Raw genomic sequence first — 57671 nt, forward strand, 5'->3', positions numbered from 1 at the left:
GGCGAGGGCCGAGGGGGCCACGGGGATGCGGCCTCCAGTTCTCTTGAGGCACCCCGAACCGGGAGATACCTGCCCGGCCCTTCGTCCCGCATGCGAAAGCTGCATCACGGAAACGGCCCCGTTTGCGCGAATGACGTCAGCCAGTTTCGACAACCCGGCGAGGTAGCGGTCATGATCGATTGCCAGCGGACAGTCCGTGTTGCTTCCGATCGGATAATCCACAATGCCGTCTTCTATAGTGATAAGACCGGCCCCGCCCTTCGCTCTTCTCTCGTAGAACCGGACCATCCGGTCGCTCACATACCCATCCACGGCGTAGTGGGTGGTCATAGGCGCCATGACGATACGATTCTTTACTTGTATTGCCCCGATCCGGATGGGTTCGAAAAGCCTCATGGTCGTGATCTCCCGGCTGTTGATTACTGATGCCCGGCACAATGCGCCTCGGCATGGTCCAGGTCCTTGAAACCGGATTTTATCGCCAGTCTTTCCAGCATCTTGAGGCTCAGGTTGACATCCTGCCGGCGGTAGTTCCGGACCTGTTGATGATAGAGCTCGATGGTTCTTTCCCCGTATGTTTCCAGTTCGCACCGAAGGTAGACGGAAAAGTTCCTGCCGTCGTCCGTTGCGTCGCTGCCCCTGCATACGCGGGAATACAGATAGGGGTATTTTTCTTTGATCTCGAGCTGCCAATCCGTCTCAATGGCGACCACTGCGTCTATGAGAGGATGGAAGTTTGTCCGGGGCAGCCGGTTGTCCATCCGGGCATATTTCTCCGTCAAAAGATTTCTGCCTTCCTGCTTCGCCTTTCGCAGATCGCCGAGATAGGAAACCAGCATCTCTTCGGTCCACTGCTCAAAGATGCTGCCCCGCACCTGGCGAAAGGTCTGAGGCGACTGTTGGCATGACACGGGATAGGCGCTCTTGACCTGTTGAAACATCTCCCATTCGCTGTCTAAAACAGCCGCAACCAAGCCGCTTTTCTTATGATCGGGAGTAGTCGTTTCCATAAGCGATACCGCAACCGTTTCCTTGCGCCAAAGTCTAAAAATCCTCATTGCCGGCGAATGCGACTGGTTTCTTCCCCGGTCGGTCCGCAAAGCTCGATGGCCGATTGGAACAGGTGCTAACCCTCCATGCTCATGTGCCCTCCGCAATAGCGGCAGGTAGGGTTCTTCGAGACATGAAGCTCCGAGAAATCCATTTCCAGGAGGTCGGCGTAAAGCAGTCGCCCGACCAGCAAGCTTCCTTTTCCCAGGATGTGTTTTATGATCTCCGATGCCTGTAGAACGCCGATAAATCCAGGGGACACCCCGATCACACCGGCCCTTGCGGAGTTGTCGGAAGATTGCGGCAAAGAGGGATAGAGACAGCGATAGCATGGACCCCTGCCGGGCGTAATGGTCATGACTTGTCCTTCGAACCCGGATACGGCCCCGTATACCCACGATTTTCGGGCCAGAATGCAGGACTCGTTGATCAGGTCGCGGGACTCGAAATTGTCGGTGCAATCGATTACGGCATCGAATTCCTTTATTACTTCGACCATTTCCGTTACCGATTCCACCCGCCGCGGATAGGCCACGACGTGTGTTTCTGGACTAAAGCCCATAATCGTATGCTGGGCGGAAAACACCTTCAACATTCCGATGCGATGCGGGTTATGCAAGATCTGTCGGTTCAAATTAGAAAGTTCGATACGATCGTCGTCAGCGACCCCGATCGTCCCCACTCCCGCACAGGCAAGGTAATAGATTGCAGCCGAAGCAAGCCCCCCGGCACCGAACACCAGGACTCTCGCCCGGGCAAGCTTCCGCTGACCCTCCGGCCCGATCTCGGGAATGGTGATTTGCCTTGCATGTCTTTCGGCTTGACGCGATGAAGGCCCCATGGCTATTGTTCAACTCCCCTGAAGACGGCCTCGGGATCCTCGAACATTTTTCGAAATCTCTCCTTTGCCCCTTCCCGTACGCGCTCTCCTTGCTCCTCGCTCATGCCCTGGCCGGTTATCCATTTTTCCAGCAGCCGCCCTCCCGGCAACCACCTCTCCATGGTCTCCCGCTCAAAGACCCACATCTTTTCGTCGACGCCCAGAGCGCAAAGAATATCCCATACTTCCTCTCTTTGCCGCATGTCGCAGTAGACGCACATCACGCACTCGCCCAACTTGAATTCCCCGATGATCTCCCGGTCATACTTGGCGGCTGGGACCATTTTCTTTTCGACATAAGGATCGATTTTTTTCGCCAGTCCGGCGAGTTCTTCAACGGGGCCGAAAATTATCCACTTTCCCCAGTGATCGAGGTACTCCCTGTTTGTGAGCTGCCTGCCCTGATAGTTGATGTAATTGTAATCCCCGTAAAAATGGCTTCGCGGCACTACAAAGATGAAATGAGATTCAGGTCTGTCGATGATCATCGCATCTCTCCTTCAGGTTCATCCCGCAGCTTCGGCGGGAATGATCTGAACGGTGTCCCCGTCGTGCAGCATTGTGTTCAGGCCTTTTAAATAACGGACATTTTCACCATTGTGATAGACGTTGATATGGTCCGGTATCTCTTCCAGCCCTAGCCCGGCGACCTCCCGCAACTCGGGATAACTTCGCGCCAAAAGATCGAGCACGGCGCCGAGCTGCCTCTCTTCCTCCACATCCAGCCGGATTCTTTTCTGATCTTTTGCCAGGCAGGCAAAAACTGAAGGCAGTTTGACCAAAACCATCATGAACCGTTTCTCCCTATAACGTTTCGGCAGAACCGCAAATATTCGCTCTCGGCCTTTTCAAGGAAACCCTTCTGCATCTGAAGTGTGAGCAGGATCGATTCGAGGGAGGCCTTGCCGGCTTGGAGGCTCGTCACAAGGGCTTCGCGTATGGATGCCCCCGCGGCGACCATCTCTCCGATCATGAGGCTGGTTCGCGTAGATACGTCGAGGGCTATCTCTGAGTTGCCGCGAATGAGATTTATGGCACGCATGATCTGGTCCGCCTGCTCTTCGGTAACACCTGTTTTTCGCAGCAGGACTTCCCTTTCAACCGCATTGGGAAGGTAGTCCATGAGGATCACGTAGAAACGGTCTCGCAACGCCGGATCGAGCAGTTCGGTGCCGATGTACTCCTCGCCTTCGTTAAGAGTTGCGAAAAAGACCACCCCGTCCGCGACGTTTAGCATTCCAAGCTCATCCATCCACACCTGCCGGTCGTCCGAGAGAATGGAAAAGAGCATGTTCAAGGCCTTGGGATGCTCCGGCCGGTTGATCTCCTCGAGGTGGATGACGCAGCCCGGGGTTTGGATTGCCTGAGGGAAGAGAAACTGCTTGTACTTCGTTTCGCCGCTTTCCAGCGCATATTCCCCGAACAGCTGGCCGGGTTCAGACAGGATTCCCACTTGGAACGTGGCGAGAGGTTGCTGATAGACCGCTGCATACTGATGCACGATGGAAGATTTTCCGCATCCCTGCCTCCCGGCGACAAGCACGTTCACGGGGTGCCTTTGTGAGATGCGATGAATTCTTTCCAGGATGCGCAACGTTTCATTGTCTATGTAGAAATATGGGTCTTCCTGAGGAATGGGGATTCCGTTCTTTTCTTTGAAGGACATGGCGTTTCTCCTTTATGGTCCTTTATGGTCCGATCGGTCTGTTGCGGCAACGCTCCCAAAGGCAGGAGGAACCTGTTGCAGGATGGTAACCCCGGTTTGATGCAATGCCGTTGCAGGGACCTTTGCAGCGTTCGGATATAAGTTCCGACATTTCTGGACCTGCTAATGAAAAAATATAATATGCTTATAGGATATGTCCGGTCATCGTCAACCGCGCACCACCTCCGTATTCTCGAATCAAGCACACGAAACTCTATTTACTGGGGCGCATACGGTTTTGAGCGTCGCATCTTTTCGCAGCCGGGCTGATTTCCATTAACCTGCCTTGGCAACAGCAACGGGCGCCTTCGGGCATACGGTTCCATAAGGTCTTTACACGGAGTATGAGTTTTCATTGCCAGTTAACGCACCTGATCAAGGATCGAAGCACATCGGGTAATTCATCTATCTTATCGATAAATTGAACCAGATTGTCATATTCTTTCTTAAGCGATTGTCTGCCGGCCGGGCTGCAACCAATTCCCAGAGTAAGTAAATTGATCCTTCTTCTCCGGCAAAACGCTATGGCATCGCCGACCCCGCACCCCCAATTGGAAGCACCATCGGTAATATGAATAAGAAACGGCTTCTTGTTTCTGACTTTCATATTCAGCGCCGTGGCGATTATCGCCTCCCCCGAAGCCGTCTTGCCGTGAGGCAGCACGGAGAAAAACCCTCCCCGGACGAAGATTTCCGTCAATCGGCACTTATTGTTGACCTCGTTGTAGGCAAACATCTTAGAATTTGGATTGAAGCTTTTGATCGCGGAAAACAGTGTTTGCACAATCGTTTCCGTTTGTTCCCACTTTTCCGGATCAGCCATGGACCCCGAAGCGTCAACCACTATTACGATATCGTTTAAAAGTTCGAACTCATTCTTTTTGGCGTGAAAGGCTGTTCCCGATGTAGGAGCCCTGTACAACCTTCTTCGGTCGATCTTGCCGGACGTCAATCCCCTGTTGTAGACAGTTCTCCTCTGCGACGCAGCCTTGATGATAAGCTTTAGTTTTTGAAGAAGGGCTTTGTCCACCCTATTGGGGGCATCCATGACGAGGTCGTTTTTTTCGATTTGCACGACGTCATCGATGTTCTTGACATTCCCTCTGACTTCTTCGCTATAATTTACCTTTCTGCGGAACGTGGATTCTATCTGACGGGCAAAGCTGTATATCGTCTCTTGAAGGGACTTCTTTTCTTCGTCTTCAAGTTCGACTTCTCTTAATTCGGGGTCCTGAATGAGAAAAGGGTCGGACCGGTCTCCGGGCCAGAACTTCACATAATTGAAAACCTCCGACCAAACGGACAGGTAGAGGTTGAGACGGTATTCGCATCGTTCGGTCACGCGTGGAATTTCAGGGCATTCGTGAATGAGTCGCCCGACCATGGAATTCAAAAGGGCCATGGGCTCGCCGTAGAGCTTGGCAAGATTGCCCACTCCCCTGACATTTCCGGCCGTGATGTCTCTGAACGGTTCCGTGTATTTTTCACCGCCCCGGTCGGCGGCAATTCTCCACCATAAATGGAGAAGATGAGTAAACGTAGGAGGAGTAAGAAAACCCTGGGCTTTGTTGGTGTATTCCCAAAGCCGTGCTTTTTCCGTGTAGATCCCTAGAACAGTGCAGTTGGAAAGACAATCCAGGTACACCTGTTCGCACATGTCGAGAAACAATTTGAGCTTGTACCGATACGGGGGCAAAGGAGTAGCCTTCTCAGCCCCGATTCTTTTCAGTCGTTCGCTCCATTCTCTCGTTTCAAATGCCTTACGAACGGTAATACCCACCATAATGTCTGTTCTGTCAGCCGGAACAGGATACACTCCGACCACTGGCGTCGGGTCGAGTGCAATCCCGTTCTTATGGTCCATGCCGGCCCAAACGATCGTACCCAGGTTCGAACCCACAAACGACCCGATTTTTCTAAGGCTCCCCAGAAGCTTTGCAAGCTCGATAACTTCAATCGGGGACTTGTCCCTTCTCCAGAAGGCCGAATACCCCTCCTCCCCTGCCACCGGGAAGCGGTCAACAACCCCGGATTCGGACCTTGCTACTGCGTCCATATGAATCACCTCCTGAACGAAAACCGGATCACGAGTTCTTCACCTTTTGGACGGACATCGGAAAACGTCAATGGAAAGCGGAAAAATGGAGATACCGTCAACCCGTTTGTTTCCGCTTTCCGTCTGTCGCCTCCGATATCCGTGAACGTAGTGCGTGTTCCCCTGCCGCCTGTCTTTTGCGGCAGGGGAGGCTCAAGTCATCATCTGATGAGCCTCACACGTGATCGCGGAAGCTCAGTTTCCCTTCTTCATGCTTGGTGCAGGTCATATTTTGCGCATCCCGCACCCAGCGCTTCCAGACCGACCCCATTTTTGTCCTGTTGACCGTGCACTGGCCCTGATCGGGGTTTGTCGGGTCGGCAATCTGCCACTTACACGTCTTACACGGCTTTGAAGTGCCGTCTTCATGATGCAACAGACTCGCTACAGTACTCATTTCGTATCTCCTTGGTACGGGAATGACGGGACTCCTGCTCCATTGGTTGTCCACAATTCGCTCACGCTCTGGAGCAGCACCCGAAGTCCGTTAGTTCGACAGGTCCACGTTCAGGTATTCCAGGTCTTCAGCGCCGAACTGCTGCTCGGTGCGAGCGATAATGGTATTCTGTCCGTAAGTCGGAATGTCCACAAACCGAGCGCTGAATCCCGCGACCCTGACGATGAGGTCCTGATGCTTTTCGGGCTCCTTCTGGGCTGCCTTCATTTCGGCTGTGCTCACAACATTGAACTGCACGTGATCGATATTCAGATCATGCCACGTATTCATATAGGCATGCCAGATGTCGAAGCCGTGCTTGCTGCGCATCATGGGCACGGATAACCGCTGGTTGAGCAGGTTCGCTTTCTGGTTCTCCTGGACCTTGGAAACCGATTTCAGGACCGCCGTCGGACCTTTCTTGTCCGTGCCGAAATAGGGGGAGATACCGCCGTCGTCAGCGGCCTCTCCACCGTAGCGGCCATCCGGGGTTGGGCCGGTACGCGAGCCGACTTCCATGTACAGGCCGACACCCTGCCCGACGGGCATTATCGGTCCGCCGGAGTAGTTCGTCACCTTCCTCATCTCGCCGCCGATGATTTCCTCGTAGTATCTCTTGATGATCCCATCCGCGTAATCATCATCATTTCCCCACTTCGGAGCGTTCTTGAAGTCCTTCTGCATCTGCTCGAAGCCTTCCCAGTTGGTCTTCAGGGCTTCCATCAGCTGCTTCATCGTATATTTCTTATCATCGTAGATGAGCTTCTTGATGGCAACCAGGGAGTTTCCGCCCACGACGGTCGTTATGGGGTTATGCCACCCATTGGGCTGCTCTGAGAGAGAACAGGCCTCAGCCCCGAGTTCCATGCACCCGTCGTCGATGCTGGAGACAAAAGGAAGCTGGAGAAAACGGCCTTCCATGTAACGGCTCACATCTTTGGCCCGGATCACAAGATTGACGCAGTAGGCGTATTGCTTCTTATAGGCGTCCCATAGTTGTTCAAAAGTCTCGAAGTTTTCAGCATACCCCGTTTCGGGACCGAGTTGCATGTCCGAATAAGACCAGTCGTAGCCGTTGGTCAGTGTGATTTCGAAGATCTTGCCGGGAAAGATGGAGCCGCCGCCTTCCGAGCGAGTCTTCTGAGTCTTTCTTCTGCCGACGAGTCCCGGCGACATGCACAAGACATTGGCCCAGTCATGGGCTTCTTCATCCGTGGCCCCGTTTTTGTTCAGGCTGAACTGGCTATAATATTTCATCTGTTCGGTGCCGATTTCGTCGTGTTTGATGGATGGGTATCCAAGTCCGTCCCGAATGCACTCGAACACGTGATACAGGGTCTTTACACGGTTTTTCTTGGAATATCTGAAAACCATGGAGGGTTCGGTGGTCCGGATATTTCTCGCACCCTCGAGAATGGCATCCGTCATATCGTTGCAGCCGTCGGAACCGTCCCCGTTGGTGCCGCCGATTGTGAATATGAAAAGATCATTGGAGCCGGGGAAGATCTCCCTATACCCTCTGGACTTGCCCGCACCGTGCTCAGAGATCTTCAGTCTTTCCATCTCGACCATTTCCACCGCATCCGCGTGCGTCATGGGCTGGAACGACTTGTTGATGATGCTGGTCTGGTAGTAAGGCCACAGGACCTTATCTTCCTTGTGCGCGTAGCCGCTGGCATACCTTTCGATGCCGTGGCAGAGGAGATAAGTGTACCACTTTGCCTGGAAAGCATCCTTCAACCCTTTGCAGGGTTCCGCGGGGACTCGGCGGCTGATCTCTCCCATCTCCAGCAACTCTTCCTTCCTTGCCGGGTCCGTTTCAAAGTTTTCCGCTACGATTTCGCACAGTCTCGCATGCCGTTTGGCCCAACTGATAACCGCCTTGTCCGCGATTATCATGGCTTCCCAATTATCGATCTTGCCGATCCAATCGAGCCCTTTCGTGCCGTCCCACGGCTGTTTTGCCATTTCAGCCTTTGCGTCGCGAATGTGCCCTTCGGCCAATTCGATCCGTTTCAGAAGGCCGTCTTCCAGCACGGTTTCGTAGGGAGGCACAACGCTGTTATAGCCGTGGGCAAACGATGGGGCCTCCATGCTGCTGACCTGGTACATCCGCTGCAAGTCGACGGGATCGAAATATTTTTCGCACTTCGATTGCAGGCTGTAGGGCTTCCAATAATTGTTGATCTCTTCCGCTTCGGCCGCCGGCTGTGGGGAATAGTCGCTTTGAAGGTAGTCCTTGACGTTCATGTAGGAAAGTTCGGGATAAAGCGGGAACATATTTGGATCTTCAGCATGATAGCCAATTATGAATTCGTCCTGCTGCACAACTACCGTTCCCTTGGTCAGAACGGCCGCCAGTTGCAGCGCGCGACGAATGACCTCGGGCTTCCCACGCGACTCCTTGTGCGATTCGGTGATGAGCCGCATTCTCTCGATGCCGGCCCTGACCCCTTTTTCGACAAACTCACCGGCCGAGGCGTGCTTCCATCGGCAGCGCCCCTTCAATCTCCTGGTTCTGTCGGTGGACGGCGCAGACAGATGTTCGTGCAGTTCCTCGTCCGGTATGTCGGCCTCTTTGGGATTAGCCAGTGGGAAATCGATAACCTTGCCTTTGTACTGGATAGGCTGAGCGAGTGTTGTCATGTTGCACTCCCTTGTTTTCTATTAGGAACGTTTCCGAAAGTTCCCGCAGGTTTCGGTCTTTTCGAATACCGGCTTGGAAAGCCAATATTTGCCTTTTTGGTCCTTGTGCTCCGTAACACAGTCGGCCTTGCCCGGTTCAAAATCGTCCTCACCCTCGGGCACCCGGAAAAAGAACGCGCATTCCGCACATGTAGCCATCGCTTTTCCTCTCGATTATTTGAGTTTACGCACTTAAAGTCTCAACCCGTCCTTGACATTCAGTCTGCTTTCACCTCCTTTCTCCTGGTTTGAGCCCCCTCTCCGTACCCATTCCAACCATGCCTCCAATGCTCACCTGGATGATGCCGGACTCGGCAAGGGCCTTGGCAAATGGCACCAGTTCTCTGGGAGAAATCTCTTTGATCCCCTTGTACCGGTATGTCTCTTCACGCCCGAGAAATTCGTATTTCTTCTCGCCGTAAACGTGGTACGGCAGAATATCCACACCAGTGAGTCTGTCCGCAAAAGAACGCAGGAATTCCACGCATGCTCGAAAATTCTCAGACGAATCATTGAACCCCGGGATGATCGGCAGGTGAATTCTCACGTTCGCCTCCGCCATTATCAGCGCCCTGATATTTTCGAGAATCGGCTCCAGAGGGAAACCCACGACGCTCCTATGTTTCTCGGGGTCCATGGATTTGATATCCACGAGAAAAAGGTCGATGCTGTTCAGTAGAGGCTGGATCACTTTCCATGGCGCAAAACAACTGGTCTCCATCCCAACATGGATCCCCTCCCGCTTCAGACGAGAGGCGAGTCTGAGAGAAAACTCCGGAAAGAGCAGAGGGTCACCGCCGCTGAGAGTGACGCCGCCGCCGCTTCGTTCAAAAAAGGGAAGGTCAGCAACCGCTTCCCGCACGATTTCTTCCATTGAATACTCTCTGCCCACAACACCCCTTGCCTCGGACAGGCATGCCTCCACGCATTTCACGCATCCGATGCATTTGCTCCGGTCTATCCTGCAAATCTGTGTCTTGCCACTCCTCACTATTGACGAGGCCCCGGTCGGGCATACCTCAACGCAGCGACCGCACCCGGTGCATTTGTCGGCGTAGAAATAAATCTCCCGCCTGCGGCTTTGTGTTTCAGGATTATGGCACCAGGGACAGTGAAGCGGGCAACCCTTCATGAAAATTGTGGTCCTTATCCCTGGCCCGTCCTGGAGACAAAACCGCTGAATCTCTGTGATGAGGGGAATTGCATCATTGGCCTCACGACCCGAAACGGCCTCATCAAGATTTGCCGCAGAATGTTCCATTCCGCACCTCCCAGCCGACACAAGAAGGCCACCTGTTCATGGAGAACAGGCTTCGTTGGATCGAATCGAGCAGAGCAATGCCCCTGCCGGCTGTGGAGCCGATAGCGTACATCGATACCTGCTCGAAGCAGGGTATCCAATCCGATCGACCAACTCGATTTCCGTGAATCAATATACCGCTATAAAGCTTCCGACAGTGTGGGTCATCTCTCACAGCTATAAGTGAGTGTGGAATTTGTCATGAACATTCACAATCGTCCAAGCGCGTAGCAAGCACCATCATGTGAAAAGAGCGGGGAAGAGAACAGAAAGATTGTGAATAATGTTTTTATCCTATCCATTATCACAGTGGTATTCAAATAATCATAATGAGAAATCCTTGTCAACCTTTTTTTTCAGGAACTGAAAAAAAAGAAAAAAGTGCCTCAGTCATAAGAAATTATCTAATAAAATCGAAAGAAAATCGTAAGAAGCAACATTTCTGTATTTTTTTTAGGAGATCTGTGGTATCTAATAAAAAAACGTTAAATTCTTAAAAATGTAAATTTTCCTTCGGTATCCAGGGGCGCTGAGGTAAATGTGTCTGCACCACAGCTTTTTCCCGTTGGGGTTACAATTCTTTTCCGTCTGGCCCCGCAGCTCTTGGCCGGCCATCCTGGAAAGAAATTGCGACGCCACGTGAGTGCGGCTCTGGAGCATTGAGGTTTGCAGTTGCGTCTCGATCAAGCATTGTTGGGTTCACCTCCCGGATTGCCCTGTGGAGCCCCGGTTTCTTGAAGAAAATGTTTTGTAATAGTTTGGAGGAGTTGGGATGAATGAAAACGTGGCTGAAAAGAAGGATGCGATACTCCGGGCTGCGCAGGAGATACTGGCCGAGAAGGGCCTGAGGCAGTCTACGGTTTCTGAAATAGCCAAACGTGCGGGGGTCTTTGACTCCGAAATTTACCGATATTATAAAAATAAAGAGGACCTTTTGTTTTATTCACTTTCGGAACGGATGGAGGGGGTAACGAAGGATTTGATGTTCCATTTCAGTGGAATTATCGGAGCCACTAATAAACTGAGCAAGATGATTTGGTTTCATCTGAGCATCAATGATAATGACTCGGATTCAACTCGAGTCCTTAAGTACCTGCTTTTTGAATGCCGCTCCAATAGACATTTTTATTCACATGCCGGTTATGAGGTTCTTCGCAGCTACACGGGAATCATGTTGTCGATTCTTAAGGAGGGTGTTGAAAGTTCGGCATTTAGAAGTGATTTCAGTCTACACCTCGTGCGGGAAATGGTTTTCGGACTACTTGATGAAGAAGCGCTCAGTTGTCTGCTTATCGGGGAAATCGACAAGACAATCCCGGACTTTGAGGCCATAATGTCTCTAGTTTTTGCAATGATTCAGAATGGCACACATGATCCGAATGAAGATACTACTGACAAATATGGACGCATTATAGAAGCCGCCAAGCGAGTCTTTGCCGATAAAAGCTATGATAAAGCGACAATTGCTGAAATTGCCAATGATGCAAAAGTCGCTGAACGAACGATCTATGAAATGTTTAAAACTAAAGAGGATCTTTTATTGGCAATTTCTGAAGAAAAATTCAAATCCAAAAATAAGTATATGGAAAGCCTTTTTGAGCCTGAAGAATCGTTAGCTAAGCTACAGCGTCTGATATATTATTTTTCTAATTTATTACTATCGGATCCAAAATTTGCTATTATATTTTTACGAGATACTAAATTAAACAAAAAGTTCAATATTAAGTCTTTTTCATATCTTTCCGATTGCATATCCACGCTGTATAAAATTCTCGACGATGGTAAAAAGGATGGTACCTTCAGGCAAGATGTTGATAATAGAGTTTTTAGGAATCTGTTCTTCGGGGCTTTCTCTCATTTGACGGTGAGATGGTTTGTGGTCGGCAAGATCACTCCGATCAAGATGATGGAGGAACTCAACGAAGTCTCATCCCTTCTATGCCGTTCGGTAACCAGGCGATTGGATGTGTTGAGATTATAGAAACTCTGGCTTTTCCCTCTGCTATTCCTCAACTTGACTCTGCGCCCTAAGACTGACCTTAACTTCCGGGAAAGTCCGCTCTGCCTGGCCGCTTCGTCTACTTCATAAATCTGTGTTCCTCTTTATGATGGAGTGCGCTGCGAATAGCTTGTTCGCTTTTTTCAGGCAGCTGACTTCTCTCGGCAAGTCAGAGCAAGGGTCCGCCCGGCACGCGCTGCGTTCTTGTAAATTTTGCTCCTGCCATGCAGGACGTGGCACTTTTTCCTCGCTGGTGTATTTTTGGGCAAGTTCTCAGAATTATTTTAAGGATCATTACTAGGCGGAGACTGAGGCGGCCTATCTATTAGCCCCTCCCGCCCTTTCCAGGCTATGTCGATAAAGAATCTCGGACTTCCCTGTATTGTCATTCCCTTCCTTTCTTTTGCATGGGCCATTGGCGACGCATGGATTGCAGTGATAATCAGTAACGCAGCTGCAAAATAAAACTGGTATTCACATTGTATTTTTTAGAAACCCGTACTGTTTTTAGGAAAAAGAAATAGTAACTAACTGAAATTAATATTAAAAAAATTTAATAAATAATAATCCTTGACAGCCAACTCAAGAATGTGCATGAATGCTACTTACGTGATGCAGAATTAAAGATACTCATTCTCACTCATTCGCATACTCAAATCTCCAAAAACCGCTCAAGCATTGCGCAATTTATTGATTTTAATTTTGAATTTAATATAGCGGCTTCTTTTTACTTTCTGAGTGCTACACATTTTTTAGAATATTTCGTGCAAGACTAACAAAAAACCGAGGGAGAAGACCATGGCTAAAGAAGAGAAAAAGCAAAGAGATCCAGACATTACTTTCTTTCATCCCGATCTCCTGGAAGTGCCCGAGGATTGCTCCTCCCCTTTCCTTAAAGGTTACCGGTGTAAGAGTTGCGGTCAGCTCGATTTCCCCAATTTGAATCCCTGCCCCAACTGCTGGGGAGAGGAATTCGAGATCGTACCGCTTTCGCGGAGGGGAAAGCTGTACAGCTACGCCGATATCTTCATCGGTCAACCGGGACTGCAGACGCCCTACATCATCGGATACGTCGATCTGCCTGAGAACCTGCGCATCTTTGCAATGCTGGATGGCGAAGTCGGGTCGTTTCAGTGTGGTGAAGAAGTGGAACTGACCGTCGGAGAGATAAGGAAGAACAGGGACGGGCTGCCGATATTGAGCTACAAATTTAAGAAGGTGAACGGATAACCTTTTGATTAAAGGAGTAATAACCATGAAGTTGCCACGGGAAGTATATATCGCGGGTGTTGGGGAGACGGTTTTCGGCAAACGTAAGGAGGACTTTGAAATACTCGGACGGCAGGCCGCCTTCGAAGCCATCAAGACCTCGAAGATCGACAGACCGGACGTAATTCAAAGCGCCTATTGCGGCAACGCCACCAACGGCATGGTGACGGGACAGACAATCCTGAAGGACATTGGACTGGTGGGGAAGGCGAGCATGGTGAACGTCGAGAGCGCATGCTCGGCCGGGGCCATGGCTGTGCACATGGCCATAAAGGACGTTGCCTACGGCATCACGGAGTGCTCCCTGGGCCTTGGAGCGGAGAACCATACACTCCACAGGGAGACGGGAACGGCTTTCACTCCGGCAATGAATGATATTGAAACCGTGCACGGCGCGGTCATGACCGGGAAGTATTCGATGCGCGCAACGCGTTATATGTATGAGACCGGCGCGACCATCGAAGATTTGGCTATGATCACGGTAAAAAACCGTGGTCATGCGACAAATAACCCCTATGCCTGGTTCAAGGGCAAGGTGTCGGTCGAAGAAGTGGTCAATTCCCGCATGATTGCCTATCCCATGACCTTGCACCAATGCTGCGGAATTGCCGATGGGGCGGGCGCGGTGGTTGTGTGTTCGAAAGACATGATCAAAAAACTCGGCGTCGACAAACCTGTCAGGGTTGCCGGGTCCGTCGTCACCTCAGGGCCGTACCACAACCGGCCAAGGGACATCACCGGCGATGATATCACTGAAGCGACCAGCGACCTGCTCTACGAGCAGTCGGGCATCGGTCCCGAAGATGTGGACATTGTGGAATTGCATGACGCCTTCACAATCGCGGAGCTGCTTTACTACGAATGCATGCGTTTCTGCAAAAGAGGGGAGGGCCTTCAGTTCCTGAGGGACGGCCAGTCGACGCACGGCGGGAAGTGCGTATTCAGCGCCAGGGGCGGGATGCTGTCATACGGGCATCCGATCGGCGCTTCCGGAGCCGCACAGATCGCCGCAAACGTGAAGCAACTCAGAGGCGAGTGCCCGGGCTATCAGGTGGAGGGCGCGAAAGTCGCCATGTCGCACGTAACGGGCGGCGGGCTGTCCGGAACCGAACATGCTGCCTGTACCATGCACATGCTGGTAAGAGGATGGTAGGTCTGTGGATAGAGAGTTCCCATGCAAGGACACTCAGAATAGGAAAGGAACCGTGCCATGGAAGTGGTGAAAGACAGAGTTGCTGTGATAATCGGCGCTTGTGACGACATCGGGCGAGCGATAGGTCTCCGCCTCGCCTCCAGGGGCGCCACCGTCATTGCTTGCAGTTCGGATGAAAAAGAACTGAAGGCTCTGGTTGGTTTCATTGAAGAGAAGGGCAACAAAGCGGAAGCCAAATTGGTCAATCCCACGTCCTCTACCGATATCAAACGGCTTGTCGACGACGTAATGAAACAGCATGGCCGTATAGATATCCTGGTGAACAACACTGACGCCCAGTGCGGAAAGTCCGTGTGTGACGCCTCTGATGAGGATTGGGAGATGGGACTTCGGGGGAATCTGAGCCCCACTTTCTACTTCTGCCGCGAGGTAATCCCCGGGATGCAGACGCAAAAGCACGGACGCGTGGTGAATATCAGCAGCATCGATTATATGGGATGGCCTGGCCAGTCCACCTATTCCGCCGCCAAGTCCGCTCTCTTCGGATTCACCCGTTCGCTGGCCCTGGAGACCGCACGGGACGGAGTGACGGTAAATTGCGTTGCCAAGGGCGATATTGCCACAGGTCAAATGAGCGAGGAACAGGCGGAAAAGATTGGCTCCGCCCTGCCCGTCAAGAGAATCGGACTCCCCGAAGATGTGGCCAGAGCGGTGGGATTTTTCGCCTCTGACTCTTCCAAGTATACGACCGGCCAGATGCTTTTCGTATGCGGAGGCAAGAGCGCCCACTCTTCCATGTCGATCTAGACGCATTATTTGCGAAAAAGCGGAGGCAAAAGATGGGAATTGAAAACAGAGTGGCCCTCATTACGGGCTCGGCGAGTGGGATCGGGAAGAAGACGGCCTACCGGATGGCTCAAAACGGGGCCAAGATTGTCATCAATGATATCATGCTCGACAAGGTGGAGGAAACCGTCAAGGAATTTGAGCAGGAGGGATTGGCGGTAATCGGCAAAGTCGCTGATATTACGAAAAGAGGCGAAGTGGAGAAGATGGTCGAAGAGACCATCGGGACTTTCGGCAGCCTCGATATACTCGTGAACAACGCCGGAATGGAGCGTGCAGGCGCATTGCGCAATCTCACCGAAGCCGACTGGGACATCACGCTGAATGTAAACCTCAAGGGAGCGTTCCTATGCAGTCAGGCGGCCCACAACCACATGGTTGGCCAGAACCGGGGTAGAATTATCAACATCGCTTCCAGGGCATGGCTTGGAGGGGCAGGGCAGGCGCCGTATTCTTCGGCCAAGGCCGGCGTGGTGGGGCTCACTCGGGTGCTGGCGCTGGAGCTTGGACGAAAAGGCGTGACCGCCAACTGCGTAGCCCCCGGTCTTATCCATACTCCGTTATGGGACGAGTTGCCGGATAAGAACAAGGCGTTTCTCCTGTCCAAGCAGCCTACCGGCAAACTGGGTGATGTGGATGACATAGCAAACGCAGTGATGTTCCTTGCCGATGACGAAAACGGGTTCATAACGGGTCAGGTCCTCTATGTATGCGGGGGTAGAAGTTTGTACTCCGGCTAAAAGGTGTTTGCAGGTTCCCGGCGATGAAACTATGGCTAGTCTTCAGGAGATAATCTATGAACGCTATAAATGATTCTCTGAGCAGTATAAGAGTGCTCGATTTCACCGGCGAGCTCGGACCCTATGCCGCTAAGCTCTATGCCGGCCTGGGGGCGGATGTCATTCATCTGGAACCCCTCACCGGCGACCCGATGCGGCAGGTAGGCCCGTTCTTCCAGAATACGCCGGGCATGAACCGCAGTCTCCAATTCCTCTATTATAATGCGGGCAAAAAGGGGATGGCGCTGGATCTCGAAAAGCCGCAGGGAAGGCAGATATTCCTTCAACTTTGTGAAAAGGCCGACCTTTTGCTGGAAAGCTTCGTCCCTGGCTATCTCGACAATCTGGGCATGTCTTACGACCGGTTGAGTGCGATCAACCCGCGCCTGGTGCAAACCTCCATAACTCCTTTCGGCAATTTTGGCCCCTACAGGGATTTGAAGGGGTCGGACCTGATCTGTTCTGCGATGGGGGGATTTCTCTATCTGGCCGGGATCGATCACGACAAGCCGGTCCGGTCCTGCGACAACCAAGCCTACAGGATGGCTGAAGCCTATGCCGCCGTCGGCAGCTCGATCGCCCTGCTTTTCGCAAACAGGACGGGGATCGGCCAGTTCGTGGACGTGGCTTGCCTTGAAGCCGTCGGAATGGCCCTGGAAAACGCCGCCCAATATTGGGACCTGGAAGGCGTTATCAGGAGAGGCAGGGGCAAAGTCGCCGGCGAGGCGACCATTCATCCCTGCAAAGACGGCTATTTGGCCATTGTTGCCATCATGGGCAAAAACAAGGTGATGTGGGATCCTTTCGTCAACTGGATGAAAGAAGAGGGGGTGGAAGAGTGGGAGGTTTTCGACAACGACAAGTGGATCGACGTTGCCTACCGCAGCTCTAAAGAGGTCTATGAAACCTTCTGCAGAATCTTTGAAAAATTCACGATGAAACACGACAAGCTGACCCTCTATGAAAAGGGGCAGGCCAACAAAGTGGCGCTTACTCCGGTGAGCAATGGCAGGGACCTTCTCGAAAACCCGCAATTGCGTCACCGCGAATACTGGAAGACGGTCTATCATCCCGACCTGTCCGCGGAGATCACTTATCCAGGCGCGCCTTACGCGCTTGGCGATTTAACGTGGCGGCTCGGGAACCCTGCCCCTGCCCTGGGGCAACATACTGCCGAGATCTTGAAAGAGCTCGGCTACTCGAACAGCGACATCGAATCCTTTGCAAAGGAGGGTATTGTCCATGTCGGCTAACTTCAAAAAAGCTCTCGAAGGAATTGTTGTCTGCGATTTTTCCTGGGTCGGTGCGGGGCCGATCACGACCAATGTATTGGCGCAGTGCGGAGCAGAGATAATAAAAATAGAGAGCGTCACTCGTCCGGACATTCTGCGCAAGGGGGGGCCATTTAAGGACGGAAACAGCCAGGGGCTTGAACGAAGCGGCTACTTTGCCAACCGAAACCCCAACAAGAAATGCATCGCCCTGAACATGAGCATCCCCGAAGCGCGGGATGTCGCGGTGCGGTTGATCAAGAAAAGCGACATTATCATCAACAACTTCCGAGTCGGGCAGATGGAAAAGTGGAAGCTCGGTTGGGAAGATGTCAAAGAGATGAACCCGCGTATCATCTACATCACGATGAGCCTTCAGGGCCTCACCGGGCCGCACAAGTCCTACATGGGCTACGGCGTGAATCTCAATGCGCTCTGCGGCCTCACTGAACGTTCCGCTTTCAAGGGCGGAAGGCCGTTTGGCACAGGCACCAATTACACGGACCATGTGATGGTGCCCTGCCACACCCTCTTCGGGGTCATGGCGGCACTTCTGCAGCGCGAAGTTACCGGGAGGGGCCAGACCGTGGCGGTTTCTCAGCTTGAATCCGCAATAGCAATGAAACCTTCCGATGTGATGGCCTACGCCGCCAATGGCGATCTGCTGGGGCCCCTGGGTTTCGGTGATGACCATGCCGCCCCGCATGGCGTCTACAAAACGCTCGGCTACCACAAATGGATAGCGATTTCGATTTTTTCCGAAGACGATTGGCACACCCTGAAAGGCATAATGGGCAACCCTGCGTGGGCCAACCAGACCAAGTTTGCCACGCTCGGCGCGCGCAAGGAAAATGAAGATGAATTGAATGCCGCCATTGAAGCCTGGACAAGCAACCAGCATGCCTACCAGCTGGTCGAACGGCTCAGGGCCGGAGGAATTCAGGCCGGAGAAGTCAAAGATGCTCGCGCGGCTGTCGAAGATCCCCACCTGATCGAGCGGAAATTCTGGACTTATCTCGATCATCCCGTCGTGGGCTCGACCCTCTACAACAGGGCCCCCATCGTTTTTTCAAAGACTCCGATCGAGATGAAAACGGCCGCGCCGCTTTTGGGCGAGCACACCCGAGAAGTCCTGAGCACCCTGCTCGGTTACTCCGAGGAAGAGATCGATCAGCTGGCGAAAAAGGATGTATTGACTTAGAACCACTACCAAAACAGGAGCACTAAGATGGATTTTTCCATTTCCGAAGAATATAACATGTTGAAGTCATCCATGCGCGAATTCGTAAAAAGAGAGCTGCTTCCGCTGGAAAAATCTTTCCTGGAGCGGGACATCTCGCTGTGGACCGAACCGGGACCCCAAATTGCCAAGGCCGATATGGAAAGGTTATTGCGGGAGAGCAAAAAGCTCGGCTTTTGGGGGCTGGAGGTCGAGGAAAAGTTCGGGGGCCAGGGGCTGGGCATGCTTGCCAAGACCCTGGTGCAGGAAGAGATGAGCAAATCGTTTGTCGGCTTTTCATTTCATGGTTTCCTGCTTCCCCCTGATGCACCCAACTTGTACTACCTGCATTCCTGCTGCGTTGGGAACCAGCGCGAAAAGTACTTTGTGCCCTACTGTGAAAATCAGTTGGATTCGGCGATGGCATGTACGGAACCCGGCGCGGGCTCTGATGTGAGCGGTCTCAAGACTACGGCGGTCCGCAAGGGCGACAAGTGGGTCATAAACGGCACGAAGACCTTCATCAGCAAGTGTGACAAGGAAAATCTCTTCTTTATCCTCATAGCCGTCACTGACAAGGATGCTCCGGCAAAAGACCGCTTTACCGCGTTCCTGATCGATCGGGATATGCCGGGCGTAAGGATCGGACGTGAGATTCCCGTGATCGGTGCCATGCCGACCTGGGACTTGATTCTCGAAGATGTGACCGTCGGGGACGATGCAATCCTGGGCGAGATCGGAAAAGCCTTCATTCCGCTTCAAAACCGGTTCGGGGTCCGGCGGATCGAAGTGGCCTGCCGCTGTACGGGTATGGCCGAAAGACTGATCCAAATGATGATCGACCAGGCCAACACGCGTACGACCTTTGGAGAGCCCCTGGCCAATCGACAGACGGTCCAGAACTGGATCGCCGATTCCACCATTGAATTGGAAACGGTGAGATGGCTCCTCTACTACGCGGCCTGGAAGTCTGACCAGGGAATTGAGGACCTTCGCAACGAGGGTTCGATGTTGAAGGTGGCTGCAACGGAGATGCTGACCAGGGTTGCCGACCGCGCGATCCAGGTCCATGGCGGTGTCGGGCTCTCCAAAGAACTGGGAATCGAATACGTGGCTCGCATGGTCCGCATTTGGCGTATCCTCGAGGGCCCCTCCGAGATCCACAGGTGGACGCTTGGGCGTACCATTTTAAAGCAGAAAAAGCCCTACAACGGATTCGTATTGGCGAAGGACAACGGGGATTAATTTCCCCCAAAATACCAGGACATAATTAGAGGGAACACTACCATGCCTGTAAATTATATGGTTGAAGACCATGTAGCCTATGTCACTCTCAATCGCCCCGACGCCATGAATTCGCTCGACCCCGAGTCTGTTGCGCAGCTTGCCGACATTTGGGCCGAGGTGCGCCGCAATGACGATATCCGCGTTTCTGTTTTGAGCGGGACCGGTGAGAAATCCTTCTGCACCGGGACGGACATGAAAAAGACGCCGCCTCCGGCCGAGTGCATGGCCTCCATCTGGCTGCGGGAGGGACAACCGATACTTCCTCACATGAGGATGTGGAAACCGATTATTGCTGCCATCAACGGCTATGCCATAGGAGGGGGCCTCGAGATGGCCCTTGCCTGCGATATCCGGATTGCCAGTACCACGGCTAAGTTCGGCCTTACCGAAGTGAAGGTTGCAAGCCTTGCCGGGTTGAACGGCACGCAGTGCTTGCCGAGGGCCATTCCCCAGGCCGTCGCCATGAAGATGCTCCTTACCGGAGCCATGATCGACGCCCAGGAAGCTTTGCGGGTGGGGCTCATAAGTGACGTTGTAGAGCCGGCCGAATTAGCCGAGTTGGCAAAAAAATACGCCGGCATGATCGCCGCCAATGCTCCGCTGAGCGTCAAGGCAGCCAAGCAGGCTGCCCTCATGGGGCTTGATATGCCGCTTGACCACGGCATAGCGTTTTCGCACCTGCTTTGGGGGACGCTCAGGGACACGGAAGACCGCAAGGAGGGTTTCCAAGCATTCAGCGAAAAGAGGGCCCCTCAATGGAAAGGCCGATGACAGCCGGGACTGCGCTGTTACACTGACTCTTGAATTAGAAGAGAGCGAGTGATCAGAACCGTGTTCTTCCTGCTGCTTCATTATATGTTGACAATAGCTTGCATCATTCTGCTTCAAATGAGTCATTGAATACTTAGCCGGCAAGAAGACTACAATTCGAATTATCCTGCTGATATCAATAAAGCACTGTCACATGATGGATTGAACTCCTGTTACTTTGCCGGCTGAGATTCGTTTCATCAACGTGGGTTTAAGACTCAGCAGTTCATCGGAAAATACCCGATTATTGCAAAAGAGCCGGATTGGAGCAGGAGTATGACCGCCAGAAAATGCATACGCTGTCTCAAGATATTTGGATGCATCCTGATGAAGCAACATCGTGAATGCACCGAGTGCGGGATGTGTGAAACCCTGTGCGCGGAAGATGTAACCGGAGGGTTGTGCACACCGTGCAAGGACGAATGGCTCCAATCCAGGCGGGGCGGAACGGGTCAGGCGGGGCGAAAACCTGCTGTTGCAGGGGGATATATGCAGGACGAGACTGCTTTCGCTCCGCTCCACCCCTCCTGCTGATGCAGAGGTCCGAAGCAGGTTAATGGGGGATGGACGAAGACAATCCTTTACAAGGTTTAAATCCGTCCTCCCGGTTCAGAAATAATGCCCGAAGCTTTAAAGAACGTCTTTTGCAGCATCATATAAGATAAGGAGGTGCTCAAATGAAAATTGCAGTGCTCGCCAAGGTGGTGCCTGACTACGAAGTCCCCGCGGGAGATTTCGAACTGGCTGGAAACCGTGCTCACGCTCGTTACACAAGAATGATCGGACTCTATGACGAAAATGCCATTGAGACCGGAATTCAGTTGAAGGAAAAATATGGGGCCACGCTAGGTATTGTTTCTTACGGACAAAGCGAGGATGTGCCCATACTGAGGAAAGCCATTGCAATGGGTGGGGACAGCCTTCACCTCGTGTTGGGGGAATCGGATGATCCCTATGTCATCGCCTCCAATTTGAAAATAGCCTTAGAGCAGCTGCAGGACGTCGACCTGGTGTTAGCGGGGCAACAATCCGCCGATTTGGACCGGGGGGTCGTTCACGGCGTTCTTGCCGAGATGCTCGGTTGCACGTTTTTGGCCCAGATCAGCAGGATCGAATCCGACCAGGGGCGCTGGACGGTGTGCCAGAATCATGAAAGCGGAAGCCGCATGCTCCAGTTCAGCGGCAAAGCGGTCCTTTCGATCACCAGCAGCCCTGAAAACGTGCCGCGCATTCCTGCGGTGCGGGCAATCATGGCCGCCAAGAAAAAGCCCGTGGAAAAGCTGCAGGGGACGGACGCCCCGCCGATGCAGGTGGAAGAGGTTAAGGTGGAAATCCCGAAACTCGAATCGGTGTGCGAATTCCTGCCCTTCGAAGACATGCAGGAAACCTCCAGGATGCTTTTGGCGAGACTCAGAGAGGAGCGCTACTTATGAAGACATTGATCATAGAAAAAATCGAGCCCAAAAGGATCGGTGAGCTGGTGACAGTGGGAAGGATACTTGGCGAAACACCCGACTTGTTGGCTCTTGGAGAAGGTGAAGTCCCGGGTACATATCCTCGCGCCTACCAGTGTCCGGAAACAATTGCCGCCAATTTGGTAGACGGCGTTGCTGATTTGATCCAAAGAGACGGCTATCAGGTGGTGCTCCTCAGCGCCACGACTCTGGGGTCGGAGATCGCCGGGCGTTTGGGGGCAAGGCTAAAAGCGCCCGTGCTTTCCGAGGTCATCGAAGTCAAACCGGACATGACGGTCAAACGGCCCCTCTATGGGGGCAAAGCCGTGGCCGAATACAAAATACAGGGAAATCCCGTTATCCTCACCATTCGCAGAAAATACTTCGAACCCGCGCCACTTGAGGGCACGACCGCGGCTGCCGTCTTCAACGTCGAATCCCCCTCCGTTGTGCTCCTTTCCGAGGAACAGGTGCAGACTCAGGGGGTGCGCCTCGAAGATGCGGAAATCATTGTCTCCGGCGGCAGAGGCATGGGCAGCGCGGATAACTTTGAGGTGCTTCGGGAGATGGCCGGACTGCTCCGCGGTGCGGTCGGCGCATCGCGGGGAGCGGTGGATGAAGGATGGGCGTCGCAAACCATGCAGGTTGGCCAGACCGGTAATATTGTGGCACCGGCCGTTTATTTTGCAGTCGGTATATCGGGTGCCAGCCAGCACCTGGCGGGTATCGCAAACGCCAAGTGCGTGGTTGCTGTAAATAAGGACGAGGAAGCCAATATCTTTAAGCGGGCCCGTTTTGGTGTCGTATGTGACTATCATAAATTCATTCCCGCTCTGATCCAGGCCTTAAGAGAGGAACAGTAGGCGATGAGAGTCCCCTATTGGAACATAGATTATGGTTTTTTGATAGACATCCTGGCCATTCCCGCCCTTGCGGTCTTTCTCTCGGGCCTTTACGGCCATTACAGGAAGATCCGCAAGGGAAGTGAGCGGTTGAAGACCCGTTCGGACAAGCTCCCCTGGAAGTTCGGGCCGGTTTTCGTGCGATCGGTTCTGACCAAGGGGATACTGGGTACGGTGATCTACCGCAAGTTTTACACGGGGCTGGCCCACGGGTCTGTTTTCTGGGGCATGCTGGTCCTTGGCCTCGGTACCACGCTTGCCTTTGCAAACCTCATCGCCAAGGTACCCGTTTTCAGCGGGTCCTTCAATCGCTGGTTTATGGCCTTCGGGTTGGACCTCGCGGGGGTCTGCGTTCTTGCCGGGCTCCTGTTTTTCCTCCTGCGCAGGCTCTTTCCCCCGGACAGACTCGTCACCCCCAGGGAGCGCAGCGGCTTTTTTCCCATGGCCTGCCTTCTTGCCGTAATCCTTGTTACGGGGTTTTTGATCGAAGGGATGCGCATCAGGGCTTCCGCCCCGGAGTTGGGTTCTTTCGTGGGCAATTTCGTTGCCGGCCTCATCCCGGGAAGCGATCACATCACTTCCTACCATCGGTACTTATGGTGGTTCCACGGCCTTCTCGCCCTGGCTTTTGTCGTCTATATTCCCTATTCGCCCATGGTCCACATGGTCCTGGCTCCGATCAACACCGCCCTTGCGGATCCGCGGCCCGGCCCGAAGATGGGGGTCATCGATTTTTCCCGGTTCGATGACGAGAGCGGGGAGGAGATGCCCTCCATGGGTGTGGCCAAGCTCGCGGACTTCAGCCGCAAACGGCTGCTCGACTTCGATACGTGCTTGTGGTGCGGCCGGTGCCACGAGGTCTGCCCGGCGGCACAAACGCAACAGCCACTTTCTCCCAAGATGGTAATGGCAACCCTGGCCGGATTTCTATCGGCAAATGACTTCACCGATGACTCCCTGGCCGATGCCATTGGTGTCGACGCCCTCTTTAATTGCACCACTTGCGCGGCGTGCATGGAGGCCTGCCCGGTGTCCATCAACCAGCCCAAAGCGATCATGAAGCTCAGGCAAAACCTGGCGATGGAGCGCTCTGAGCTGCCGGAATTGATGAGCAAGGCGTACAACAGCCTTGAACAGCGCCGGCACCCGTTTTTTGGCACCGGATCCGGCCCGAAGGACTGGCAAAAAGGAATCGATGTGCCGATCTTTGCCCCCGGTCAAACCGAATATCTGCTCTGGGTCGGCTGTGCGGCGACCTACGATGAACGGGCACAAAAGGTCGCACGCGCCATGGTAAAAATTCTCTCCGCTGCCGGCGTTTCTTTCGGAATCCTCTCAAAACCCCGCTGTACGGGAGACCCGGCCAAACAGATCGGAAACGAATTTCTTTTTACAGAGATTGCCCAGGAAAACATCGCCGAGTTTGACGAGCTGGGCATCCAAAAAATCATCACGCTCTGTCCACACTGTTTTAACAGCTTCACCCGTCATTATCCCGAGTTGGGCGGGCACTACGAGGTTATACCGCATTCGGTGCTCATCGGCGAGCTTATCGCGGCGCGCCGACTGGTTCCGGAAAAGAGCGATGAGTCCATTTGCCTGCATGATCCCTGCTATCTGGCCAGGCGCAACCACATCGAAGATCCGCCGCGCCTGGCGCTGGAGGCGGTGGGAAGACTGGTTGAGATGCCGCGGAGCAAAAGGGAAAGTTTTTGCTGCGGTGGAGGCGGCGGCAACTACTGGAGCGAGTCTTCGGGAGTCCGGATCAATCAGGTTCGCGCCAAGGAAGCCCTTGACACGAATACGGATGTAATAGCTACGGCCTGCCCCTTCTGCCTGTTGATGCTCACTGACGGTGCCAAGAAATATACCGAGGACCAAAAAGTGTTCGATATTGCGGAATTGATCGCAGCTCGGTTGAACCTAAACTGACAGGATAATCTCGCCAGTAGTGCCGGGTAAAAGTGAGCACCGGTTGGGCACTCCGTTATGGCGCGGTCTCTTGACCGCGCCATAACGGGAGATGCCAGGTTGAATGATAGCTTCTAACTTCCGCCGCTATGTACTGGGGCGTCAATGTCGGCAAAGCCAAAGTCATTTTGATTTCAATGGGGGGGAACGATGAAGAGAGCAATTTTTGGTTTAATTTTATGTGCTTGGCTATTTATTCCTGGCATGGCATCGGCAGAGACCAATGCCCGGGAGTACATTGCGGCGCCTCCAGGGACTCTTCTGTCCATGCTGTACTATCAACACATTTCGGGCGAATCTCTGTACGCCGACGGCAATAAGGTCGCCCATGCAGATTTGGACGCAAATGTCGGTCTATTCAGGGAAGTCTATTATTTCAATTTGGGACCATTTCTGGGTGCTGCGCACCTGATCATTCCATTCGGGGACCAAAGCCTTGATATCCCGTCAGCAAACGATATCCATCTTTCTGCATCGGGAGTTGGCGACCCGATCCTTCTGGGCAGCTTTTTTTTCATCAACCGCCCCTCGACCAAAACATACCTGGCTTTCAGCCCCTATTTCTTTTTTCCTGTAGGCAATTACTCCAACGATGGGGCATTGACCATGGGCGAGAACCGGTGGCGGTTCAGGGAAGAGGTCAATTTTACGCAGGGCTTTGAAGTGATTCCAAACCACAATGCCTATTTCGAAGTGCTGCTGGGAGGGGATTTCTTGACGGATAACGACGACTACGGGCCTAACAGCGCTACGATGTCGCAGGACCCTATTTTCAATCTCGAAAGCCATCTGAGCTACGATCTGACAAAAGACTGGTGGATTGCTGCAGATTTTTACGGCCACTGGGGCGGTGAAAAGACCGTTGATCATGTATCGTTTGACTCGATCAATACCCAAACCGTTGGTGGCACTCTTGCTTACAACCTCACCCCCGGTTGGCAGGTCCTCTTCCAGTACAAGGGGGATGTGGCGGTCGAAAATGGCATTCCGGCTCAGACATTTCTCGTTCGGTTGCTGTACGCTACCGATATAGGCAAACTTTGCCATTAGCCGTTCCGGGATAGTCATCTGCGCGTTCATCACCGCGTACATCCAGCACTCTCAGACCAGTCAATGTCCCTCTGCTGCTTCGCTCTTATCTGCTGCTTCGCTCTTAAAGGTGGGTAGGAGAGAGAGGGCTACTCACCGTCAAAGCTTTTTGAGACTTGCGATTCTTTTCCATCAGCATAATCGGGGGTGCAGGTTCACTTGTTTGTCTCATGTAAATGGCAAAGTTGGTGGATGCAATTATATATCTTAGCACGCTTGAGGAGATTAGCATATGCAACCCTTAAAACTACATCTGATTTTTTTTGTGGCAATGGTCATTATGGTATCGGGAACGCCCCTGGCTTTTGCACAACAGGAACCGCAGAAGATCAAGGCCAGGATAGAAATGAAATCAGGGGATGAAGTGACTTTTTTTTACGGGGGCACAGCTATAGAGAAGTGCTTTCCTGTTGGTGCCGTGATGAAAGTCTATGAAAAAGTGCAGGCTTTCGGTTTGAACGAGAAGCGGAGGATCGGCAAGGTACGAATACTTTCACATGAAGGTCCGAACTACTTCAAAGCTCAAGTGATCGAAGGCACAATAGGACCTGGGGATGTGGTGAAACTGAAACCCGGTGGCGGCCCCGCCGGAATGGCATGCCCCCCCATGCAGTAGACAGATAGGGAGGAATTGAGGAATCCGATGTTTTTTTGCAGTCAGATACTTCCGGCAAAGCCGGAGGTATCTGACTGCTGAGTCTCCTGGGAAACGGGCGCCATGCCCGGCGCGAGGTGTTGCTCAAACTCATCCCACTGCTGACTGTCCGTTCCCTGGATGCGACCCTCGATGAAGAGATCCGGGGAGCGTCTGTCCAGAAATTCCCCGTTGTTCATGGCGAGGTCTCCTTTGCGTGTCAGGAGGATGTCCGTGGCGACAGACTCACATGAAGGCAGAATAGAGAGGGAGGGTTTGAGCTCGTCACGGATTGCGCATCACGGTTTGTCTTGTCTTTCCGCACCAGAAGAAAATGATGCGGCAGGCTCGACCCCGCAGACGGCAGAGTAAGATGGCGTAAAATATTTGAGCTTGAGCCTGAGGGCCACGTTGACCAGGCTAATGAGCACGGGCACCTCGACCAGGGGGCCGATGACGGCCGCAAAGGCCTGGCCGGAGTTGACCCCGAAGACAGCGATAGCGACGGCGATCGCAAGCTCGAAATTATTCGATGCCGCTGTAAAGCTCAAGGTCGCCGCTTGCCCGTAACTGGCGGAGACCTTCTTCGAGAGGAAGAAGGAAACGAGGAACATAACCACAAAGTAGATGCAAAGCGGGATGGTGATCCGGATAACGTCGAGCGGAAGTTGGACGATGTATTCCCCCTTGAGAGAGAACATGACCAGGATGGTGAAAAGAAGCGCCACGAGGGTCATGGGGCTGATCGCGGGGATGAATTTCCGCTCGTACCAGTTCCGCCCCTTGGTCTTGAGCCCTACCAACCGCGACAGCATGCCGGCGATGAAGGGGATCCCCAGGTAGATGAAGACACTCTCCGCGATCTGCCCCATGGAGATGTCCACCACTGTTCCCGTCATGCCCATCCACCGAGGCAGCACGGTGATGAAGATGTAGGCGTACACGGAGAAAAAGAACACCTGGAAGATGGAGTTGAAGGCTACGAGGCCGGCGCAGTATTCCGTGTCGCCTCCCGCAAGGTCGTTCCACACGATAACCATCGCAATACAGCGTGCCAGGCCGATCAGGATCAGCCCGACCATGTACTCGGGATGGCCCGGAAGAAACGTGATGGCCAAGAGGAACATGAGAATCGGGCCGATGATCCAGTTCTGAACCAGGGAGAGGGTCAGCAGCCTGACGTTTCGAAAGACCTGACCCAGCTCTTCATATTTCACCTTGGCGAGGGGCGGATACATCATGAGAATCAGACCGATGGCGATCGGAATGTTGGTCGTTCCGACCTGAAACGCGTTGATGCCGTTCTTCACCCCCGGATACAGCCATCCTCCGCCGACCCCGACGAACATCGCCAGGAAAATCCAAAGGGTGAGATAGCGATCGAGAAAGGAAAGCCGCCTGGAAACGGATGATGCCATCGTAATACTCCTACTTGTCTGTCATCGCCCGGGTCAGGTTTTCAGGCATTTTCTCCACGAACCACCGGATCTCGTCCCGCACCCGCCGGTAGGGGATCATGGCTTCGTCGTCCGAGAGTGCATCGGCAGCCAGCCGTGGAGGGTCTTCAAACCCGACGCGCAGCACTGTGGTCTTGGCGGGGAAGAAAGGGCACGATTCATGGGCGCGGTCGCAAACCGTGATCACGAAGTCAAAATCGATCGATTCGAGTGTCGAGACATCCTTGGAACGATGGCTCGAAATGTCGACGCCAGCCTCGGCCATGGCCCGCACGCGGCCCTCGGGTCAATGCCGTGCGGCTGGACCCCGGCAGAATAGGGCTCGATAACGTCCCCTTTCAAAAAACGCGTCCAGCCTTCCGCCATCTGGCTCCGGCACGAGTTGCCCGTGCACAGGAATAAGACTTTCAGCTTCGCCATAGCGCTCTTCCCTTCCAGATCTTGTCGACGCCCCCAAGCAATCCAATCCTGTTTTTGTTGCACCATGTATTTCTCGATGCTTCTCACGCGTGCGTTACTTCCCCAGCCAGGTCTTCACCTCGGCCTTGGATGGAACTTTTCCAACCGATTTCACGGTACCGTCCACGACAACCGCCGGGGTGCTGAAGATCCCCTGCCTGGCAATTTCAGCGATGTCCGTGATGTATTCCACAACTGCGTCGGAGCCGGCTTCTGAAACTGCCTCCTTGACCACTTTTTCGGTTTCATGGCACTCCTTGCATCCAGGACCGAGTACCTTGATTTGCATGACATTTTCTCCTCTCATAAGTTGGCTGAGTTTCCTGGCGACAGTGTTGTGAGCCTCGCCTATCAGATCAACAGATTGAACAGGTAACTCTCACACGCAGATGGACCTATGCTGAAGCGTCTTGATCCGGTTGGGATCCGAAGCGGCTTTTATGACCTTGATAAATTTTTTCACCGTCGATCTTCTCCTCTATAAATTTACGATTACGAATATATTCAGTAAATCTGTATGCGTCAATATATTTTCGGACCTTTCATAATCTCTCCCTCCATGGTCCGTCCTGGATGTCATTAAGAGGCTGTCTAAAAGTTCGTTTCCTCGTTATTCCGTCGGCCTTTAAGCCGGAATCCACCCCAGCGAAGAGCCTGGATCCCGGCTAACCCCCGTGACCGGGCGGTCACAACGAAGGATGAAAAGCCTTAATGACGGCATTTTCACAGGAAAGACCGCCGGAATGACGAAACAAGGTGCATGCTCAGAGTGATTGACTCAATTTTTAGACAGCCTCTAAAGAAAATAGCAAAGCAGCGTATGCGGGAATTCCGACCACGCGAGCGACCCGCTGATTATTATCTTTAAATTCAAGCCACTCCATAATATTTGTCAAATACGATTTTTGAGAGGGTTTCGCTGCCTGTCCGGATGCCTTGAGGACAAGGCAACATCATACGAAAAGGGTTGCCCAAGGCTCGATTGCCGACTTTATCAGCTCTATTCGGACGCATCCTACCCGCATCCCTCTGAGGGATATATGCATGGAAACGGGCTGTGGGCTCTGTCTGGGTATTCTCGTGTAAGAATATGATGGATTCGAGGAGCAGGATGACTTGCCGGAAACCGGCATGGGAAGGCGTTCAAGCGGGTCGTCTCGTCAATAACTTCAATGGAATTTTTGAGTCCAATAATGAACGGTGAGTCAACACAGGAACCAGAGGTTGAGATGAAAGAACTGAGGCCCGATGATCGCCTTGGCGGACCATGGTTTCCGACATTGTGCTGCTCCGGGAGTTCCCCGACATTATCAAAGATTCCATTGCCGCCTATGTGGGATGCGTAGCGGGTGCGGTCCTGAAGGGCCAGTACCTCGAAGCCATCCGATCAGCGGGATTTGAAAATGTGGGGGTTCTCTCCGAGGATGTATTCCCGGTGGACTTGGTGGCTCTCGACCCGACCGCCAAGGCAATCATCGAGGGTCTGCACCTCTCGGAAGAGGAGTTGGCGGACCTTGTTCATTCGGTGGTCAGCATGAAAGTCGAAGCTTTCAAGCCCGACCCGATCCATGCAGGATGATCTCGTAGTTTCCTACGCTTGAACCCATACTTATGATGGATTTTTGATTTTCCCTTTCCTTTCTGTTTTTAGGGGTTATGATTTGTCCAACCCAGGTTGAGTACGTTATTTTAAGTTATGCTGAAAATATATCTTTCGCCAAGGTGAACGATGCCGATTCGGAGTAACTTCAAGTACCGCACCCAAAAATACTAAAAACATGATTTCAAAAAAGGATTCACAGAAATGGCGGAAGGTCAAGTAAAATGGTTTAATGATTCCAAGGGCTTTGGTTTTATCCAATCGGAAGACGGACATGATGTTTTTGTCCATCACTCTGCCATCCAGGGTGAGGGTTTTAAGTCCCTCAGCGAAGGTCAGCGGGTGAGTTTTACCGAAGAAAGAGGTGCAAAGGGGCCTCAGGCAACTAATGTGAAAAAGCTGTAGCCTGAAAATCATTCAGGTATTCTCTACAAATCATAAGAAGCTGGAGTGATGAATAGCTCCAGCTTTTTTATTTGGTTCGCATCGAGGATGATAACATGCACTTTTGATGTATTCTTGCCTCCGGGTGCGAAGATCCTTCGATCTTTTATGTATCTTTCATCCCCTCAATATCACATTCTTCTGATAGCAGGTTGGAATGAGTATTCCGGATATTCCTAAGAAGCGCCAGATGCCATAGGAGGCGATCCAATGCGTAAACGTATGATCATCAAAGATATTCAAAGTGTTACCCCTCCAGACGAAAGCTGGCTGGATCTGGTCAGCATAGCGCAGGCAGAGCTCACGTCTGAGGATCCGTCCTTCCCCATTGAGTCGGCTCTGAAGCCAGGCATGGGATCGGGCTGGCGGGCTTCCGAGCCGGGAAGACAGACAGTTCGGCTGTTGTTTGACGAGCCGGTGAGGATCAGGCGCGCTCATCTGGTGTTTCACGAAGAGGAGCGGCAGCGCACTCAGGAGATCCTGTTGCGATGGTCCTCCGATGGCGGGCATTCGTACCAGGACATTGTGCGCCAGCAGTATAACTTCAGCCCTCCCGACAGTACCCGCGAAATAGAAGACTATGAGGTTGATCTTGCCGGGTTGACGACACTGGAATTAATCCTTTCTCCCGACATCAGCGGAGGAGATGCCCGCGCATCGATTGCCGAGCTGCGCCTCGCGTGATCCCCATGCAAGTGTCACTTGTCCGAAGTACAGGGAAGCTGTGCTTTTGAGGAGGATCGAAGTATGACAGAGAGGGCACGGAGTTTATGAAAGCTGCACGTTTCATTGCCGCCTGGTCGGTCGCTATCTTATCATTTCTCCTGCGCCGGAGTTGCCGCGTCCGGTGGCATGACGACCCACGGCCTTCTCTGCATGAGGAGGGCTGTCCGTATGCCAACGCGATTCTGCATTGCCACCAGGTCGCCGCCATCATCGGGTGTGAACCGGGAACCGGCGCCATAGTCTCCCTCTCGGCCGATGGTGACCTCTTGGTCCCCAGTCTGTACGTACACGGTATTGTCCCCATTAGCCGGGGCGAGCATCAGAAAGCTTTTACCTTGACCCTATTTCTGGTAAAAGCTGGCTACTTGAGAATCTTTGGCATCCACGAACAACCCCACAACCCCAGCCACCTGTCTCATCGTAACGTCCACCCGGCGCATGGCATCGACAAATAGGAGTCTTCCGTAACCGTTTCCCTGAAAATGTGAATCAATGGCGAGACGCGCGAGCCTCGCAGCTGGAAGATGCGACCCGGGTGTGTCATGCCGGTTTTGTCGATGGCCGCCAGGATACCATTCGGCGGCTGAGCAATCGATTTGACACTTCCGGCTCGCTCCGGAGATCGGCGGAACAGAATGGGCTTTGGCACAGACTATTGTGGCGGCCAGAGGATCGGCAGCAGCCAGACGGAGACAAGCATGGTGATGATCGTCAGGGGGACGCCGACTTTCATGTAATCGGTGAAGCGGTAGCCGCCGGGACCCATGACGAGCAGGTGCGCCGGGTGCGACAGGGGACTTGCGAAGCTCGCGGATGCCGATATGGCTACGGTCATCATGAGGAGATGCGGCGAGATCCCCAACGTGCTTGCCGTGCTCATGGCCACGGGCGCCATCAACACCACGAGCGCCGCTGTGGGAATGACTTGCGTGCCGATGACGGTCACCAGGTAAAATGAGGCGACGACCCAGCGGGGTCCGAACCCGCCCACCGCCGAAACAAGGGCTTCAGCCGCCATCTCTGCAGCTCCCGTATTTTCGACAGCGACCCCCAGGGGCAGCATCCCCGCGATCAGGAATATCACCTTCCACTCGATGGCCCGATAGGCTTCATCCATGCTCAGGCATCCGAAAAGGACCATCAGAGCGGCCCCGGTAATGCCTGCAATGGCTATGGGAACAAGACCGAAGATCGCACTCAAAAGCACCGCAAGCATGATGAGGATGGAGATGCGGGCTTTTTCCAGGCGTGGGGCGCTGGCAGCATCCTTATCCAGCACCAGGAAATCCGGATTGCGTGCGAGGATTTCGATTTTACTGCGCTGCCCGTAGACCAGCAGGGCATCCCCAAACTCGAGGGGCATGTCCTGCAGCCCGGTGCGATAGGCCCGGCCCTTTCTCCAAATGGCCAGCACGCTGAGGCCGTAGTGATCGCGGAAGAACAGGTCGGCAAGGGTGCGCCCCGCCAGGTGCGTTCTGGGCGAGAGCAGGACCTCCGTAGCACAAACTTGCTGCGACTCGAGCTCCGCCAACAGGTTGGAGGTCTGTTCCGCAATTTCAAGTTCCTGAAGTCCTTCCAGGACTTCGAGATCACGCGGCGCGCCCTGGAGCAGGAGGATGTCGTCCGCCTGGACCGTCTCATGAGGGGAGGGCATGCACAGCGGTTCCCCGTCGCGCACGATGCCCGTCACGGTGAGGCCGAACGCATTCCCCAGGCGACTATCCACAAGGTTATGATCGGCAAGCACCGATCCGGCAGGAACGCGGACGGCCAACAGGTGATAGCGCCCCCCGGAGAGCTCTTCCACTGCGTCCGCTTCCAGAAAGCGCAGCTCCGAGACGAAGCCCAGTCGAGCGATCTCTTCGAGAGACTCGCGTTCTCCCTGCATCAGCAGCCTCTGCCCGATGGAGAGTTGATGGTGTTTCAGATCCCCCACGACATCCCCGTTTTCGGAGAGCACTGCAAACACATGCACACGGTGGCTGCGGCGCAAATCGCTCTGACCCAGTGTGAGTCCGACAAGCGGTGACCCTTCCATGACCTGTCCCTCGGCGACGGGAAGTTTCCGGGAAACGAGGTCCTGAAATGGGCTCGATGACTCGATCTGAAGGTGATGACTCCCGTGAAGACGCTCCAGGTGGTCGGGGCGGCCATGAACAATGAGGACATCCCCGGCCTGAAGGACGTCGGTTGGTCGAGGGCCGAGCATCAGCACCCCCTGCCGCTGGAGGGCCACGACAGTCACGTAAAGGGCCGTTCCCAGCCTGCTCTCGGCAAGAGTGTGACCATGGAGAAGAGAGCTCGGTGGGATGCGGATGCTGAAAATGAACTTGTCGAGGTCGTAAGAGCTGCCCAGCACGAGGCCGGCGTCAGCCTCGGAGCTCGAGCTCCGTGCGGGGAGCAGGTAGCGTCCGAAGATTACCGTGAAAGCAATGCCGGCGGCAACAACGGCCGCTGTGATAGGCGTAAAGTCGAAAATGGCAAACGGTCGCAGGCCGTGGGCTCGAAGGATGTCCGTCGCCAGGATGTTGGGTGGAGTTGAAATGCCGGTGAATGGTCCGCCCAGAAGGCATCCGAGGGCCAGGGGCATGAGGAGGCGAGAAGGGGGACGCCCGCTGCGCCTTGCAAGCTCCATGGTCGCCGGCAGCAGGATGGCGGCGACCGTCACCGTGTTGATGAGGGCCGAGAGGAGGCTTGCCGCAGCCATCAAAGCCGCCATGAGGATGGGTTCCCTCGCCTTTGCGAACCTCTGGAGCGGCTGGCCCAGCTGGTGTGCGATTCCGGTGCGCGTGAGCCCTGCCGAAAGGATGAACATGGCCCACACGGTGACGACAGCGGGGCTGCTGAATCCCGCCAATGCATCCTGCGGGGTGACCAAACCCGTCAACGCGAGGGCCGACAACACCAGCAGCCCCACCACGTCGACCCGCAACCGGCCGTCGATGAACACGACGAGGGCAATGGATACGATGGCAAGAAGTATGAGCATCTGAGCTGTCAAAACACATCCTTGTCGCAGGACTGTTGGAACCAAGAGAGGAACCGTCAGGACATGGGCCACCTCCAAAGCGTCGACGCACTATGCCATAAAATCCATCGAATGCCAAACAGGGTGTCAGGACGACGCCGATGCTCCGGCACTCAGTGTCCGGTCCTCACATCGTGGACCCCTAAACCTCCCGAAGAGAACTGCTCCATGATGATCTCGTGGAACTTCCTCTGCTGCGATGGAGACAGAAGCTCCCGCTCTTCCAGGATGTGCTCGATCACCTCGTTTTCCAGCTCCGCCTGATGCGTCAGGATCTGTTGGGCTACGGCACGGAGGCGATTCCTGTCGGGTGGATCGGCAAAAAGCCGGCGCGCCAGCTCGGTTCTTTCACGGAGCAGGTTTTCCCTGATCTGACCTACCCTCGGCAGAAAGGTGCTCCGAATCTCCTGAACCTGAGCCTTCTGCTCCGCCGTCAGATCCGGGATCAAATCCAGGTAGCCCTTGATGGCTCTCCGCCTTTCCCGGGAGCGCTTCAGCCGAAAATAAACGGCAGTGAGCGAGACGGATGCAAAGACGAGAGCCGAGAGAAATCCCAAAAAAAAGCTTCCCAAGTCCATTTTGAAACCTCAAATACGTCCAGAGAAGAATCCATGTTGCTAGATCTTCAGCCAGCCCCTCCTGAGGGAATTGTCCAAAATGACCCCTACGAGGAAAGCCACACCCATGTTCCACATGGCAAAAGCGGTCACGATGATCATCACGTAGAAATCGGCCTTCTTATCTCCAATGTCCTTCACGACAATGGCGAGCTCCGAGCCTGCGAAGAACAGGATCACGCCCAGGATGGCATTGGGGAAAATCTTGAAGATGATGGAAACGGAATCGCTGAAAAAGAGGGCAATGAGAACCAATATGACTCCGAGGATCACCAGGGCGCCCCCGGTCCTGGCCCCGAATCGCACATGCCCGGCCATTCCGCCCGCTCCGTGGCACATGGGAATGCCGCCGAACAGGGGCGAAACCAGGTTCATGATGCCCTGAGAGATGGCGATCTTCTCCTCGGTGACCTTTCTGTCGGGGAACAGCTGGTTGTTTTCGGCGACAATGGCGATCACCGCGTTGCCCAGGGTCAAAGGGATCTGAGGAATCGTGAAAAGCAGTGTGCCCGTGATGAGATCATTCCAGGAGATCATGGGGATACTGAAAACCGGCAGCTTGAAGCCGATGTGGATGGAGGCCAGCTCCGACATGACCTCCGGGTTCATGATCATCCCGGAGACAACTCCGATGATCAACAGCACAAACATGGCGGGAATTTTCGGGTTCGTGAGAAGGAGGTACGTGATGACAAGGGCGCAGCCCGCAAGGACGGGCGCTCCCCTCATCCGCTTGATCCCATCGACCATGAAGGTGAGGCCGAGGCCCAGCATGATGCCGCGAACCACAGGCTTAGTGGCCAGCTTGGCGATGGGACGAATGATCCCTGTCACGCCTGCAACCAGCCAGAAAAGGCCCGTGGTGAGGCCGGCGCCATAGACGGCTGCCGGGCTGATTCCCCCTGCGATGGCGGCCGCCCCGATGGCTTTCATGGGTTGAATGGGAAGCGGGGTCCTGTAGTAAAGTCCGGACGCCAGCAGGGTGATGCCGAACATGAAAAGAAGCCCCAGGGGGGGCATTTTTACGATGCTGATGTAGGCAACGACGAAAGGGATCAGGGTGCCGATGTCTCCGAACGCTCCCGCCCATTCCATGCGGTTGTAGAGATTTCTTGTCCTGACGGCCACTGCTCCCTCGGGGAGCTCTGCTCCGCCACCTTCAGCCCCACCCTTAGCCAGCTTGACGTTTGTTTCCATAGCCGAACTATCCCTTCTGAATTTGGCGTTTGAGGCCATGTGCTCACCTGTCGGCCGATATCAAATTGACATAGATATAGCCCATGGAGAGCGGAGGAAAATCATTGAATTCATTCAGCGCTCCCGTGGTCGGCAAGCGCGGTGGGCTCACCACCTCCATAAAATTTTCCACAATTCCCGACAGCCGTTCCCAAAGTGAAAATCGTGCTGGAGCCTCCTCGGCGTCCGGCGCGGCGGATCCCCTCGCCGCACTGATCATCCGGACGGTAAAATCCGGACCTGGATCGATCTTCGGAAGACTCCGGACTTTTTCACTCAGCCCTCGAAACTCCTCCAGCGTCTGGCGGCACTCCATGCACTGCTGGAGATGATACGCCAGCTGCCGCGCGGATGGGGCATCGAGCTCGTGATCCAGGTAAGCCGAGAGTTTCCTTCTCGCGTGGCGACATTCCATGGTCTGCTCCTTGTATTCTCCCGATGCTTTTCTTTTTACCGGATCAGAGAGGTGCGTCATGGCCTCTGCTGCCGGAGGGCGTCTCCCCGGATGCCTTTACCATCTGCCTCAAACGGCTGCGGGCCCTGAAGATGAGGGATTCCACACTCGAAACCGTTACATTCAGGATGGCGCCGATCTCCTGGTAAGACAAATCCTCGGTTATCTTGAGGAGCAACGCAGCCCTCTGTTTTTCTGGAAGCCGGCCAATTGCCGACATGAGCCGTTCATCCCGCTCCCTGTCGGCTATCTCTGCAGGCCCGGGAGGCGCTGACCCCATAAAACATTCGCCTTCGATCGAGATGCGGTCCAGGAGGCTATCCAGGCGCCTGCGGCGCTTCAGCTCGTTGGCCGAAAGGTTGTACGCGACCTTGAAGAGCCAGTTGGACACTTTTCCCCTGGGCTCAAACAGTGGCGCCGCTTGAAACATGCGCAGGAATACCTCCTGGGCAAGGTCCTGGGCCAGGTAAAAGTCTCCGACATACCTGTAGATGAAGCTGACAATCGGTTTCTGGTAGCGCGCTACAAGAGTCTCGAAGGCTTGTTCGTCATGGTTTGCAACAGCTCTGATGAGATGGAATTCCGGATCTTCCATAAGATACTCGATAGTCAGACCAGCGACACTCACCCACCCTCGGCGCTCTCCATCCGCGAAGCCCTGGAGGGGAAGCAGCACCCATCACACCCTGGACACCAAGACGGGGTGTTCCCATCATCCACTTCTCACAGTTAAACAACCGAAAGCTCAAAAACTTGCGTTCGAATCGGGGCAAATGAAAAAAAAACCGTTTCGGTTGCTCCATACTACACGTCCACACAATAATGTGTCGATCTCGCCCCTCGTCATGCCGGCAGTTTTTAAGCCGGCATCCAATTTCTTCTGTTGATTCCGCCTAACTGCCGGAATGACGAGAGGTTGGTTGAGTCAACATCATCGCCTGCCGCTCAAGGAGGGAATCGCACGTTCCCATAGCATGAAAACTTTCGACAACGTGTAGTAGATTGTACCTGGACCATCGTGTATGATCGCATCGACTCAAGCAAGCGGGTTTCAGGGCTTGGGTGAAGTCTCCGAACCCGCTCCATCGGGAGTTTCGGGAAAAAACAGAAAAGCCGTTTCCTGCGTTTTCGCAGGGCATTATACATTTTTGAAAGGAGATGAGCTTATGGACATTGATCTGCGAAAAATGACGGATGCCGAGTTGGATCAGTTGTGGAGTGCAGTTTTTATCGAACGCATGAGACGCCTGCAACCGGAGCCTCAACAGACCCTGCACATCGAGCTGGAGGAGGGTGTCGATGAGCATTATGCGGACATGATCCGCTGGTCGGATGGTGCGTTTAAAATGCCGCAAAACGAGGAATGAGGCGGGAGCTGCAGGAGCGATCTTTCGGAGGATCGCTGTTTTTCATCCCGGCCGCGGGGTGCCCTGGAAAAAGTTGAACGACCCTGAAGCACCCATGACCTGGCATAGATGATTCGATATTGCGCTGCCGCCCGCCGGGAAAGCTTTTGGCGGAGGCGGAGAGAGGCGGCTGGAAGAAACGCCATGAACAGACGATGTTTTTTGAGGCTGCTGGCAGGACTGCCTGTTTTCAGCGCATTGGCCGGTTCTTTATGGGGTGCAGCTCCATTCGCATCACAGGGCTCCGAAGTCGTTCCCCGGGAATCTATCGGACAGGCCTTTTCAGGGGAAGCACTCCAGTACGAGATTACTTTTCCCCTCTTCGGCAGAGTCGCCGTAGTGACGATGACCTTTACCCCCGCTGAGGAGAAGGGCAAGTACGTGGGTACCCTCCAGGGAGAGACCGTCGGTTTCTTTGGATTGTCCACGCGCTATCGGAAAGACAGCTATCGCTCCGTCATGGAAGAACTGGATCAGGGGACGCGCCTGAGGTCGCTCCTGTTCGAGGAACGGGTGCAGATCGGAAGCAAATCGAGGCAGCGCACGCATACTTTTGACCACGGCAGTCGCAAGTGGGTCCAGCGCAGGGTGGGGAAGAGCGGAGCCACCAGCGAAACGACTCACGATATTCCCCTTGAACGGGATTACAATGATTTTTTGGCTGCGGCATACAATTTCCGTTACGGCGTCTACGGTACCCCGGAGAAGGGCAGGACCTACAATGTGCCCGTCTTTCCCAGGAAGCGGGCTCAAACCTATGATGTGAGGATCGTTTCCTTGGAGGAAGAGGATCGCCTGAGACGCCGCGAGTCCCCCCAGGCGGGCAGCGCCTATCGCGTCGAGCTTGCCATGGACCCGGAAGTGCTGCATTCCAAGGGAGGCCGCATCGATGGGTGGCTCTCCAGGGAGCTATACCCGGTGGAAGGCGTCATCAAGGATGTGCTGTTTTTTGGAGATGTGCGCGGAACGCTCCTGAGAAGGGAAATGAAAGGAGCCGGCGAGGAGATCCATCTTTCTTCACCCCCGCATGCGTGAACCGAAGGGCCGGTGGTCCATGGTGCCGGCTCAGTCTCCGATGGGCATTCCGGCGAGGCCGGGAATCCATCATCTACTCTTGCCTGACGGTACATGGAACTGCGTTTTGATGGCCTGTAAGCCGCGGCCGAGATCCTCATTTTCGAGCACGACCGAGATGGAATGAACGGCACAGCTCAAGGCCAGGGGTTTGATGCCCGCAGTTTGGAGGCTCTCCGCCAGGACTCCTGCAATGCGGTATCGATCCCCGAAGTGAGGACCGTGAAGGAAAATGCCGGCTGCATCGTGCACTGAGGAGGCAGCGTTCGGCACGTGCGCCTGGAGCGCCTTCATGACGTCCCGGCGCTTGGAGCTCGAAAAACAAAAACTCACGACCACTTCATCCGGGCGGTCCCAATGGGCGACGAAGAAAGGCATCTTCGTTCCCAGGGCATCCAGCTCCCGGAGTGCATCCCCCATCTGCTTCAGTTCGGTCCGATTCAGGAGCAGGGTCCAGAGGTCGAGGTCCGGCTGTTCCAGGACGGCGTAGACCTTGAGGGTCTGTTCGTCGTAGGAGCCCACAACATTCCTGAACATTTCCTCTTTTCCCACATATGCGGCCTGCCATTCCAGGGGGGATCGATACGTGGGAAATTCAAAGACATCGAAGATGCTGTCGATGGTTTGCTTGGTGTCCTCCGACGCAACCACGACCGACATGGCGGAAGGGGAACTGGCGATCCCGATGGGGCGCATATCCTCGCGCGCCATGAGATCGAGAATCGCTCCCATGATGAAAGGCCTTCCATCGTGTGGAAATACCGAAAGAATACTGGTATCGTGGCGGAGCTGCGGCATTTCGCCGGCGCCCAGCTTGATGAGGAGGTAACTGGTGAAGCTGTTGATGCTGTCGGTAGACAGGGCGGTTGAGGAATGCCCCTTTCCGTCGTCGGCGATATGAGTCACCTGGCTGATATTGATTTGCTCGGCGGCCAGTCGACTGCAAATGCCTGCCAGAGACTCCTCGCCCTGGTTGGAGTACCAATCGACATAAGACCGTCCTTCCAAGATTTTTATCCCGCCCAGAGTTATTTTTGCCATGGCTCGAATGAATCCCTTCTGTGTGTGCTCAGATCAGTGTGGGTGGTTTGTCCATGAAGCCAGGTTGTGTTTGAATAGGCGACAGATTAATTCAGCATCGGGTGAGACGCAAATGCTTTGATTGTGTCTTTTTCCTTGCGCCGTTTTGGACAGCTGCTATAGGTGTAGGAGCTGAAGCGAAGATAAAAAGCAACCCATGAACCGAGCAGCAGGATATGATTTTGCGATTGCCTTCCGGCTTGACCATTTCCATACCTCCCGTTCTCCCCTGGGAATCCCGCAGCGCCGCCCTGACCATCCGCAGCCGGTCCGCATTTTATCCCTACCACATCACGTCCAGGCTCTGCCTGGCTCTCCTGGATCATTGCATCAAAACCTTTCACATTCGGAGCCTTTTGGACGTGGGCTGCGGCTCGGGAATCCTGGCCATAGCCGCTGCTGCGATGGGTGTTCCCTTTGTCGTGGGTCTGGATATCGACGCGAGGGCCATCACCGTGTCCCGGGACAATGCCGCCAGGAATCGCCTCCAGGTGCCTCCCCACTGGATTCTGGGGACGGTTGCCTCCCTGCGGGCCGGCTTTGAATGTGTTGCAGCCAATCTTCCGTTTGACCTGCTCCTGGAGACTGCTGCAGACCTGAAACGGCTCCTTCTCCCGGAAGGGCACCTCGTACTTTCCGGTTTCCACGACATCCATTTCCACGGCGTTCAACAAAATATTCTTGCGGAGGAGCTGCGGATCGAAAAGTGGTCGTCGGGCGATCTTTCCTTCGGTGAACTTCCTCCTTCGGGGAGTTACACGTGGATGGCGGTGTGGGCCAGGCGCCTTGCACAAAAGCCGAGTTCCGCCGAGGGCTTTGGGGGATGACGTTAAGTCACCCCGGTGAAACGGGGGTCTGGAAAGTCTTCATTTTCCTGGATTCCGGGCTCCCCCGGAATGACGAAAGTTGGTTAAGGCGACCACTCTGGGCATGGCCGCCGGCGGTGTCGCGCTCTGAAACGAAGGGAGCCTCCTGTGACGTTGTCCTGGAAGAGCCACGAAGAGACCGGATACTCTGTATGAATGTCGTTTTCTTTGGAATTGTCCTGGTCGCATTCGGTACCGCTGCATGGAACCAGCTGACTTGGATTCCGGCCGTCGGTGTGGAATCCCCCATGGAACGTGTGACAAAGGCCGTGGTGGATTCGGCCGGAAGTGCCGTGGAACTGGCTCTGGGACTCGTGGGAGTCATGTCCCTCTTTCTCGGCCTCATGAAGGTTGCCGAAGCAGGGGGACTCCTCCGGGTCATCGCGCGCCTGATCCGCCCCCTCATGATTCGGCTCTTTCCCGATGTGCCTCCCGATCATCCCGCCATGGGAGCCATGATCCTCAATCTATCCGCCAATGTCATGGGCCTTGGCAATGCAGCGACGCCGTTCGGCATTCGGGCCATGCAGGAGCTCAACACGCTCAACCCTCACCCCGGGACCGCCACGAATGCCATGGTGCTCTTCCTGGCCATCAACACGGCGAGTGTCACGCTGCTGCCGACGGGAGTCATTGCTCTCAGAGCGTCCGCCGGTTCTGCTGATCCAGCCGGCATTCTTCCCACGACCCTCTTTGCGTCCACCGTTGCCACCCTTTTCGCCATATTCATCACGAAGACACTGGGAAGGCTTTTCCCCATCCGTGAAACCGACGGACAGGGTACGACGGGCGAGAGTCGGGGGAATCCGCCCGGCGCAGAGGCCGAGGAAGCAACCGGCCAGGAGGATGCGGGGGAAGGCTACCCCGTCTGGGTCAGTGGTCTGGCCCTGGGAACTGTCGTTGCCGTCATCCCCTTCACGATTGTCTATGGCCGAGCCATATCCCCCTGGATTATTCCCGGTCTGATAGTGGGCTTTCTATCCTTTGGCATGGTGCGTGGAGTGCCCGTATACGAGGTGCTCGTGGATGGAGCCCGCGAGGGCTTTCAAGTCGCACTCCGGATCATCCCTTACCTGGTGGCTATTCTTGTGGCCATCGGCATGTTCCGTGCGAGCGGAGCAATGGAAATCCTGGTGAAAGGGCTTGGGGGATGGACGAGCCTGGTGGGACTTCCCCCGGAGGGGCTCACGCTGGCGATCCTTCGTTCCCTGTCCGGCTCCGGGGCCTATGCCGTCCTGGCCTCTTTCCTCAAGGACCCTGCCATTGGCCCCGACAGTTACACGGGCTACCTGATCTCCACCATCCAGGGGTCGTCGGAAACGACCTTTTACGTCCTGGCCGTCTATTTCGGCGCAGTGCAAATCAAGCGCATCCGCCATGCTCTGGCGGCGGGAATCCTTGCGGACCTGGTGGCGGTGGCAGCCTCCGTCGTCATCTGTGTGCTCCTTTATGGTTGAGATAAAAGCTTCAAGCATCCATGATGTCGTTGTGTCGAGTGGTGGCACTGCCTCGAGATGTTCTGGAGCAGGATGCAAGAATCGCTGGATGTGCTTTCAACTTTGAGATGCATCGGAAAAATACCTCAAGTATATTGGGGATGTAGGAGGCGCTATGAGCACCAGGGTATTGGTGGTGGACGATGAGGTCGAGTTTGCGGACCTCCTTCAGGAACGGCTCGAGATTCGCGGTTTCGAGGTCTTGAAGGCCTATGCGGGGGAGGAGGCTTTACAGCATCTCGACAAGGCGAGCCTGGACGTGGTGATCCTCGACGTGATGCTCCCGGGAAGGGATGGACTCTCCATTCTAAAGGAAATCAAACAGAAATACCCCCTCGTGGGGGTCATCATGTTGACCGGGAACTCAGACATCGAGACTGCGGTGGAAGGGATGAAGCTTGGAGCCTATGATTTCCTCATCAAACCCACCGAAATCAGAACCCTGGTGGAAAAAATCATAAGAGCCTCCAGGAGAAAGACCGAGCAGGAGGAGCGTATCCGGAATGCCGGAATCGAACAGATCATGGGTCCGGTCGGAGACCTCGCCGCCGGAATCGCCCATGAAATCAATAATCCTGTGGGCATCATGGTTGAGGAGGCGGGCTGGATCGAGGACCTTTTGCGGGAAGTGGATCTCCCTCAGAATGAAAACCTTCAGGAGCTCAAGCGGGCTCTCGAGCAGATCCGGATACAGGGGAAGCGATGCAAGGAGATCACACACAAGCTTCTGAGCTTTGCGCAGCGGACGGACCCCAGGTTTCGTCCCGTACAGATGAACGACCTCCTGGCGAAAGTCTTGACGTCATTCAAGGTGCATTTGCCCGAGGGTGTCACCCTTGAAACCCGGTATGAGTCCGAGCTTCCCATCGTCTCTGTTTCCCCATCGGAAATGGAGCAGGTGCTCTTGAACCTCCTTCGCAACGCCCTCGATGCTGTCGACCCAAAGAACGGTGTCATCACTGTCGAGACCAAGGTTGAAGGGGATCGAGTGGTGATACGAATCGCAGACAATGGCCACGGCATTTCAAGCTCCCAACTGGAAAGGATCTTCGATCCTTTCTTTACGACGAGACCGGTCGGGGTGGGGACCGGTTTGGGGCTATCTGTCTGCTATGGCCTGGTGAGAAAGCACGGAGGAAACATTTCCGTCGAGAGTGAACCGGGTGTTGGCTCTACTTTTCGTATTGAGCTGCCGATGGGCAGTGCGGAATGAGCCCTGCCGGCGGCACGGAACGAGGCATGCTTTTTTCTGAATCGGTTCTACAAGGTGGATCGATCATGCGACATATCAAGACGGTGTCAACTTTGTTTTATCTACTGGTATTGATCTTTTCCGTTTCCCGGGCGGATGGAGCCGGCTGGGTGCCGAGGCTTTCCGGAGTCACCTCCGCCGACATGATCGGGTTGTGGGGCAGTTCCACTTCAGATGTCTTTGCCGTGGGTAAAAAAGGCACGATCCTCCATTACGACGGCGCTGCCTGGATTTCCATGTCCACGGGGGTCTCTGCCGATCTGTGGGCCGTATGGGGAAAATCGGGGCAGGATGTCTATGCAGTGGGTGACGGCGGGGTAGTGCTGCATTTCAACGGGAAGGAGTGGGATTCGCTGCCGTGCGGCACGGATGCGCAGCTCCTGGGGATATGGGGCACTCCGGAAGGCCTTTTTGTGGTGGGATCAGGGGGCACCATTTTGCATTACGACGGAAAAAAATGGGAGATGATGGAGAGCGGGACGCCCTCCAACCTGTGGGCGGTGTGGGGCAGTTCCTCATCGGATGTTTTCGCCGTGGGGGACGAAGGGGTGATCCTCCATTACGATGGGCATGGGTGGGCTCCCATGAGGAGCGGAACATCGCACCAGTTCCTGGGCGTCTGGGGCAGTTCCGAAAATGATGTCTTTGCGGTGGGCTACCGCGGAGCCATCCATCATTACGACGGAAAAGGCTGGGTGCCCATGAACAGTGGGGCTCTTGCAGATTTTTGGAGCGTTTGGGGCAGTTCGGGGAATGATGTGTATGCCGTAGGGTCCGGGGGGACTGTTCTCCACTGGGATGGGACGTCCTGGACGCGCATGGCGAGTGGTACGTCAACGGACTTGTGGGGCATTTGGGGGAGCTCCACCGGCAATGTCTTTGCTGCAGGGTCCGGTGGGCTGCTGCTGCAGTTGGAAGGATCAGGGACCTCGGGGACCGCCCCTCGGGAGCCCGGCGATCTCTGGGCGGTGTGGGGCAGCTCCAATCGTCATGTCTTCGCGGTGGGTTCCGGTGGCATGATTCTGCATCATGACGGTAGAGGCTGGAACCGCATGAACAGCAACTGTACAGCCCGGCTCATGGGAGTCTGGGGCACTTCCGAGAATGATGTGTTCGCCGTGGGGGCACGGGGCATCATTCTCCATTTTGACGGAACGGAATGGAAGCAGATGACGAGCGGAACACAGCTCGATCTCTACAGCGTCTGGGGATTTTCTCCCCGGGATGTCTATGCCGTGGGCTCCGAAGGGGGCATTCTCCATTACGACGGGTCGACCTGGACGAGGATGACCGTCAACACCCAGGCGGGATTGATGGGAATATGGGGCCGCAATGAGAATGACCTCTACGCGGTCGGGTCCGGCAGCACCATTCTTCATCTCAGCGGAGAGGGCTGGCGGGAGCGGTAGGCTTCACAACTCCGCTGGGGAGCCCGACCACGATTTCCCGCTCTTGCCGGCGGATCGTAGCGCTGAGACGATGCCGAGTGATTGACGCAAACTGGAGGATCAAAACGGCGGTGGTAAATTTTTCACGCAATTGCTAAAGTCAGCGGGAAAATGCTCTGCTTATAAAATAGGGTGCATTTCATGCACCATTCGTATTGAAGCAATGCTCGAGCCGGCAACGGTGTGTAAAAACGGGCCGTTGTCATTGGATACAAATGACGAATGAACAGGCAGGCAGGACAGATATTTATTTGCTGCCTGGACGCCGAGGCGCCCCAAATGGATGGGGGAGGGCGACGCTCTTTTCATGTTTTTTTTGCTAGGATGTGATCTATGGCCCATCTTTTCAGCAGTCTGCGCTTCCGACTCATTCTTTTGGTTCTCCTTGCACTTCTCCCCGCACTGGGCGTGATCCTGTATACCGGGCTGGAACAGCAGCGAGAGGCAGCCGCCGAAGCTCAAAAAGCCGCCCTGCGTCTGGTGCGGCACTCTGCCCTGGACCAGGAGCGCATGATCCAGGGTGCGGCCCAGCTGCTTGCAGCCGTTGCCCAGTTGCCCACCATTCGCGAGCGTAACCAACCTGAGGTTTCCGAATTCCTGCGCCATCTGTTGGAGCAAAACCCGTCTTATGCCAACATAGGAATCCTTGATGCCGACGGTCAGTTGCTTTACAGCGCTCTCCCGCCCCGCACTCCGGTCAATTATGCCGACGCCCCCTGGTTTGCCGCGGCAAGAGAGAAACGGGAGCTTTTCATCGGTGAATACCAGATCGATGGTATCTCCGGCAAAGCGGATGTCCCTTTAGTCTACCCCGTATTGGATGGGGCCGGGCGGCTTCAGGTCATGGTATACGCCTCTCTGGACCTGACCTGGCTCAGCAAGTTGGCTGCCAAGATCGAGCTCCCCCTCAGCGCGACCCTGGCCGTCATCGACCGCCAGGGTACCTTTCTGGTACGCCACCCTGACCCGGAAAAGTGGGTCGGTAAAACCATTCCGGAAATGGAACGGGTAAAGGAAGTCTTGGCCAGGGATGAAGGGACCATGGAAGCAATGGGGATTGACGGCAATGTCCGTCTGTATGCCTTCAGCCCCTTGAAAGGGATGCCGGAGGGCCTGTTCATGCGGGTGGGTCTTCTGAAAAAAGAGGTATATGCCCGGGCGAACCAGGTTCTGATGCGCAATTTGCTCGCCCTGGGCCTGGTAGTGTTGCTGTCCCTGGCGGCAGCCTGGCTTTTCGGCTCCCTTCTGATCATGCGGGGCATCAAGACTCTGGTGGCCACCACCGAGAAGCTGGCTGCCGGGGATCTGAGTGTGCGTACCGGTTGGGGTCCGGGGTCTGGAGAGATCCATCAGCTGGCTTTAGCCTTTGATGAAATGGTGGCGTCCCTGGAGCAGCGGGAGAACCAGCGCCGGCAGGCGGAGGCTGAGTTGAGGGTGGCTCATGAGGAGTTGGTCAAGAAGCAGGAGCGCCTCGAAGAAGATCTCAAGGCTGCCGCATGCATCCAGGAAAGCCTGCTCCCTCATGGCTCTCCCGACGATGAAAGGCTGGGACTGGCCTGGCGGTTCATGCCCTGCAACAGGATTGGCGGGGATATCTTCAATATTTTGCATTTGGACGAAAACCACTGGGCAGTTTACATGGTGGATGTCAGCGGCCACGGGGTGCCTGCGGCCATGGTTTCGGTCTCAATTTCCCAGTTCCTGGCGAAACATAACAATGCAATTGTAGCTCCCGGTGAAATCATGAACATGCTGGATGAGGAATATCCCCTGGAGCGCTTTGATAAATTCTTTACCGTTACTTACCTCCTGATTGATGCCAAGAGCGGCGAGGTCACGTACAGCAGCGCCGGGCACCCCGCGCCCATACTTCTCCGCCGGGATGGCGCCCTGGAATTGTTGGAGGAAGGCGGGACCATCATCGGCATGGATCGGATTATCCCGTTTGAAGAAGGAAAAAGGCAGCTCTATCCTGGGGACAAGTTATTTCTGTTCACCGATGGAATTTTGGAATACGAAAATCAACACGGCCAGTTTTATGGGGAAGACCGGTTCCATCGAGAGTTGCAGAGATTTGCCGGCCAACCTGTCTCTCAAATCATCAACGGTCTCGTGCAGGCCTTCATGGCCTTTGGCGGGAATATCCATCCCCAGGACGATATCAGCATATTGGGCCTCGAATTTCTGGGGAAATCTTAGAGCTTATCCGTGATCAGAGCACCGTTTTCCATGCATTGAGGGGACATGCGAGCCCCTCGCCAACTCCAAGGCCACTCTTCCTTACGCAGGGTGGTCCTCAACATCAACCAAGGAGATAAGTAGATGGAGATTATGATCATAATCTTCTGGATTTTCTGCTCTATTGTCGCGGGGACCATCGCATCATCAAAGAACAGATCTGCCTTTGGGTGGTTTGTCCTGGCCTTTTTTGTTGGCCCTTTCGCCTGGGCGGTGGCACTCTTGCCGTCATTGGAGAAACCAGCACCAGTGGAAAGAAAACCCGAGCCAGCACACGAAGTGAGCCGGGCAGTAGCACTGAACGACAGGATCTCCACACTGACAAAAACCTGCCCAGCCTGTGGCGAAACCATCAAAACCAGAGCGCTCAAGTGCCGTTTTTGTGGTGAAGCCTTTGCTCCGGAACGGGTGAAAGCATTGGTGATAGCTCAATTCGAAAAGATGGCCATAAAAGAAAACGGTATGTTCAAGTGGTGCCCGAAGTGCAAGAAGTGGGACGCTACGATCGCCCCATTAATAAGGATGGGATTGGGTGGAATGGTGCCCCAATTGTAGACAAACCCAAGTCGAAATCAGGCGTGAATTGGGCATCTGATCCCGGTGGATATTTCTCACTTTGCATTCGAAACAGCCATTTTTTGCCCAAAATCGATTTGCACGTAAAATGAGAAACTTTAGACCAGTCCACAACCCATAATCCCGCACCAATACTGCAAAAATACCACTAAAGTCCGACCCAAATCACCAACCCCTATTCTTCTCACTCTGTGTTCCCCCCTTCACAGGGAGGAAAGCGCGTAAAGGCTTTACGCAATATGTACGCAAAAGAAAAAGGGGAAGTGAGACTTCCTCACAACCCCTTGATTTGTCTGGCAGGCCAGGAGGGATTCGAACCCCCAGCCCTCGGATTTGGAGTCCGATGCTCTAACCGTTAGAGCTACTGGCCTACAGGTGGAAACCTATATAAAGGTTTCTCCGGGGGTTGTAAAGCAAAATGAGCATGGGGCGAGAAATTGGGGGTTGCGGGGCGCATTTCCACCACTTCGTAGGAGCCTTCCGTATAAATAGAGAAGATAAATTATATTCATTTCTTAAAATTTTCTGTCGACTCCGTTGTAAATGGAATCAGGTTTGGTTAAGGTTATTACATAGAATTTCCGTATATCCATGCAAACCAGAAGGACAGAGGAAAAGGTGAGGGGAGATCATGAAAATCAAATATTGCCAAAAATATGAAAAATATGTGAGTCAGCAGCACTGCGAGTTCTTCAACGAGGGTGAGCACTGCGAGTTTTTCAGCCCCAGGTGCTGGAACAGTATCCGCGATCTGCTGGAGGACCAGGGGCGGCCCAAATGGGAAGTCAACGCCATTATCAAGCCCTTCAAATGCAACCTGCTGGATCGGAAATACTTGAACATTCTGAACGAGAAGAAGCGTCTTCGGCGGGGATCGGCTGCGTTGAGAGCCTGAAATGGGAGTCTTCAGTGCAAAAGTAGTAGATAGGCGTTCATCCTTGTTTCGTGGACTTTTGAATTCCATTCTGAGAACACCTCTTTCATTGATGTCCGCTCACCTCTTGTGTTAATAACATACGCTCAAAACCATCCAGGATCTGACAAGCTTCTCTGAGAGTTTTCCGAAGCCGGTTCGGCGTCAGGGTGCCTGTCGTGTCAGGAAGCGTGCGGGATCCTTACCTGCCGGTACGCATCGCCTGGCATCGTTTTGTCGGATGGAGCGATTCAAATTCCACTTCGAAGGCGTGTTCAGGGAGGCGTACGGAAACAACTCCCTCCATGCTCTGCCGGCAGTGCTGTTGACTCAAGCAACTTTCGCCATTCCGGCGAAAGCCGGAATCCAGGAAAATGAAGACTTCCCGGACCCCGGTGTTCACCGGTGTGACGCCAAGTCAACAACATTGAGCTCCGTCGAAGGGGAACTTTTCTACAGGGGCTGCCTTCATGCAGCAGAATTGCGGTGAGGCACCCGTGGCCATGCGTATTGTGTATTGTAGGAGCGAGCTGTCATTCCTTCTCTAAGAGAGTGAGCGCAGGTATGTTCAAGAAACTATTGGTTGCAAATCGTGGAGAAATTGCCATCCGCATCATACGGTCGGCCCAGGAGCTGGGGATCAAGACCGTAGCCATCTATGAGGAGACGGACAAGGCGGCAATGCATATCATGCGGGCCGATGAAGCCGTTTGTATCGGTTCCGGTCCACGCAAGGACTACCTCAGTATCGAACGGATCATCCAGGCTGCGAAGACGACGGGAGCGGAAGCCATTCATCCAGGCTATGGATTTTTGGCGGAAAATCCCAACTTTTCCAAGCAATGCACGGAAGCAGGCCTCGCATTCATCGGGCCGCCCCCCCAGGTCATCATCGATATGGGGAGCAAGGTCATCGCCCGTAAGATCATGCAGGATGCCGGCATTCCCGTCATACCGGGCACGCCCGTCCTGGACTTGGGGGAGGCCGGTGAAAAGCAGGCGGTGCGTTTTGCAGAGGAGCATGGATTCCCTATCATGGTGAAGGCCGTGGCGGGCGGTGGTGGCCGGGGGATCCGCCTTTCCAAGGACAAGGACGAGCTGCTGAAGAACCTGAAAGTTGCCCGCTCCGAGGCCAAAATGGCCTTTGGAAATGATGAGATTTATCTCGAAAAAAGCCTCATCAATCCCAGGCACGTGGAAGTCCAGATTCTTGCCGACGATCATGGGACCGTCATCCACCTGGGGACGCGGAACTGCTCCATCCAGCGGCGCCACCAGAAGATGATCGAAATCGCTCCCGCAGACCTCCCCAGGCCGCTCCTCGACCGTATTTGCGAAACGGCGGTGCGGGCAGGCGAAGCCTGCTATTATCTCAACGCGGGTACGGTGGAATTCCTGCTGGACGAGGAAGACCGCTTTTATTTTCTGGAAGTCAATACCCGCATCCAGGTGGAGCACAGCGTGACGGAAGTGGTCACCGGGGTGGATATCGTTCGCGAGCAGATCCGTATCGCATCGGGTGAACCCCTGTCCCTGGCGCAGGAGGATGTGACCTTCAGGGGAGTGGCCATCGAACTGCGGATCAACGCCGAAGACCCCAAAAGCAATTTCATGGCCAGTCCGGGGGTAGTGCAGATTTACATGTCTCCCGGCGGCCACGGGATTCGACTGGACGGTGCGGTCTACCAGGGATACGAAATCCCCAGGTATTATGATTCGATGCTGGTGAAGCTCACCGTGTATGGTTTCACATGGAGCGAGGCGGTGGATCGCCTCCATCGATCTCTCAGCGGTTTCGCCATTGCCGGCGTTAAGACGACTATCCCGTATTACAAACAGATTGTGAAGGATCCCGATTTCATCTCCCAGAACTTTGACACATCCTACATCGAGACCCATCCTCATCTCCTCGACTACCAGGAAGAGGTGCCGGAGATGGAAAAGCTGGCGAGCCTCGTGGCCGAGATCAATGCGCACGGGTATAATCCGTATGCGGAATCTTGACAGGCTGCATAAAAGTTGAAGCACATCAAAGTCTTGAATCAGGCATTGTATGCCGTGAGCCAGATATAGGAGCCCAGTATGTCGGAGCCCGAACGCGTTACTCCTCAAATGTCCTCTCGCGAAATTCTTGATTTTCTGCGTCGCACTCCCGGGTACTTCATGACCAACAACGAGCGGGATGTGTCCCAGTCCGATTTCAAAGGGCGCATCATGCCCAGCACCACCCTGAAGGTGGCGTCATACCGGGATGCCGCAGGCTATTTCGCCTTCGAGATCTCCGGAGGCGTTTCCGTGCACGTGGATCTGCTCCGTAAGCAGATCAATCCCTTTGAAAAACTACGCCTCGTCCGCAAAGCCATGCCCAACACTCTGTTGCAGACCGTCTGTCGCGGGCGCAATCTTTTCGGCTACCGCCCCTATCCGGACAGCACGATCCGGGAGACGGTTCGGCTCTTTTCTCGATACATCGATGTCTGGCGCATTTACGACTTTCTCAACCATATTCCCAACCTGCTGGTGGTTGCCGACGAAGTCAAAAAGGCGGGCAAGATCCTCATGCCCTCCATCTGCTTCAACACCGGGCCGGAGCACACCAATGATTTTTACGTGGGGAAGGTTCAAGAAATCATCGACGCCATGGGGGAAGACATTATTCTTTCCATCAAAAACCACTCGGCTGTCGGGAGTCCCCACCGCATCGCAAACCTCGTGGGAGCTATCCGGAGCCGTTTTCCCAACCTGCTTCTCGCCTACCATGGCCACAACACCGACGGCACCGACCTGGGGCGCATGGTTTCGGCCGTGCTGGAAGGGGTGAAAATCGTCGAGGTTGCCGACCATGGCCTGGGGGGCATTTACAGCCAGGCCCCAGCCCTCAGCTTCATCCAGATCCTCCACGACTACGGCTTTCAGCCGCCGGGCTTCAATGTGCAGCCCATCGTGGACGCTTCGGACATTCTGCGGCGCGAACGCCGGGTGTATGAACGTTTCGAAACCCCATACCGGGGGTTCGATCCCACTGTCAAGCGGCACAAACTGGCGGGAGGGGCTGCCAACATCGCTTTCGAACAGGCGGAAAAGCTCGGTTTGATGGAGCGTGTCCACGAGGTGATGAGCGATCTCATCCTGGTGAACCGTGAACTGGGAAATATCTGGTCCGTGACGCCGGGAAGCCAGATTTTCTGGACGACGGCTGTCAACAACGTGATGCACGGTCGTTACAGCAAGCCTTCGGACGATTTGAAGCGGTTGCTGTTGGGGCAATATGGACCGTTCCCCTTTTATGAGCCTCCCGAATGGATCTACCGGCAGGTCCTGGAAAGCAACCGGACGGACGGCAAGCGCTGGAGGCAGATCCTGCGCGATGAAGGCGGGATCAGAAAGATTCCCGACGAAGACTTCGACCTGAAGCGTCATCAACTGGTGGAGAAATTGAAGCGCCCGGTCACCGATGAAGAGCTCTGCCTTTACCTGCAGTTTCCCCGGGATGCCATGGATTATCTTACCTTCGAAGAGCGCTTCGGTAAGACCTGGCTGCTGCCTCCCGAAGTCTGGCTGCGGCAGAAGGGTTTTGATGAGGGTGAGCGCATCACCATTCCCGACTACGATGGCAAAACCCACACCATCGATGTGGTTTCCACGCGCCGTGTGGGCGATTCCGTGCAGACGTCGCTCCTGGTGGACTATCATTTCCAGTCCTACACGACGCCCGTTCCCAAGAGAACAGCCGGGAGATCCTGAATACGTTTCCACAGAACAAGATGTCCATTTCGCACCGCGTCATGCCTGCAGTTTACTATGAAAATCCCCCTCAATCCCCCTTTGATAAGGGGGGAGGACTTGCCTTTCCCCCCTTTGGCAAAGGGCGGCAGGGGGGATTTCATTTGATGCGGGCGAACACCAGCGTGTTCATGACCGTTAAGCCGGCATCCAGTTTTTTCCTCTGGATTCCGGTTATAAGGACTCGCGGAATGACGAGGGAAGCTCAATTCAACAGCATTGTTGGCGTGCGCTGCCGGGGAATGAACCTGCATGGATGAACTGCTGGATCTCTTTTCAAGCTATCTGGCGGTGGAGAGGGGGCTGAGCGCCAATACACTGGCTGCGTACAACGCCGATCTCGTGGATCTCTCCGGATACCTCCAGCGCCAGGAAGTTTCGAAGTGGGAAGAGGTGACTCGAGACCATCTCCTGGCCTACCTGGAGGCTCTGGGGGAAAGCCTCTCCCACAGGAGCCGAAGCCGGCGGCTGGCGGCCATCCGCTCGTTTTTTCAGTACCTGCAGCGGACGGGGAGAGTGGAGAAGAGCCCTGCGTCCCGCGTGCAATTTCCCAAGTTCCGCGCCGCGTTGCCCAGGGTGTTGTCCTCCGGCGAAGTGGAGGCGCTCCTGGACCAGCCCGACACGACTCAGCCCCTGGGGCAGCGAGATAAAGCGCTCCTGGAGCTCTTCTACGCCACGGGGCTGCGGGTGAGTGAACTGACGGACCTGCAGCTCCAGCAGGTCCATTTCGATGCCGGCTTCCTGATCGTGCGGGGAAAAGGGGACAAGGAGCGCCTCGTCCCCATGGGCGAATACGCCACCGAAGCACTGAGAGACTACCTGCAGGAGGGCCGGTCCCGCCTCCTCCGCAACGGCTTCAGCCAGGAGGTGTTTCTGAATCATCACGGCAAGAAACTGTCGCGCCAGGGCGTATGGAAAATCATCAGAGCGTACGCCCTGCAGGCGGGGATTCATCAGAGCATTTCCCCCCACATGCTGCGCCATTCCTTTGCCACACACCTCCTGGAGAACGGCGCCGACCTGAGGTCCCTGCAGGCCATGCTGGGGCATGCGGATATCTCCACGACACAAATCTATACCCACGTGGCGCGAACGAGGCTAAAGGAAATCCACGAAAAATATCATCCGCGCTCCTGACAGGAAGGGCTCATGGAAGTCGTAACCACACACATCAATGCCGATTTTGACGCCATGGCGTCCATGATTGCGGCAAAGAAGCTCTATCCCGACGCCGTCCTGGTTTTTCCCGGATCTCAGGAGCGGACCCTTCGTGAATTTTTCATCAACTCGACGATGTACATCTATGATTTCAAACGGTTGCGTGATGTCGACCTGACGCGGATCCACCGCCTGATCCTGGTGGATACGCGTCAGATTTCCCGCATCGGTCGTTTTGAAGAGATCATTCACCGTCCGGATGTTGAAATCCACATCTACGATCACCATCCCGACACCTCGGAAGATATCAAAGGGCAGGTTTCCGTCGTGAAGCCGGTGGGCGCTACGGTGACGATTTTGACTCAGCTCCTGCAGGAGCGCGGCATCGAGCTCAATGCGGAGGAGGCGACAATCCTCAGCCTGGGAATTTACGAAGACACGGGATCGTTCACCTTCAATTCCACGACCCCGGAGGATTTCGAAGCGGCCGCATATCTGCGCCGCTTCGGAGCGGACCTCAACGTGATCTCGGACCTGGTCACCCAGGAACTGACGGCCGAGCAGGTGGGGATCCTCAATGAGCTCATCCTGTCCGCGCGTACCTACGACATCCAGGGCATCGAAGTGTGCATCGCCACCGTTTCCGTCGACAAGTACGTGGGCGATTTTGCTTTGCTTGTCCATAAGTTGAAAGACATTCACAACCTGGATGTGGTGTTCGCCCTCGGACGGATGGAAGATCGCATCTATCTTGTGGCGCGCAGTCGGATTGCCGAGGTGGATGTGGGACAGATCACCGCCCACTTCGGCGGGGGAGGGCACACCACCGCGGCTTCCGCCACCATTCGCGACCTGACGCTCAATCAGGCCGAAGACCGCCTGCTGGAAATTTTGAAAAGCTGCATCACACCCTTTCCCATGGCGGAAACCCTCATGAGCAGCCCGGTGACCTTTGTGGAAGCCGACGCCACCATCACCGAAGCCGAGCAGATCATGGTGCGGTACAATATCAATTCCATGCCCGTTATGGAAAAGGGTGTCATCGTGGGACTCATCACCCGTCAGGTCCTGGAAAAAGCCATCTTCCACAAGCTGTCGGAACATGCGGTGCGCGAATTGATGAGCTCGGACTTCATGACGGTAAGCCCCCAGGCGACACTCCTGGAAATCCAGACCTGCCTGGTGGAGCATCAGCAGCGCATCCTGCCCGTCCTGGAGGATGGGAAGGTCGTCGGCGTCATCACCCGTCGAGACCTGCTCAATTTTCTGGTACGTGACCATTCCAATAAGCCGCAGACCCTCGGCGAGGCTCTGAATCCGGCGCAGTGGCCCAAGAGAAAGAGCATCAACAGTGTCGTCATGGAGCAGCTGCCCCACGAGATCGTGAAGGTTCTCAGGGATATGGGGAGGCTGGCGGATCAGTTCCACTTTAAGATCTATGCCATCGGCGGTTTTGTGCGGGATCTTCTGCTGCGCCGTCCGAACCTGGACATCGATATCGTGGTGGAAGGAGACGGGATCGAGTTCGCCAAGGCCTTTGCCGAGCGCAGGGGTATTCGGGCTCGCTGCCACAAGAAGTTCAACACGGCCGTCCTCATTTTTTCGGAGAAGCTGAAGGTGGACGTGGCGTCGGCCCGGTTTGAGTACTACCAATACCCTGCAGCCCTGCCCATCGTGGAATTCAGCTCCCTCAAGATGGACCTCTACCGGCGGGATTTTACCATCAACACCCTTGCCCTGGCTCTGAACCCGGATGACTTCGGACAGCTCATCGATTTTTTCGGCGGCCAGCGGGATCTCAAGGAAAAGACCATCCGGGTGCTGCACAACCTGAGCTTTGTGGAAGACCCCACGCGCATCATGCGTGCCATCCGCTTCGAGCAGCGGTTCAATTTCAGGATCGGGAAGCAGACGGCCAACCTCATCAAGAATGCGGTGCGCATGGGGTTGATCCAAAAGCTCGGAGGGCGCCGCTTCTTCCATGAGATCGAATCCATCCTCCGGGAGGAAAATCCCGTGCCGGCCCTGCGGCGCATGGATGAATACGGCGTACTGAGCCTCCTCTCGTCCGACATGCGGTTCGATGCCAGGATGGAAGAGCTTTTCGACCGCATCCGCAACGTCATTTCCTGGTATCGCCTGAGCTTCCTGGATGAGCCGCTGGAGGGGTTCTGGGTCTACTTTCTGGGGCTTCTTTCGGGCTTGCGGGAGAAGGACCTTGAGAACGTATCCGATCGCCTGGTCCTCTCCGAGACACGGCGGGAACGCCTCATCTGGACTTACAGGCAGGTGGAGCCTTTGCTTCGGGGGTTTTTCCAGTTGCCTGAGCAGCGTCCGAGTGATATCTATCGCACACTACAGCCATTTAGACCTGAAGAGCTTTTGTTCATGATGGCCCGTACCGAGTGGGAAGCAGTGCGCAGGGCCATCAGCCATTACTTCCACCGCTACCGTAACGTTTGCACTGAGCTGAAGGGCAGAGATCTCAAAGCCATCGGGGTGCCTCCCGGCCCCATCTATCGGGTGATCCTTGACGAGCTCCTCGATGCGCGGCTCAACGGAGCAGTGAGGAGTCGGCAGGACGAGTGGGCTTATCTCAAGAGCCTCCATCCCGAATTGTTCAAGGATGTCCCGGAAGAGTCCCGGGCGGCCTCTGCCGCCTCGGAAGCTGTCTGAAAACTTCCTCTCCCTCGATGGAGAGGGTTGGGGTGAGGGTGAAAATTGAAAAGTTCATGGACGTTTTATGACTGAAGATATCATTGCAAATGTGCTGCTCTATGCAGTCCCTTTGCTTTTCGCGGTAATTTGCCATGAGGTCGCCCATGGGTGGGTGGCTGAGAAGCGGGGTGACCCCACGGCGCGGGTAATGGGGCGCATCACTCTCAACCCCGTTGTGCACATTGACCTGGTGGGCACGATCATCCTGCCCCTCATCCTGTTGCTCACCCGCTCCCCCTTCCTGTTCGGTTGGGCCAAGCCGGTACCCGTCAATTTTGCCAACCTGAGGGGAGGAAGGCGCGATATGGCGCTGGTTTCCCTGGCGGGGCCGTTCACCAATCTTATTCTGGCGTGTCTCAGTGCCCTCCTGTTTCATGCCATCCAGGGAGACCGGATCGCACCTCCGGGAAGGTTGGATTGGATCCTGCTGCCCCTTCGGCACATGGCCGTCATCTCGGTGGAATTCAACCTGGTGCTCATGGTGCTCAACCTCATGCCCATTCCCCCCCTGGACGGCGGGCATATTCTCATGGGACTCCTTCCCATGCCCCTGGCTCTCAAACTGGAGAGCCTGGAAAGGTACGGTCTCCTCATCGTCATGATCCTCATCGGCACCGGGCTGTGGGGATATGTCGTGCGTCCCGTGGTCTACACATTTGTCCGTATTTTTTTGTACTGATCGCCTGGAAAATCGTTCAAGGCGGGAGGCTTGTAAATGCTGGGAAAAAAGCGGATTCTGAGCGGGATGCGTCCCACGGGCCGCCTTCATTTGGGCAACCTGCACGGGGCTCTCGACAACTGGATTCAG

52 protein-coding genes, 1 tRNA gene and 2 pseudogenes (1 of these 55 running past the window's edge) are annotated in these 57671 nt (G+C 54.7%); 32 read left to right on the forward strand and 23 right to left on the reverse strand.

The genetic code is table 11. From position 1 onward, the window contains the following. The 11 genes and pseudogenes from MWC30_RS03595 to MWC30_RS03645 form a co-directional block, all read right to left on the reverse strand. Positions 1-396 (reverse strand): annotated as a pseudogene (locus MWC30_RS03595) (hypothetical protein); the annotation flags it as partial. 23 nt (positions 397-419) lie between these two features. After that, complete coding sequence (locus MWC30_RS03600) at positions 420-1010, reverse strand: DUF4125 family protein (protein ID WP_244082787.1); 591 nt, start codon at positions 1008-1010, stop codon at positions 420-422. Positions 1011-1126: 116 nt separating this feature from the next. After that, a complete protein-coding gene (locus tag MWC30_RS03605) occupies positions 1127-1891 on the reverse strand; it encodes a ThiF family adenylyltransferase (protein WP_244082788.1) in 765 nt (254 codons plus the stop codon). 2 nt (positions 1892-1893) lie between these two features. Further along, on the reverse strand, positions 1894-2418 hold the full coding sequence (locus MWC30_RS03610) for a hypothetical protein (RefSeq protein ID WP_244082789.1): 525 nt from the start codon (positions 2416-2418) through the stop codon (positions 1894-1896). Between the two features lie 18 nt (positions 2419-2436). Continuing rightward, positions 2437-2721: a MoaD/ThiS family protein gene (locus MWC30_RS03615; RefSeq protein ID WP_244082790.1), complete on the reverse strand. Its 285-nt coding sequence runs from the start codon at positions 2719-2721 to the stop codon at positions 2437-2439. Then, positions 2718-3596 (reverse strand): MoxR family ATPase, encoded by an 879-nt coding sequence (locus tag MWC30_RS03620; RefSeq protein ID WP_244082791.1) that lies wholly within the window; start codon positions 3594-3596, stop codon positions 2718-2720. The genes MWC30_RS03615 and MWC30_RS03620 overlap by 4 nt, the downstream gene beginning before the upstream one ends. A 391-nt stretch (positions 3597-3987) precedes the next feature. After that, entirely contained in the window at positions 3988-5691 is a 1704-nt protein-coding gene (locus MWC30_RS03625) for a vWA domain-containing protein (protein WP_244082792.1), read from the reverse strand. Between the two features lie 214 nt (positions 5692-5905). After that, positions 5906-6127, reverse strand: a complete 222-nt coding sequence (locus MWC30_RS03630) for a benzylsuccinate synthase beta subunit family protein (protein WP_244082793.1) — start codon at positions 6125-6127, stop codon at positions 5906-5908. A 90-nt stretch (positions 6128-6217) separates the two neighbouring features. After that, a complete protein-coding gene (locus MWC30_RS03635) occupies positions 6218-8812 on the reverse strand; it encodes a glycyl radical protein (RefSeq protein WP_244082794.1) in 2595 nt (864 codons plus the stop codon). A 21-nt stretch (positions 8813-8833) separates the two neighbouring features. Beyond that, on the reverse strand, positions 8834-9010 hold the full coding sequence (locus MWC30_RS03640) for a benzylsuccinate synthase gamma subunit family protein (RefSeq protein WP_244082795.1): 177 nt from the start codon (positions 9008-9010) through the stop codon (positions 8834-8836). Positions 9011-9080: 70 nt separating this feature from the next. Beyond that, positions 9081-10112, reverse strand: coding sequence for a glycyl-radical enzyme activating protein (locus MWC30_RS03645; protein WP_256461216.1), 1032 nt, complete (start codon positions 10110-10112; stop codon positions 9081-9083). Between the two features lie 811 nt (positions 10113-10923). On the opposite strand from MWC30_RS03645, the gene MWC30_RS03650 reads away from it, so the two are divergent. From MWC30_RS03650 to MWC30_RS03715, 14 genes are all read left to right on the forward strand, one after another. Then, positions 10924-12132 carry a TetR/AcrR family transcriptional regulator gene (locus MWC30_RS03650; protein ID WP_244082797.1) on the forward strand — a complete coding sequence of 403 codons (1209 nt, stop codon included), beginning with the start codon at positions 10924-10926 and terminating at the stop codon, positions 12130-12132. Positions 12133-12948: 816 nt separating this feature from the next. Then, positions 12949-13380, forward strand: a complete 432-nt coding sequence (locus MWC30_RS03655) for a Zn-ribbon domain-containing OB-fold protein (protein ID WP_244082798.1) — start codon at positions 12949-12951, stop codon at positions 13378-13380. 25 nt (positions 13381-13405) lie between these two features. Beyond that, complete coding sequence (locus MWC30_RS03660; RefSeq protein WP_244082799.1) at positions 13406-14572, forward strand: thiolase family protein; 1167 nt, start codon at positions 13406-13408, stop codon at positions 14570-14572. Positions 14573-14629: 57 nt separating this feature from the next. Then, on the forward strand, positions 14630-15379 hold the full coding sequence (locus MWC30_RS03665; protein WP_244082800.1) for an SDR family NAD(P)-dependent oxidoreductase: 750 nt from the start codon (positions 14630-14632) through the stop codon (positions 15377-15379). A gap of 32 nt (positions 15380-15411) precedes the next feature. Beyond that, entirely contained in the window at positions 15412-16158 is a 747-nt protein-coding gene (locus tag MWC30_RS03670; protein WP_244082801.1) for an SDR family NAD(P)-dependent oxidoreductase, read from the forward strand. Positions 16159-16214: 56 nt separating this feature from the next. Further along, complete coding sequence (locus MWC30_RS03675) at positions 16215-17450, forward strand: CaiB/BaiF CoA-transferase family protein (RefSeq protein ID WP_244082802.1); 1236 nt, start codon at positions 16215-16217, stop codon at positions 17448-17450. Continuing rightward, on the forward strand, positions 17440-18669 hold the full coding sequence (locus MWC30_RS03680; RefSeq protein ID WP_244082803.1) for a CaiB/BaiF CoA-transferase family protein: 1230 nt from the start codon (positions 17440-17442) through the stop codon (positions 18667-18669). Before MWC30_RS03675 ends, MWC30_RS03680 begins: the two co-directional genes overlap by 11 nt. Before the next feature lie 27 nt (positions 18670-18696). After that, positions 18697-19932, forward strand: a complete 1236-nt coding sequence (locus MWC30_RS03685) for an acyl-CoA dehydrogenase family protein (RefSeq protein ID WP_244082804.1) — start codon at positions 18697-18699, stop codon at positions 19930-19932. A gap of 42 nt (positions 19933-19974) precedes the next feature. Further along, positions 19975-20745, forward strand: a complete 771-nt coding sequence (locus MWC30_RS03690) for an enoyl-CoA hydratase/isomerase family protein (RefSeq protein WP_244082805.1) — start codon at positions 19975-19977, stop codon at positions 20743-20745. A gap of 716 nt (positions 20746-21461) precedes the next feature. Next, positions 21462-22217, forward strand: a complete 756-nt coding sequence (locus MWC30_RS03695; RefSeq protein ID WP_244082806.1) for an electron transfer flavoprotein subunit beta/FixA family protein — start codon at positions 21462-21464, stop codon at positions 22215-22217. Then, on the forward strand, positions 22214-23101 hold the full coding sequence (locus MWC30_RS03700) for an electron transfer flavoprotein subunit alpha/FixB family protein (RefSeq protein ID WP_244082807.1): 888 nt from the start codon (positions 22214-22216) through the stop codon (positions 23099-23101). Before MWC30_RS03695 ends, MWC30_RS03700 begins: the two co-directional genes overlap by 4 nt. 3 nt (positions 23102-23104) lie before the next feature. Then, positions 23105-25072, forward strand: a complete 1968-nt coding sequence (locus tag MWC30_RS03705) for a (Fe-S)-binding protein (protein ID WP_244082808.1) — start codon at positions 23105-23107, stop codon at positions 25070-25072. Between the two features lie 189 nt (positions 25073-25261). Continuing rightward, positions 25262-26161: a transporter gene (locus tag MWC30_RS03710; protein WP_244082809.1), complete on the forward strand. Its 900-nt coding sequence runs from the start codon at positions 25262-25264 to the stop codon at positions 26159-26161. Positions 26162-26432: 271 nt separating this feature from the next. Then, positions 26433-26816, forward strand: coding sequence for a hypothetical protein (locus tag MWC30_RS03715; protein WP_244082810.1), 384 nt, complete (start codon positions 26433-26435; stop codon positions 26814-26816). A gap of 41 nt (positions 26817-26857) precedes the next feature. Here the strand turns inward: MWC30_RS03715 and MWC30_RS03720 are convergent, their stop codons facing one another. The 4 genes and pseudogenes from MWC30_RS03720 to MWC30_RS03735 form a co-directional block, all read right to left on the reverse strand. Then, entirely contained in the window at positions 26858-27034 is a 177-nt protein-coding gene (locus tag MWC30_RS03720) for a hypothetical protein (protein ID WP_244082811.1), read from the reverse strand. A 99-nt stretch (positions 27035-27133) separates the two neighbouring features. Beyond that, positions 27134-28252, reverse strand: coding sequence for an ACR3 family arsenite efflux transporter (gene arsB, locus MWC30_RS03725; protein WP_244082812.1), 1119 nt, complete (start codon positions 28250-28252; stop codon positions 27134-27136). Positions 28253-28262: 10 nt separating this feature from the next. After that, positions 28263-28711, reverse strand: a pseudogene (locus tag MWC30_RS03730) (arsenate reductase ArsC). A gap of 94 nt (positions 28712-28805) precedes the next feature. After that, positions 28806-29039 carry a thioredoxin family protein gene (locus tag MWC30_RS03735; protein WP_244082813.1) on the reverse strand — a complete coding sequence of 78 codons (234 nt, stop codon included), beginning with the start codon at positions 29037-29039 and terminating at the stop codon, positions 28806-28808. Positions 29040-30017: 978 nt separating this feature from the next. Between MWC30_RS03735 and MWC30_RS03740 the strand changes: the two genes are divergently transcribed. The 3 genes from MWC30_RS03740 to MWC30_RS03750 all read left to right on the forward strand — a co-directional run bounded on the left by MWC30_RS03740 (position 30018) and on the right by MWC30_RS03750 (position 31478). Continuing rightward, positions 30018-30329 carry a hypothetical protein gene (locus MWC30_RS03740; protein WP_244082814.1) on the forward strand — a complete coding sequence of 104 codons (312 nt, stop codon included), beginning with the start codon at positions 30018-30020 and terminating at the stop codon, positions 30327-30329. A gap of 225 nt (positions 30330-30554) precedes the next feature. Further along, complete coding sequence (locus MWC30_RS03745; protein ID WP_244082815.1) at positions 30555-30755, forward strand: cold-shock protein; 201 nt, start codon at positions 30555-30557, stop codon at positions 30753-30755. Between the two features lie 261 nt (positions 30756-31016). Beyond that, complete coding sequence (locus tag MWC30_RS03750; protein WP_244082816.1) at positions 31017-31478, forward strand: hypothetical protein; 462 nt, start codon at positions 31017-31019, stop codon at positions 31476-31478. A 131-nt stretch (positions 31479-31609) separates the two neighbouring features. On the opposite strand, the gene MWC30_RS03755 is transcribed toward MWC30_RS03750, so the two are convergent. The 6 genes from MWC30_RS03755 to MWC30_RS03780 form a co-directional block, all read right to left on the reverse strand. After that, positions 31610-31810 (reverse strand): hypothetical protein, encoded by a 201-nt coding sequence (locus MWC30_RS03755; protein ID WP_244082817.1) that lies wholly within the window; start codon positions 31808-31810, stop codon positions 31610-31612. A gap of 362 nt (positions 31811-32172) precedes the next feature. Next, positions 32173-34521, reverse strand: coding sequence for an SLC13 family permease (locus MWC30_RS03760; RefSeq protein ID WP_244082818.1), 2349 nt, complete (start codon positions 34519-34521; stop codon positions 32173-32175). Between the two features lie 140 nt (positions 34522-34661). After that, positions 34662-35126: a Spy/CpxP family protein refolding chaperone gene (locus MWC30_RS03765; protein ID WP_244082819.1), complete on the reverse strand. Its 465-nt coding sequence runs from the start codon at positions 35124-35126 to the stop codon at positions 34662-34664. A 39-nt stretch (positions 35127-35165) separates the two neighbouring features. After that, positions 35166-36260, reverse strand: coding sequence for a putative sulfate/molybdate transporter (locus MWC30_RS03770; protein ID WP_368860795.1), 1095 nt, complete (start codon positions 36258-36260; stop codon positions 35166-35168). 145 nt (positions 36261-36405) lie between these two features. Next, entirely contained in the window at positions 36406-36816 is a 411-nt protein-coding gene (locus MWC30_RS03775) for an anti-sigma factor (RefSeq protein WP_244082821.1), read from the reverse strand. A 43-nt stretch (positions 36817-36859) separates the two neighbouring features. Continuing rightward, positions 36860-37531: an RNA polymerase sigma factor gene (locus MWC30_RS03780; RefSeq protein WP_244082822.1), complete on the reverse strand. Its 672-nt coding sequence runs from the start codon at positions 37529-37531 to the stop codon at positions 36860-36862. Positions 37532-38021: 490 nt separating this feature from the next. On the opposite strand from MWC30_RS03780, the gene MWC30_RS03785 reads away from it, so the two are divergent. Both MWC30_RS03785 and MWC30_RS03790 read left to right on the forward strand, forming a co-directional pair. Next, positions 38022-38222, forward strand: coding sequence for a hypothetical protein (locus MWC30_RS03785; RefSeq protein WP_244082823.1), 201 nt, complete (start codon positions 38022-38024; stop codon positions 38220-38222). 183 nt (positions 38223-38405) lie between these two features. Further along, positions 38406-39296: a DUF3108 domain-containing protein gene (locus MWC30_RS03790; protein ID WP_244082824.1), complete on the forward strand. Its 891-nt coding sequence runs from the start codon at positions 38406-38408 to the stop codon at positions 39294-39296. A 69-nt stretch (positions 39297-39365) separates the two neighbouring features. Here the strand turns inward: MWC30_RS03790 and MWC30_RS03795 are convergent, their stop codons facing one another. Next, positions 39366-40376: a hypothetical protein gene (locus MWC30_RS03795; protein ID WP_244082825.1), complete on the reverse strand. Its 1011-nt coding sequence runs from the start codon at positions 40374-40376 to the stop codon at positions 39366-39368. A gap of 215 nt (positions 40377-40591) precedes the next feature. Here MWC30_RS03795 and MWC30_RS03800 point away from each other — a divergent pair, with 215 nt between their 5' ends. The 6 genes from MWC30_RS03800 to MWC30_RS03825 all read left to right on the forward strand — a co-directional run bounded on the left by MWC30_RS03800 (position 40592) and on the right by MWC30_RS03825 (position 48270). Continuing rightward, positions 40592-41242, forward strand: coding sequence for a 50S ribosomal protein L11 methyltransferase (locus MWC30_RS03800; protein ID WP_244082826.1), 651 nt, complete (start codon positions 40592-40594; stop codon positions 41240-41242). A 191-nt stretch (positions 41243-41433) separates the two neighbouring features. Beyond that, positions 41434-42738, forward strand: a complete 1305-nt coding sequence (locus tag MWC30_RS03805) for a nucleoside recognition domain-containing protein (protein WP_244082827.1) — start codon at positions 41434-41436, stop codon at positions 42736-42738. Positions 42739-42892: 154 nt separating this feature from the next. Further along, a complete protein-coding gene (locus MWC30_RS03810) occupies positions 42893-43990 on the forward strand; it encodes a sensor histidine kinase (RefSeq protein ID WP_244082828.1) in 1098 nt (365 codons plus the stop codon). Between the two features lie 65 nt (positions 43991-44055). Beyond that, on the forward strand, positions 44056-45438 hold the full coding sequence (locus MWC30_RS03815; protein WP_244082829.1) for a hypothetical protein: 1383 nt from the start codon (positions 44056-44058) through the stop codon (positions 45436-45438). A 372-nt stretch (positions 45439-45810) separates the two neighbouring features. Then, the gene (locus MWC30_RS03820; RefSeq protein WP_244082830.1) at positions 45811-47676 is read left to right on the forward strand and encodes a SpoIIE family protein phosphatase; all 1866 of its coding nucleotides are present in this window, start codon (positions 45811-45813) and stop codon (positions 47674-47676) included. 123 nt (positions 47677-47799) lie between these two features. Continuing rightward, complete coding sequence (locus MWC30_RS03825) at positions 47800-48270, forward strand: hypothetical protein (protein WP_244082831.1); 471 nt, start codon at positions 47800-47802, stop codon at positions 48268-48270. Between the two features lie 315 nt (positions 48271-48585). Here the strand turns inward: MWC30_RS03825 and MWC30_RS03830 are convergent. Then, positions 48586-48662, reverse strand: a tRNA-Trp gene (locus MWC30_RS03830). Between the two features lie 260 nt (positions 48663-48922). Between MWC30_RS03830 and MWC30_RS03835 the strand changes: the two genes are divergently transcribed. The 7 genes from MWC30_RS03835 to trpS form a co-directional block, all read left to right on the forward strand. Further along, positions 48923-49186 (forward strand): hypothetical protein, encoded by a 264-nt coding sequence (locus tag MWC30_RS03835; protein ID WP_244082832.1) that lies wholly within the window; start codon positions 48923-48925, stop codon positions 49184-49186. Between the two features lie 582 nt (positions 49187-49768). Continuing rightward, complete coding sequence (locus MWC30_RS03840) at positions 49769-51208, forward strand: acetyl/propionyl/methylcrotonyl-CoA carboxylase subunit alpha (RefSeq protein ID WP_244082833.1); 1440 nt, start codon at positions 49769-49771, stop codon at positions 51206-51208. 78 nt (positions 51209-51286) lie between these two features. After that, the gene (locus MWC30_RS03845; RefSeq protein ID WP_244082834.1) at positions 51287-52948 is read left to right on the forward strand and encodes a pyruvate carboxylase; all 1662 of its coding nucleotides are present in this window, start codon (positions 51287-51289) and stop codon (positions 52946-52948) included. A 291-nt stretch (positions 52949-53239) separates the two neighbouring features. Beyond that, positions 53240-54124: a site-specific tyrosine recombinase XerD gene (gene xerD, locus MWC30_RS03850; protein ID WP_244082835.1), complete on the forward strand. Its 885-nt coding sequence runs from the start codon at positions 53240-53242 to the stop codon at positions 54122-54124. A gap of 12 nt (positions 54125-54136) precedes the next feature. Then, on the forward strand, positions 54137-56821 hold the full coding sequence (locus MWC30_RS03855) for a CBS domain-containing protein (protein WP_244082836.1): 2685 nt from the start codon (positions 54137-54139) through the stop codon (positions 56819-56821). A gap of 67 nt (positions 56822-56888) precedes the next feature. Beyond that, positions 56889-57542: a site-2 protease family protein gene (locus tag MWC30_RS03860; protein ID WP_244082837.1), complete on the forward strand. Its 654-nt coding sequence runs from the start codon at positions 56889-56891 to the stop codon at positions 57540-57542. Positions 57543-57578: 36 nt separating this feature from the next. Further along, positions 57579-57671: the start of a tryptophan--tRNA ligase gene (trpS, locus tag MWC30_RS03865; protein WP_244082838.1), read on the forward strand. It continues 942 nt past the right edge of the window; only the first 93 of its 1035 coding nucleotides appear in the window; its start codon is at positions 57579-57581; the stop codon falls past the right edge of the window.

Source organism: Desulforhabdus sp. TSK (assembly GCF_022836495.1).
Taxonomy (GTDB): Bacteria; Desulfobacterota; Syntrophobacteria; order Syntrophobacterales; family Syntrophobacteraceae; genus Desulforhabdus.

Coding starts and splice junctions, on each gene's coding strand:
- MWC30_RS03600 (WP_244082787.1), bottom strand. CDS start 1,010: ATGGAAACGACTACTCCCGATCATAAGAAAAGCGGCTTGGTTGCGGCT.
- MWC30_RS03605 (WP_244082788.1), bottom strand. CDS start 1,891: ATGGGGCCTTCATCGCGTCAAGCCGAAAGACATGCAAGGCAAATCACC.
- MWC30_RS03610 (WP_244082789.1), bottom strand. CDS start 2,418: ATGATCATCGACAGACCTGAATCTCATTTCATCTTTGTAGTGCCGCGA.
- MWC30_RS03615 (WP_244082790.1), bottom strand. CDS start 2,721: ATGATGGTTTTGGTCAAACTGCCTTCAGTTTTTGCCTGCCTGGCAAAA.
- MWC30_RS03620 (WP_244082791.1), bottom strand. CDS start 3,596: ATGTCCTTCAAAGAAAAGAACGGAATCCCCATTCCTCAGGAAGACCCA.
- MWC30_RS03625 (WP_244082792.1), bottom strand. CDS start 5,691: ATGGACGCAGTAGCAAGGTCCGAATCCGGGGTTGTTGACCGCTTCCCG.
- MWC30_RS03630 (WP_244082793.1), bottom strand. CDS start 6,127: ATGAGTACTGTAGCGAGTCTGTTGCATCATGAAGACGGCACTTCAAAG.
- MWC30_RS03635 (WP_244082794.1), bottom strand. CDS start 8,812: ATGACAACACTCGCTCAGCCTATCCAGTACAAAGGCAAGGTTATCGAT.
- MWC30_RS03640 (WP_244082795.1), bottom strand. CDS start 9,010: ATGGCTACATGTGCGGAATGCGCGTTCTTTTTCCGGGTGCCCGAGGGT.
- MWC30_RS03645 (WP_256461216.1), bottom strand. CDS start 10,112: ATGGAACATTCTGCGGCAAATCTTGATGAGGCCGTTTCGGGTCGTGAG.
- MWC30_RS03650 (WP_244082797.1), top strand. CDS start 10,924: ATGAATGAAAACGTGGCTGAAAAGAAGGATGCGATACTCCGGGCTGCG.
- MWC30_RS03655 (WP_244082798.1), top strand. CDS start 12,949: ATGGCTAAAGAAGAGAAAAAGCAAAGAGATCCAGACATTACTTTCTTT.
- MWC30_RS03660 (WP_244082799.1), top strand. CDS start 13,406: ATGAAGTTGCCACGGGAAGTATATATCGCGGGTGTTGGGGAGACGGTT.
- MWC30_RS03665 (WP_244082800.1), top strand. CDS start 14,630: ATGGAAGTGGTGAAAGACAGAGTTGCTGTGATAATCGGCGCTTGTGAC.
- MWC30_RS03670 (WP_244082801.1), top strand. CDS start 15,412: ATGGGAATTGAAAACAGAGTGGCCCTCATTACGGGCTCGGCGAGTGGG.
- MWC30_RS03675 (WP_244082802.1), top strand. CDS start 16,215: ATGAACGCTATAAATGATTCTCTGAGCAGTATAAGAGTGCTCGATTTC.
- MWC30_RS03680 (WP_244082803.1), top strand. CDS start 17,440: ATGTCGGCTAACTTCAAAAAAGCTCTCGAAGGAATTGTTGTCTGCGAT.
- MWC30_RS03685 (WP_244082804.1), top strand. CDS start 18,697: ATGGATTTTTCCATTTCCGAAGAATATAACATGTTGAAGTCATCCATG.
- MWC30_RS03690 (WP_244082805.1), top strand. CDS start 19,975: ATGCCTGTAAATTATATGGTTGAAGACCATGTAGCCTATGTCACTCTC.
- MWC30_RS03695 (WP_244082806.1), top strand. CDS start 21,462: ATGAAAATTGCAGTGCTCGCCAAGGTGGTGCCTGACTACGAAGTCCCC.
- MWC30_RS03700 (WP_244082807.1), top strand. CDS start 22,214: ATGAAGACATTGATCATAGAAAAAATCGAGCCCAAAAGGATCGGTGAG.
- MWC30_RS03705 (WP_244082808.1), top strand. CDS start 23,105: ATGAGAGTCCCCTATTGGAACATAGATTATGGTTTTTTGATAGACATC.
- MWC30_RS03710 (WP_244082809.1), top strand. CDS start 25,262: ATGAAGAGAGCAATTTTTGGTTTAATTTTATGTGCTTGGCTATTTATT.
- MWC30_RS03715 (WP_244082810.1), top strand. CDS start 26,433: ATGCAACCCTTAAAACTACATCTGATTTTTTTTGTGGCAATGGTCATT.
- MWC30_RS03720 (WP_244082811.1), bottom strand. CDS start 27,034: ATGAACAACGGGGAATTTCTGGACAGACGCTCCCCGGATCTCTTCATC.
- arsB (WP_244082812.1), bottom strand. CDS start 28,252: ATGGCATCATCCGTTTCCAGGCGGCTTTCCTTTCTCGATCGCTATCTC.
- MWC30_RS03735 (WP_244082813.1), bottom strand. CDS start 29,039: ATGCAAATCAAGGTACTCGGTCCTGGATGCAAGGAGTGCCATGAAACC.
- MWC30_RS03740 (WP_244082814.1), top strand. CDS start 30,018: ATGGTTTCCGACATTGTGCTGCTCCGGGAGTTCCCCGACATTATCAAA.
- MWC30_RS03745 (WP_244082815.1), top strand. CDS start 30,555: ATGGCGGAAGGTCAAGTAAAATGGTTTAATGATTCCAAGGGCTTTGGT.
- MWC30_RS03750 (WP_244082816.1), top strand. CDS start 31,017: ATGATCATCAAAGATATTCAAAGTGTTACCCCTCCAGACGAAAGCTGG.
- MWC30_RS03765 (WP_244082819.1), bottom strand. CDS start 35,126: ATGGACTTGGGAAGCTTTTTTTTGGGATTTCTCTCGGCTCTCGTCTTT.
- MWC30_RS03770 (WP_368860795.1), bottom strand. CDS start 36,260: ATGGAATGGGCGGGAGCGTTCGGAGACATCGGCACCCTGATCCCTTTC.
- MWC30_RS03775 (WP_244082821.1), bottom strand. CDS start 36,816: ATGGAATGTCGCCACGCGAGAAGGAAACTCTCGGCTTACCTGGATCAC.
- MWC30_RS03785 (WP_244082823.1), top strand. CDS start 38,022: ATGGACATTGATCTGCGAAAAATGACGGATGCCGAGTTGGATCAGTTG.
- MWC30_RS03790 (WP_244082824.1), top strand. CDS start 38,406: ATGAACAGACGATGTTTTTTGAGGCTGCTGGCAGGACTGCCTGTTTTC.
- MWC30_RS03795 (WP_244082825.1), bottom strand. CDS start 40,376: ATGGCAAAAATAACTCTGGGCGGGATAAAAATCTTGGAAGGACGGTCT.
- MWC30_RS03800 (WP_244082826.1), top strand. CDS start 40,592: ATGATTTTGCGATTGCCTTCCGGCTTGACCATTTCCATACCTCCCGTT.
- MWC30_RS03805 (WP_244082827.1), top strand. CDS start 41,434: ATGAATGTCGTTTTCTTTGGAATTGTCCTGGTCGCATTCGGTACCGCT.
- MWC30_RS03810 (WP_244082828.1), top strand. CDS start 42,893: ATGAGCACCAGGGTATTGGTGGTGGACGATGAGGTCGAGTTTGCGGAC.
- MWC30_RS03815 (WP_244082829.1), top strand. CDS start 44,056: ATGCGACATATCAAGACGGTGTCAACTTTGTTTTATCTACTGGTATTG.
- MWC30_RS03820 (WP_244082830.1), top strand. CDS start 45,811: ATGGCCCATCTTTTCAGCAGTCTGCGCTTCCGACTCATTCTTTTGGTT.
- MWC30_RS03825 (WP_244082831.1), top strand. CDS start 47,800: ATGGAGATTATGATCATAATCTTCTGGATTTTCTGCTCTATTGTCGCG.
- MWC30_RS03835 (WP_244082832.1), top strand. CDS start 48,923: ATGAAAATCAAATATTGCCAAAAATATGAAAAATATGTGAGTCAGCAG.
- MWC30_RS03840 (WP_244082833.1), top strand. CDS start 49,769: ATGTTCAAGAAACTATTGGTTGCAAATCGTGGAGAAATTGCCATCCGC.
- MWC30_RS03845 (WP_244082834.1), top strand. CDS start 51,287: ATGTCGGAGCCCGAACGCGTTACTCCTCAAATGTCCTCTCGCGAAATT.
- xerD (WP_244082835.1), top strand. CDS start 53,240: ATGGATGAACTGCTGGATCTCTTTTCAAGCTATCTGGCGGTGGAGAGG.
- MWC30_RS03855 (WP_244082836.1), top strand. CDS start 54,137: ATGGAAGTCGTAACCACACACATCAATGCCGATTTTGACGCCATGGCG.
- MWC30_RS03860 (WP_244082837.1), top strand. CDS start 56,889: ATGACTGAAGATATCATTGCAAATGTGCTGCTCTATGCAGTCCCTTTG.